57 protein-coding genes (2 of these 57 cut by a window edge) are annotated in these 57,671 nt (G+C 31.5%); 42 read left to right on the forward strand and 15 right to left on the reverse strand.

The genetic code is table 11. The features are described 5' to 3' along the window. A protein-coding gene (locus tag M0M44_RS05275; protein ID WP_248728828.1) for a glycosyl hydrolase family 8 crosses the window boundary here: on the reverse strand, positions 1–713 show its 5' portion. The gene continues 685 nt to the left of window position 1, outside the view; only the first 713 of its 1,398 coding nucleotides appear in the window; the start codon lies at positions 711–713; its stop codon lies off the left edge, out of view. A 107-nt stretch (positions 714–820) separates the two neighbouring features. Beyond that, a complete protein-coding gene (locus M0M44_RS05280; protein ID WP_008465789.1) occupies positions 821–1,000 on the reverse strand; it encodes a Sec-independent protein translocase subunit TatA/TatB in 180 nt (59 codons plus the stop codon). A gap of 213 nt (positions 1,001–1,213) precedes the next feature. Between M0M44_RS05280 and M0M44_RS05285 the strand changes: the two genes are divergently transcribed. The 13 genes from M0M44_RS05285 (at position 1,214) to M0M44_RS05345 (ending at position 15,278) form a co-directional block, all read left to right on the forward strand. Next, entirely contained in the window at positions 1,214–1,720 is a 507-nt protein-coding gene (locus M0M44_RS05285) for a peptidase (RefSeq protein ID WP_248728829.1), read from the forward strand. Between the two features lie 11 nt (positions 1,721–1,731). Next, positions 1,732–3,216: a GH3 auxin-responsive promoter family protein gene (locus M0M44_RS05290; protein ID WP_248728830.1), complete on the forward strand. Its 1,485-nt coding sequence runs from the start codon at positions 1,732–1,734 to the stop codon at positions 3,214–3,216. A gap of 139 nt (positions 3,217–3,355) precedes the next feature. Next, positions 3,356–5,032: a DUF6909 family protein gene (locus tag M0M44_RS05295; protein WP_248728831.1), complete on the forward strand. Its 1,677-nt coding sequence runs from the start codon at positions 3,356–3,358 to the stop codon at positions 5,030–5,032. Positions 5,033–5,044: 12 nt separating this feature from the next. Continuing rightward, a complete protein-coding gene (locus M0M44_RS05300; RefSeq protein WP_248728832.1) occupies positions 5,045–6,016 on the forward strand; it encodes a hypothetical protein in 972 nt (323 codons plus the stop codon). A 52-nt stretch (positions 6,017–6,068) separates the two neighbouring features. Then, positions 6,069–6,602 (forward strand): hypothetical protein, encoded by a 534-nt coding sequence (locus tag M0M44_RS05305; protein ID WP_248728833.1) that lies wholly within the window; start codon positions 6,069–6,071, stop codon positions 6,600–6,602. A 47-nt stretch (positions 6,603–6,649) separates the two neighbouring features. Further along, positions 6,650–7,885, forward strand: coding sequence for an oligosaccharide flippase family protein (locus M0M44_RS05310; protein ID WP_248728834.1), 1,236 nt, complete (start codon positions 6,650–6,652; stop codon positions 7,883–7,885). Between the two features lie 11 nt (positions 7,886–7,896). Beyond that, positions 7,897–8,550, forward strand: a complete 654-nt coding sequence (locus tag M0M44_RS05315) for a class I SAM-dependent methyltransferase (protein WP_248728835.1) — start codon at positions 7,897–7,899, stop codon at positions 8,548–8,550. 18 nt (positions 8,551–8,568) lie between these two features. After that, positions 8,569–9,612, forward strand: a complete 1,044-nt coding sequence (locus tag M0M44_RS05320) for a glycosyltransferase family protein (RefSeq protein ID WP_248728836.1) — start codon at positions 8,569–8,571, stop codon at positions 9,610–9,612. Next, positions 9,602–10,882 carry an O-antigen ligase family protein gene (locus M0M44_RS05325; protein ID WP_248728837.1) on the forward strand — a complete coding sequence of 427 codons (1,281 nt, stop codon included), beginning with the start codon at positions 9,602–9,604 and terminating at the stop codon, positions 10,880–10,882. The genes M0M44_RS05320 and M0M44_RS05325 overlap by 11 nt, the downstream gene beginning before the upstream one ends. Positions 10,883–11,480: 598 nt before the next feature. Further along, on the forward strand, positions 11,481–12,059 hold the full coding sequence (locus M0M44_RS05330; RefSeq protein ID WP_248728838.1) for an O-antigen ligase family protein: 579 nt from the start codon (positions 11,481–11,483) through the stop codon (positions 12,057–12,059). Continuing rightward, positions 12,046–13,125, forward strand: coding sequence for a glycosyltransferase family 4 protein (locus tag M0M44_RS05335; protein WP_248728839.1), 1,080 nt, complete (start codon positions 12,046–12,048; stop codon positions 13,123–13,125). The genes M0M44_RS05330 and M0M44_RS05335 overlap by 14 nt, the downstream gene beginning before the upstream one ends. Next, complete coding sequence (locus tag M0M44_RS05340; protein ID WP_248728840.1) at positions 13,106–14,230, forward strand: glycosyltransferase; 1,125 nt, start codon at positions 13,106–13,108, stop codon at positions 14,228–14,230. Before M0M44_RS05335 ends, M0M44_RS05340 begins: the two co-directional genes overlap by 20 nt. Before the next feature lie 64 nt (positions 14,231–14,294). Further along, positions 14,295–15,278, forward strand: a complete 984-nt coding sequence (locus tag M0M44_RS05345) for a UDP-glucuronic acid decarboxylase family protein (protein WP_248728841.1) — start codon at positions 14,295–14,297, stop codon at positions 15,276–15,278. Between the two features lie 54 nt (positions 15,279–15,332). Here M0M44_RS05345 and M0M44_RS05350 read toward each other — a convergent pair whose 3' ends face one another. The 4 genes from M0M44_RS05350 to M0M44_RS05365 all read right to left on the reverse strand — a co-directional run bounded on the left by M0M44_RS05350 (position 15,333) and on the right by M0M44_RS05365 (position 19,710). Then, positions 15,333–16,520, reverse strand: coding sequence for a glycosyltransferase family 4 protein (locus M0M44_RS05350; protein WP_248728842.1), 1,188 nt, complete (start codon positions 16,518–16,520; stop codon positions 15,333–15,335). Next, positions 16,520–17,608: a non-hydrolyzing UDP-N-acetylglucosamine 2-epimerase gene (gene wecB / locus M0M44_RS05355; protein WP_248728843.1), complete on the reverse strand. Its 1,089-nt coding sequence runs from the start codon at positions 17,606–17,608 to the stop codon at positions 16,520–16,522. The genes M0M44_RS05350 and wecB overlap by 1 nt, the downstream gene beginning before the upstream one ends. A 219-nt stretch (positions 17,609–17,827) precedes the next feature. Next, on the reverse strand, positions 17,828–18,358 hold the full coding sequence (locus M0M44_RS05360; protein WP_248728844.1) for an ORF6N domain-containing protein: 531 nt from the start codon (positions 18,356–18,358) through the stop codon (positions 17,828–17,830). A gap of 41 nt (positions 18,359–18,399) precedes the next feature. Continuing rightward, on the reverse strand, positions 18,400–19,710 hold the full coding sequence (locus M0M44_RS05365) for a phenylacetate--CoA ligase family protein (protein ID WP_248728845.1): 1,311 nt from the start codon (positions 19,708–19,710) through the stop codon (positions 18,400–18,402). A 122-nt stretch (positions 19,711–19,832) separates the two neighbouring features. Here M0M44_RS05365 and purD point away from each other — a divergent pair, with 122 nt between their 5' ends. Next, complete coding sequence (gene purD, locus M0M44_RS05370; protein ID WP_248728846.1) at positions 19,833–21,107, forward strand: phosphoribosylamine--glycine ligase; 1,275 nt, start codon at positions 19,833–19,835, stop codon at positions 21,105–21,107. A 44-nt stretch (positions 21,108–21,151) separates the two neighbouring features. On the opposite strand, the gene M0M44_RS05375 is transcribed toward purD, so the two are convergent. Next, positions 21,152–21,382, reverse strand: a complete 231-nt coding sequence (locus M0M44_RS05375; protein ID WP_041519835.1) for a DUF6341 family protein — start codon at positions 21,380–21,382, stop codon at positions 21,152–21,154. 142 nt (positions 21,383–21,524) lie between these two features. On the opposite strand from M0M44_RS05375, the gene M0M44_RS05380 reads away from it, so the two are divergent. Then, a complete protein-coding gene (locus M0M44_RS05380) occupies positions 21,525–22,454 on the forward strand; it encodes a DUF6427 family protein (RefSeq protein WP_248728847.1) in 930 nt (309 codons plus the stop codon). On the opposite strand, the gene upp is transcribed toward M0M44_RS05380, so the two are convergent. Continuing rightward, positions 22,449–23,102 (reverse strand): uracil phosphoribosyltransferase, encoded by a 654-nt coding sequence (gene upp, locus M0M44_RS05385; protein WP_248728848.1) that lies wholly within the window; start codon positions 23,100–23,102, stop codon positions 22,449–22,451. The two genes, M0M44_RS05380 and upp, sit on opposite strands and share 6 nt — an antisense overlap. 110 nt (positions 23,103–23,212) lie before the next feature. On the opposite strand from upp, the gene M0M44_RS05390 reads away from it, so the two are divergent. Both M0M44_RS05390 and M0M44_RS05395 read left to right on the forward strand, forming a co-directional pair. Further along, positions 23,213–23,818, forward strand: a complete 606-nt coding sequence (locus tag M0M44_RS05390; protein WP_248728849.1) for a DUF4254 domain-containing protein — start codon at positions 23,213–23,215, stop codon at positions 23,816–23,818. Between the two features lie 43 nt (positions 23,819–23,861). After that, positions 23,862–24,872, forward strand: a complete 1,011-nt coding sequence (locus M0M44_RS05395; RefSeq protein ID WP_248728850.1) for a glycosyltransferase family 9 protein — start codon at positions 23,862–23,864, stop codon at positions 24,870–24,872. Positions 24,873–25,049: 177 nt separating this feature from the next. Here M0M44_RS05395 and M0M44_RS05400 read toward each other — a convergent pair whose 3' ends face one another. The 3 genes from M0M44_RS05400 to M0M44_RS05410 form a co-directional block, all read right to left on the reverse strand. Further along, positions 25,050–25,394: a hypothetical protein gene (locus tag M0M44_RS05400; RefSeq protein ID WP_248728851.1), complete on the reverse strand. Its 345-nt coding sequence runs from the start codon at positions 25,392–25,394 to the stop codon at positions 25,050–25,052. A 230-nt stretch (positions 25,395–25,624) separates the two neighbouring features. Further along, a complete protein-coding gene (locus M0M44_RS05405; RefSeq protein ID WP_248728852.1) occupies positions 25,625–25,933 on the reverse strand; it encodes a hypothetical protein in 309 nt (102 codons plus the stop codon). 161 nt (positions 25,934–26,094) lie between these two features. Next, on the reverse strand, positions 26,095–27,147 hold the full coding sequence (locus tag M0M44_RS05410) for a ferredoxin--NADP reductase (protein WP_248728853.1): 1,053 nt from the start codon (positions 27,145–27,147) through the stop codon (positions 26,095–26,097). Between the two features lie 128 nt (positions 27,148–27,275). Between M0M44_RS05410 and M0M44_RS05415 the strand changes: the two genes are divergently transcribed. From M0M44_RS05415 to M0M44_RS05505, 19 genes are all read left to right on the forward strand, one after another. Further along, positions 27,276–28,736 (forward strand): DUF5687 family protein, encoded by a 1,461-nt coding sequence (locus M0M44_RS05415; RefSeq protein ID WP_248728854.1) that lies wholly within the window; start codon positions 27,276–27,278, stop codon positions 28,734–28,736. A gap of 79 nt (positions 28,737–28,815) precedes the next feature. Continuing rightward, the gene (locus tag M0M44_RS05420) at positions 28,816–29,511 is read left to right on the forward strand and encodes an ABC transporter ATP-binding protein (protein WP_095930598.1); all 696 of its coding nucleotides are present in this window, start codon (positions 28,816–28,818) and stop codon (positions 29,509–29,511) included. Between the two features lie 90 nt (positions 29,512–29,601). Beyond that, positions 29,602–32,214 carry a type IX secretion system periplasmic lipoprotein PorW/SprE gene (gene porW / locus M0M44_RS05425; protein WP_248728855.1) on the forward strand — a complete coding sequence of 871 codons (2,613 nt, stop codon included), beginning with the start codon at positions 29,602–29,604 and terminating at the stop codon, positions 32,212–32,214. A 12-nt stretch (positions 32,215–32,226) separates the two neighbouring features. Further along, positions 32,227–32,625, forward strand: coding sequence for a bactofilin family protein (locus M0M44_RS05430; protein WP_248728856.1), 399 nt, complete (start codon positions 32,227–32,229; stop codon positions 32,623–32,625). Then, positions 32,606–32,833 carry an AtpZ/AtpI family protein gene (locus M0M44_RS05435; protein ID WP_095930601.1) on the forward strand — a complete coding sequence of 76 codons (228 nt, stop codon included), beginning with the start codon at positions 32,606–32,608 and terminating at the stop codon, positions 32,831–32,833. The genes M0M44_RS05430 and M0M44_RS05435 overlap by 20 nt, the downstream gene beginning before the upstream one ends. 58 nt (positions 32,834–32,891) lie before the next feature. Then, a complete protein-coding gene (locus M0M44_RS05440) occupies positions 32,892–33,284 on the forward strand; it encodes a hypothetical protein (RefSeq protein ID WP_248728857.1) in 393 nt (130 codons plus the stop codon). A 118-nt stretch (positions 33,285–33,402) separates the two neighbouring features. Beyond that, positions 33,403–34,578 (forward strand): F0F1 ATP synthase subunit A, encoded by a 1,176-nt coding sequence (gene atpB / locus M0M44_RS05445; protein ID WP_248728858.1) that lies wholly within the window; start codon positions 33,403–33,405, stop codon positions 34,576–34,578. A 33-nt stretch (positions 34,579–34,611) separates the two neighbouring features. Then, on the forward strand, positions 34,612–34,809 hold the full coding sequence (gene atpE, locus M0M44_RS05450) for an ATP synthase F0 subunit C (protein WP_008465835.1): 198 nt from the start codon (positions 34,612–34,614) through the stop codon (positions 34,807–34,809). 90 nt (positions 34,810–34,899) lie between these two features. Then, positions 34,900–35,400 carry a F0F1 ATP synthase subunit B gene (locus M0M44_RS05455; protein WP_095930604.1) on the forward strand — a complete coding sequence of 167 codons (501 nt, stop codon included), beginning with the start codon at positions 34,900–34,902 and terminating at the stop codon, positions 35,398–35,400. 4 nt (positions 35,401–35,404) lie between these two features. Further along, positions 35,405–35,938 (forward strand): ATP synthase F1 subunit delta, encoded by a 534-nt coding sequence (gene atpH / locus M0M44_RS05460; RefSeq protein ID WP_095930605.1) that lies wholly within the window; start codon positions 35,405–35,407, stop codon positions 35,936–35,938. A 37-nt stretch (positions 35,939–35,975) separates the two neighbouring features. After that, positions 35,976–37,553, forward strand: a complete 1,578-nt coding sequence (atpA, locus tag M0M44_RS05465; RefSeq protein WP_248728859.1) for a F0F1 ATP synthase subunit alpha — start codon at positions 35,976–35,978, stop codon at positions 37,551–37,553. Between the two features lie 90 nt (positions 37,554–37,643). After that, complete coding sequence (gene atpG / locus M0M44_RS05470) at positions 37,644–38,504, forward strand: ATP synthase F1 subunit gamma (RefSeq protein WP_248728860.1); 861 nt, start codon at positions 37,644–37,646, stop codon at positions 38,502–38,504. A gap of 787 nt (positions 38,505–39,291) precedes the next feature. After that, positions 39,292–39,738, forward strand: a complete 447-nt coding sequence (locus M0M44_RS05475; RefSeq protein ID WP_248728861.1) for a GNAT family N-acetyltransferase — start codon at positions 39,292–39,294, stop codon at positions 39,736–39,738. A 95-nt stretch (positions 39,739–39,833) separates the two neighbouring features. Continuing rightward, positions 39,834–41,294, forward strand: coding sequence for a lipopolysaccharide biosynthesis protein (locus tag M0M44_RS05480; protein ID WP_248728862.1), 1,461 nt, complete (start codon positions 39,834–39,836; stop codon positions 41,292–41,294). A gap of 28 nt (positions 41,295–41,322) precedes the next feature. Then, complete coding sequence (dut, locus tag M0M44_RS05485; protein WP_248728863.1) at positions 41,323–41,757, forward strand: dUTP diphosphatase; 435 nt, start codon at positions 41,323–41,325, stop codon at positions 41,755–41,757. A gap of 65 nt (positions 41,758–41,822) precedes the next feature. Next, entirely contained in the window at positions 41,823–42,839 is a 1,017-nt protein-coding gene (locus M0M44_RS05490) for a sugar phosphate nucleotidyltransferase (RefSeq protein WP_248728864.1), read from the forward strand. A 48-nt stretch (positions 42,840–42,887) separates the two neighbouring features. After that, entirely contained in the window at positions 42,888–44,240 is a 1,353-nt protein-coding gene (locus M0M44_RS05495) for a tetratricopeptide repeat protein (protein WP_248728865.1), read from the forward strand. A 14-nt stretch (positions 44,241–44,254) separates the two neighbouring features. Then, complete coding sequence (gene lolB1, locus M0M44_RS05500) at positions 44,255–45,034, forward strand: lipoprotein insertase outer membrane protein LolB1 (RefSeq protein ID WP_248728866.1); 780 nt, start codon at positions 44,255–44,257, stop codon at positions 45,032–45,034. Positions 45,035–45,058: 24 nt separating this feature from the next. Continuing rightward, positions 45,059–46,315 carry a murein hydrolase activator EnvC family protein gene (locus M0M44_RS05505; RefSeq protein WP_248728867.1) on the forward strand — a complete coding sequence of 419 codons (1,257 nt, stop codon included), beginning with the start codon at positions 45,059–45,061 and terminating at the stop codon, positions 46,313–46,315. Between the two features lie 67 nt (positions 46,316–46,382). Here the strand turns inward: M0M44_RS05505 and M0M44_RS05510 are convergent, their stop codons facing one another. The 3 genes from M0M44_RS05510 to M0M44_RS05520 form a co-directional block, all read right to left on the reverse strand. Further along, positions 46,383–47,963, reverse strand: a complete 1,581-nt coding sequence (locus M0M44_RS05510; RefSeq protein WP_248728868.1) for a RagB/SusD family nutrient uptake outer membrane protein — start codon at positions 47,961–47,963, stop codon at positions 46,383–46,385. An 18-nt stretch (positions 47,964–47,981) separates the two neighbouring features. Continuing rightward, positions 47,982–50,972 (reverse strand): SusC/RagA family TonB-linked outer membrane protein, encoded by a 2,991-nt coding sequence (locus M0M44_RS05515; RefSeq protein WP_248728869.1) that lies wholly within the window; start codon positions 50,970–50,972, stop codon positions 47,982–47,984. A gap of 364 nt (positions 50,973–51,336) precedes the next feature. Beyond that, on the reverse strand, positions 51,337–51,756 hold the full coding sequence (locus tag M0M44_RS05520; RefSeq protein WP_248728870.1) for a CBS domain-containing protein: 420 nt from the start codon (positions 51,754–51,756) through the stop codon (positions 51,337–51,339). 124 nt (positions 51,757–51,880) lie between these two features. Between M0M44_RS05520 and rbfA the strand changes: the two genes are divergently transcribed. The 5 genes from rbfA (at position 51,881) to M0M44_RS05545 (ending at position 55,726) form a co-directional block, all read left to right on the forward strand. Next, the gene (gene rbfA, locus M0M44_RS05525) at positions 51,881–52,273 is read left to right on the forward strand and encodes a 30S ribosome-binding factor RbfA (RefSeq protein WP_248728871.1); all 393 of its coding nucleotides are present in this window, start codon (positions 51,881–51,883) and stop codon (positions 52,271–52,273) included. 1 nt (position 52,274) lies between these two features. Next, entirely contained in the window at positions 52,275–53,474 is a 1,200-nt protein-coding gene (locus M0M44_RS05530) for an ABC transporter permease (RefSeq protein ID WP_248728872.1), read from the forward strand. 169 nt (positions 53,475–53,643) lie between these two features. Further along, positions 53,644–55,071, forward strand: coding sequence for an MATE family efflux transporter (locus tag M0M44_RS05535; protein WP_248728873.1), 1,428 nt, complete (start codon positions 53,644–53,646; stop codon positions 55,069–55,071). 111 nt (positions 55,072–55,182) lie between these two features. Further along, complete coding sequence (locus M0M44_RS05540) at positions 55,183–55,440, forward strand: type II toxin-antitoxin system Phd/YefM family antitoxin (protein ID WP_248728874.1); 258 nt, start codon at positions 55,183–55,185, stop codon at positions 55,438–55,440. Positions 55,441–55,450: 10 nt separating this feature from the next. Beyond that, positions 55,451–55,726: a Txe/YoeB family addiction module toxin gene (locus M0M44_RS05545; RefSeq protein ID WP_248728875.1), complete on the forward strand. Its 276-nt coding sequence runs from the start codon at positions 55,451–55,453 to the stop codon at positions 55,724–55,726. A gap of 81 nt (positions 55,727–55,807) precedes the next feature. On the opposite strand, the gene dusB is transcribed toward M0M44_RS05545, so the two are convergent. Continuing rightward, complete coding sequence (gene dusB, locus M0M44_RS05550; protein ID WP_248728876.1) at positions 55,808–56,800, reverse strand: tRNA dihydrouridine synthase DusB; 993 nt, start codon at positions 56,798–56,800, stop codon at positions 55,808–55,810. 196 nt (positions 56,801–56,996) lie between these two features. On the opposite strand from dusB, the gene M0M44_RS05555 reads away from it, so the two are divergent. Then, on the forward strand, positions 56,997–57,671 hold the 5' portion of the coding sequence (locus tag M0M44_RS05555; protein WP_248728877.1) for a hypothetical protein. It continues 474 nt past the right edge of the window; 675 of the gene's 1,149 nt are visible here — the first part of the coding sequence; the start codon lies at positions 56,997–56,999; the stop codon falls past the right edge of the window.

Below are 57,671 nucleotides of genomic sequence, written 5' to 3' on the forward strand. Positions count from 1 at the left end.
TCCGAAACTAATCCGCCAGCGGCATTGTTTACAGTCAAATTATTGTTAATAATGGTATACGATTTAGCTGCAACCTGATTCCAAAAAGTGATATCGTTTGTAAAAACTCCAAAAGCCCTATAATAAGCAGGAGAGAAGTAAGAAGGATTTGTAATTTGGCTTCCGCCGAATTGATCTCCAGGTTTTAAAACATAAGTATTGGCTTCCACTTCATAATTTTTAATAGCAGAAATTAAAGCAGTCGCATCACTTTTGTAGTTAATGTTTCCAGTGCTTCCCCATTGATAATCGGCAACAATAAGGGCAAAAGCAGCATCAAGCTCTGCATCTGTAGCTCCGTTTTGACCAATAGCTCCAGAACAGCCATTGATTTTCCAGTTCATAACTTTGTTGCCGTTTACATTGTCTTTGTAATACAACCAAAGTCCATCAAAAAGGTCCTTGTCTGCCTTATAAACAGATAAGAGCATTCCATAACCAATTCCTTCAGAAACGGTTTGAGATGGATCATCAAATTTTACTCTGTATCTTCCGTTAGAACAAGCTTCTACAAAATTGGTTTTCCAAAGATCATAATTGTTTTTGACATCTTGGCTGTTTTTGGGCGAAGGCATTAAGCCATTTGCAAAAACAACATTGGCAGGAAACGGCTGCTTTTGTGCATTACTTTTGAGGCACCAAAAAGCAACAGTAATCAGAAGTAGGTTTTTCATAATTATTGTTTAATAGATTTAGGGACTCTAAAAGTAAGATTTTTTAGATATAAAAAAAATCCCAAACTACATTTGTAATTTGGGATTTAATAAGTTTTTCGAATTTATTATTTCGTTTCTTCTTCTTGTTTTTTAGAAGCAGCAGGTTGATCGTCTTTAGCAGCGTTTTTAAATTCCTTAATTCCACTTCCTAAACCTTTCATTAATTCTGGAATTTTTTTACCTCCAAAAAGTAATATCACAATACCTACGATAACAAGGATTTCTGTAAGACCTAATCTTCCCATGACTAATATATTTAATGCCGAAGCAAATTGTTTTTCTTAATTATTCCGCAAAGGTATATAGAAATATACGAAATAGAAGTATTTTTAGTTTAAAATATTTCGATCAGACCGCGTTAAATATTTTATAAAATCGTAAATTATAGCTCTTCATGAAATTTTTAGAATAAATATCATGACGATTAATTACTATATTTGCTAGCATAAAGAAGTAGAATGACTAAGAATAAGAAAAAGAATTTTAGGAAAAAACTATTCATTAAAAACCGATTAGTAATTTTAAATGAAGACACTTTTGAAGAGATCTTTTCTTTTAGGCTTACTTTAATGAATGTCTTTGTAACGTTTACTTTAGGCGGAATATTTCTAATTTTGGTTACAACTTTTATTATTGCATTTACCCCACTACGCGAATTTATTCCCGGATATTCTTCGACAGAATTAAAACGAAATGCTACGAAACTGGCTATTAAATCAGATTCTTTAGAAACGGCCTTAAAACAAAATGAGGTTTATATAAAAGGAATTCAGAAAGTTTTGAAAGGGGAATTAGAATATTCAAAATTTAATAAAGATTCTATCTTAGCAGAATCTGTTGAAGATGCTTCAGATTTAAATATGAAACCATCTGATGCAGAAATAAAGCTAAGAGAAGACGTAGCCGAAACAGAAAAAGAACTGAAGACAAAATCTCAAGACAAAAAGAAAAGTGACAAAAAATAATACCACTGAAAATGTCAATTAAGTCAATTGCGGCGAAAATTTTTGCCCGAAAAATATATAAACAAACGCTTAAATGGACTGAAAAACCAGTTGAAACGCAACAAAAGGTTTTTAAAAGTTTGATCGAGAATGCAAAAAGTACTGCATTTGGAAAAGATCATCATTTTGATCAGATCAAAAACTTTGAGGATTTTCAAAAACGCGTTCCTGTAAGAGATTATGAAGATTTAAAACCCTATGTTGAAAAGGTTGTAAAAGGAGAATCGGATATTTTATGGAAAGGAAAACCATTGTATTTTGCTAAAACTTCGGGCACAACTTCGGGAGCAAAATTTATTCCGCTAACCAAAGAATCAATGCCTTATCATATAGAAGCGGCCCGAAATGCAATTTTACATTATATTCATGAAACGGGAAATGCCGATTTTGTTGACGGAAAAATGATCTTTTTGCAGGGAAGTCCAATTCTAACCGAAAAATACGGAATCAAATTCGGAAGACTTTCGGGAATTGTAGCACATTTTGTTCCTAAATATTTACAGAAAAACAGAATGCCATCTTGGGAAACCAATTGTATTGAAGATTGGGAAACCAAAGTAGATGCTATTGCAGATGAAACAATCAAAGAAAATATGTCGGTGATCTCTGGAATTCCGTCTTGGGTGCAGATGTATTTTGAACGTTTGCAGCAAAAAAGCGGAGGGAAGAAAATAGGCGAGATCTTCAAAAACTTTAATCTGTTTATTTACGGGGGCGTTAATTACGAACCATATCGCGCCAAGTTTGAAAATATGATTGGTAGAAAAGTAGATAGTATAGAGTTGTTTCCAGCATCTGAAGGATTTTTTGCCTATCAAGATTCTCAAAAGGAAAAAGGAATGTTACTATTGCTGAATTCTGGTATTTTCTATGAGTTTATAAAAGCAGACGAATTTTTTGAAGAAAACCCAAAAGTGTTGACTATTGGAGAAGCTGAAGTAGGTGTAAACTATGTTTTGATAATTTCTACAAATGCTGGACTTTGGCGTTATAATATTGGAGATACAGTTCAGTTTACATCTTTATTGCCACATCGTGTTATAGTTTCTGGCCGTATCAAGCATTATATTTCTGCTTTTGGAGAACACGTGATTGCGAATGAAGTAGAGAGCGCAATGAAAGAAGCTGTAGAATCAACCAATATTGTAATCAACGAATTTACGGTAGCACCGCAGATTAATCCATCAAACGGACTTCCGTATCATGAGTGGCTTATAGAATTCGAAAACGAACCAGAAAACATGGAAGTTTTTGCGGAAACAATCGATAATTCAATGCGTAAGCAAAACATTTATTACGATGATTTAATTACCGGAAACGTTTTACGAAAAGTAGTGATCACGAAAGTTTCTAAAAATGGATTTCAAGATTACATGAAATCACAAGGAAAACTGGGCGGGCAAAATAAACTTCCTAGATTATCAAATAATAGAGATATTGCGGATAATTTAAAGTAGAATTTAGCTTTTATATAAAAAACCTTCTAACAATTTGTTAAATGGTAATTCATTAAAGTTATATATATAATTCCTACTTTCGCCTTTCGAAATATTCGATCTTTTTTAAAAATAAAGTTGATTTTTTAAATAAAAAGACATGAAAGAAACCAAACATATATCAAGATCTAGAGCTCAGGAATCATCTGCGGCAATAGAAAAAATGTACATTACAATGCGCCATTTATTCAACCGTGGTTTTTACAAACCAATGGGAGTTTCGGGCGATAGTTTAAGAGAATCATTATTAGCATTACGTCCTGAGATTTACGGGAATATTGCCGAAGAAAAAGTAGAACTTAACGGACTTCTTTACGTTATTGAGCGTCTTCCGATAGGAATCGAACAATGCCGTTTTATCAATTTAACTTCAGACGAAGGATATTCTAAATCGCATTTCCAGGCAATTGTTCCTCCAAAAAGAAGAAGAAACTGCTATAGAATCGACGAAGAGCAAATGAATGTCGAAATCACGCGTGGACGTTCAGACATTTACGATATTCTAACTCACTTGACTTTCATTTTTATTGAATCTCATAAAATTAAAAATAGAGTTTTAATAGACGATGGAGGAGAGGTTTCTCGTGACTGGCAAAAATTGGAACAAGCAGTTATGCAGACCAAAAAGCTTACTTTGGTAGAAAAAGAAAAAGCAATTTCGCACGTTGCGAATATTTTGGCGAGAACTTTTGAAGAGGTTTTAGACATTTACGATGCATTTGGTTCAGAAACTGCGCCAGATCGTTTCTTGCATGTTATTTATTGGTTAGGAAAATTAGCAATCGAAGAAATTGTTGAAAATAATAAACGTACAATTACTTTTAGCCCAGTTTTACGTGAGCGTCTGGGACACCATATTCACGGAGAAATTTGGGCAACAAATATCAAAGAAGTTCTTAAAGCAAATGATTTGCTAAAAAGACCAATTCACGTCATTAGTGCTAATATGCACAGTGTAATGAATTCGATTTTTGCAACACCATTGTTAAAAACAAAATACAAAGGAAAAACAGATTTCTTTATTTATGAAGAATTAAGCAGTTCTGGTTCAAAAGAAATTAGAAGTCAGGTTGAAGAATTGGCTTTAAAAAACGGAATGATTTCATTGCCAGATTGCTCAGGAACCAATATCGATGTTCAAATTTTTGATACAGCAAAAATTGACTGGTCAAAAACAGCCTTTTCTCACGCAAATGTTGGCGAAGATAAACCTGTAATTATCGTAATGGATTATGCTTTTGGTGAACAAGCTTACGAAACAATCGATGAGCTTTTAAAACCATTTAAAAAAGAAACTTTACTCAATGTAAAATCGGTTTCTATTATGGGTAAAGCAGGAATTTTGGAAGGTGGAAAAGGAGATATCATGATTCCGTCTGCACATATTAACGAAGGAACGGCTGATAATTATTTCTTTGAAAATGAACTTAATGGCGCAATGTTCGAAGGAAATGATATCGATATTTATGAAGGAGCAATGGTTACCGTTTTAGGAACTTCGTTGCAAAATAGAGATTTATTGAAATTTTTCCACGAATCGACTTGGGGTGTAATTGGTCTGGAAATGGAAGGTTCTTATTACCAAAAAGCAATTCAGTCGGCATCAAAAATTAGAAAAAGTGTACCACACGATATTAAAGTTCGTTATGCGTATTATGCTTCTGATAATCCTCTAGAAACAGGAAGTACTTTGGCTTCAGGCGGATTAGGAACTACAGGTGTAAAACCAACTTACTTGATTACCATTAAAATTTTAGAACAGATTTTCAATTTATAATAGCACTTTTAAATGAGTACAAAAGTACCGCAAAATGCAGAAGATCAAGAAATTGATTTAGTTCTGATTTCAAAGAAGTTTAGTAATTTTTTTGCTAGAATTAGTACTTCTATTTTTAAAGGAATTCAGTTTTTTATAAAAAATTGGGTTTTTGTTTTGATTTTGATTGTTGTTGGATTTGTTGTCGGAATAGTTTTAGATCGGACTCAAAAAATATATGATAGTCAGCTAATTGTTACGCCAAATTTTGGAAGTGTTGATTATTTATATGCTAAAATTGAGTTGCTAAAATCAAAAATTAATGAACAAGATACTTTGTTTTTAAGAAAAGAAGTAGGATTTAAAGATCCGCTTATTTTAAGTAAAATTGAAATTAAACCAATTGCGGATGTTTATAGATTTATAGAAAACAAAGAAAACAATCTGGAATTAATAAAATTAATGTCAGAAAATAGCGATGTTAACAAAATTATAGAAGATAATACTACGAGTAAAAACTATACTTATCATAAAATTCTTTTTACAACAAGTGGATTTATAGATGATGATAATACCATTCAACCACTTTTAAATTATTTAAATAAGTCTGAATATTATAAAAAAATTCAAATCGTTGCACTAAAAAATATACAAGAAAAAATAGCTCAAAACGATACTATTCTAAATCAGATTAATGTTCTTTTAAATAGTTTTTCAAAATCTGCAAATAAAAGCAACAGTACGGTTTATTATAATGAAAATTTTCAAATAGATGAGGTTTTAAAAACCAAGCAAAAATTAATTGCAGACCAAGGCTATAATCGACTGGAAATAATTAATTCAGATAAAATTATAAAAGAAAATAGTCAAGTTTTAAATGTTTTAGATACAAAAAAAATCAATGGAAAATTAAAACTGATACTTCCATTTTTGTTTCTTTTCCTTTTCATTTCTTTTAGATTTGTTTTGATATTTTACAAAAAACAATCGAAAAAACAACTGTAATAATTAAAAGTTAGAAATTCACAATTGAGGATTTAGATATATTTTATAAAACATGAAAACAAAATTACTATTTGGAGTTTTAATATTATTTTTTACTTTGAATTCATGTAAAAATGAAGTTTCAAAAGAAGAAAGTACCGAAGGAAAAGATAACTTTTCAGTGGTCATTGAAGGGGTTTTTGAAAAAAATGATAAATTACAAGTCTTTTATTTACTTGACGGGCAAGATTGGAGCGAAGAAAATTCTATAGCACAAGCCATATATGCATCTAAAGATATGCAGAAAATAGAATTGGATTTTCCTAAAAACATTAAATTAAAAAATGTACGCGTAGATTTAGGATTTAATCCAACTCAATCTTATGTAACTATTAAAAACATAAGTTTGAAATATAAGAATGAAATAATTGATGGAGATTTAGAAGGCTATATTCTTTATTTTACCCCGAATGAATTTGTTACTTGGGATCGTAATTACTTTGGGTACAAGCTAAATACTATAGATAATAAATACGATCCTTTTATGATAGGAAATGAATTGTTTATGGATAAATTGGCAATAATGATGGAAAAAAAGCAAGAATAAAACTTAACGCACTTTTTATAATTGTACTTTAATCCAATTATTGATAAATGAAAAAGAATATAATTATAGATTATTTAACTTACGGTTCCGGTCAGTTAATAAATTTAATAGCACCAATATTAGTTGCTCCAAAAGTTATATCTGTATGTGGTATAGAAAGTTGGGGAAAAATAGGAGTTGTTTTATCTATATTTACATTATTGGGTTTATTTATTGATTTTGGATCTAATATTTTAGGAGTTAAAGAGATAAGTATTCATAAAAATAATTTTAATAAAATTCAGGATTATTTAAACACTTCATTTGCTATCAAATTTTGCTTTTTTGCAATAATAGTTTTTGCAGTCGTTTTAAGTAATTTTTTTTTTACTGAAATTGATCATAAACTATATTTGTTGGCATTAACTTTATTATCTGCTCAATTTTTTAATGTTACATGGATTTATCAAGGATTTGAAAAATTTGGCATAATCAACAGAATTATATTTGTATCAAAAATTATTTATGTCGCAGTTGTTTATCTTTTGATAACTCATAAAGAAGATTATTACCTAGTTTTATTTATTCTTGGATCTGCTAATACAATAGTTTATTTTTTTTTCTTTATAAGAATATGGAAATTATATCAGCTTTCTTTTTTTAATTTAAAGACAGATTTAATTAAGGAACAATTCAAGAACGAATTTTCTATTCTTATTTCTAATTTTTCAATTGCTATATATGTTCAAAGTCCGATTTTGATAATCCAGCATTTACTAGGAGATTATTATGCTGGTATTTACAAAATTGGAGATATGATTTTAAGCATATTTAGGAGTTATTTATCTGTTTTTTTTAATGTTAGTTTCCCGAAATTCTGCGAATGTTACAATACAAATAAAATGGAAGGAATTCGATTTTTGAAGAAAATAAATAGCTTAAATATTGCTTTATTAATTACTGGAGTTTTAGTAGTTGTAATTGGCGGAAATTTGATTATCACTAAAGATATCTTAAATCCTAAGATTTACAATCTTTTAAGTTTTTATTCCGGATTTATAATAGTTCCAATTATAACTGCTTTGAATATTCCTTTTTACCAATATTTAATTTATAAAAATGAACAAAAAATATTGTCTATAATTTTATCTTTAGGATCGTTATTGATGATGATTTTGGGTTATTTTTTGACTTTGTTTTTTAAAATACAAGGAAGTTTGATAGCCGTTTTTTTTATTGAAAGTCTAATCACAACGTTAATAATATTATTTTCTTTAAAGAAATACAAAAGGATTTCAAATTAACAGTAAACAGTATGCAAGAATCTTATTTAGAAAAAGAAAAACAGTATTTTTCGAATATTAGAAAAGATATTATTTCATTTATAGACGCAGATGAAGATTTATCATTTTTAGAAATTGGAGCAGGAACTGGCGCCACTTTATTAGAATTAAAAAGTAAAGGAATAGCAAAAAAAATAAGCGGATTTGATATTGTAGATGTAAATCACAATAAAGAAAAATTCGACTCATTTATTATTGGAAACATTGAACAAGATAAAATCCCTTTTGAATTAAATTCTTTTGATAATATAATTTTAGCAGATGTTTTAGAACATTTAATAGAGCCTCATAAAACAATTCAAAAACTAATTCCGTATTTAAAAAAAGGTGGAAATTTTTATATTAGTCTACCAAATGTTAGAAATTATGTGGTATTTTATAAAGTTTTTGTTAAAGGAAGTTTTGAATATACAGATGAGGGAATTTTTGACAAAACACATATTAGATTCTTTTGTAAAAGAGATATGTCTAATTTAATTAAGCAAATTCCAGAATTAAAGTTGCAAAAAATAGAGTCAAATTTAAGACATCTTTCATCGATCAAATCTACTTTTAATAAGATTACATTTGGACTTTTTGAGCCATTTATAAGCACACAGTATTTTTTGAAAGTATCTAAAAATTAGTATGATAAAATAAATCTGATGGACATAAAAGTATATATTGTTCTTTTAAATTACAACAATTCTCAGGATTCTATTGAATGTTTAGAAAGTATATTAAAACTACAATATTTTAATTATCAGGTAATTATTATTGATAATAGTGAAACATTACAATATATAGAAGAATTAAAATCTTGGGCAGAAGGTAACGTAATGCTACAAGAAACAAATTTTAAATATATTGTTTATCCTTTAGAAAAGAAGCCACTAACATTTCTGAGTATTAGAGAGAAAGATTTTTTATTACAAAGTAGAAATGAAAAAATAATTTTTGTAAAAGCAGAAGAAAACAATGGTTTCGCTGCGGGAAATAATATAGCGCTTAAGTATATTTTAAATCAAAATGATTTTGATTCCTGCATTTGGATTTTAAATAATGATACTATTATTGAAAAAAACAGTCTTTCTGCTATCATTGAAGAGATTAAAAAACAAAATGGTTCAAAAACAAACATTATTTATGGAACACCATTAATAGAATATGAAAGTCCAGAAATAGTTCAATCAATTGGTGGTAGGTATAATGCAAAAACAGGCTTAAGCAAACATGTAGGAGAAGGGATTTTGATTGAAGATGCAATGCTAAATTTTGAAAAAATAATTAAAAAGACAGCTTATCCTGTTGGTGCATCTATGATAATAAAATATCGCGATTTGAAATCAATAGGTTTATTATCAGAAGATTATTTTTTGTTTTTTGAAGAAATAGATTGGGTTTCAAGAGCAAAAAAAAGGAATGGAGGAGTAAAAATGCTTCCTATTTTTGGAATTTATCATAAACAAGGAAATAGCACAAAGTCAAAAATAAAGAAAAAGAAATCAGAATTTATAGATCTGATTTCAATGAAAAGCAGAATTACTTTTGCAAAAAAATACAATAGAAAAAATATAGGATTTATTTATTTATCAATTTTAACCTTAACAATTGGTAATAGAATTAAACAAGGAAATTTTAAAGTAATTCCGAAAATCTTAAAACTGGTTTTTGGTACAAAAAGTATACAAAAAGTAAATGAAAATTGATATAAAAAAAGTGTTTTTAGTGTTTTTGCCTTTTACTCAGGCATTAACATTAAATATTTTTTTTCCGCTTAAAATATCAGAAATTGCACTTGTAATTTTAATTTTTTTCTATATAAATAAAAAAACAATCTCAAAAGATTCGATTTGGTTTATAAACAATAATCTCATTATTATTTTATTGGGTATTTTAGTTACGCTATCATTTTTTGTAAACATACCTTGGAATTATCCTTATTTGCCAAAAGTAATTCCATTTAGGATAAATAGAGTAGGAGATAGTTTTATAAGGCTCTGTTACTTTTATTTATGTATTGCAGCCTATTTTTTTTCATTTCGATTGTTTACAAATGACATAAAAATTTTAGAAAAATGGATTTTGGGTGCCATGGTAGCAGCCATTTACGGATGGTACTTGTTTATATCTTCAGGATTAAATCTCCCATATCTTAAACTTCCAGGAATGGGAGAACCACAAACTTTAAGCGGTTTTATTCGATGTAGTACTTTTAAAGAGGGTAATTATTATGGCTTGTTCCTATTATTATCAGCATCAGTATCTTTCTATTTAAAGAAAATAAAACAAGGATGGTTTTTACTTCTAAGTGTTATTGTGTCAATGTCTACTATCTCAGTAATTTCAGTATTTATTTTTGTCTTTTACTATTATAGAAAGAGAATTTTGAAATTAAACGTAATGCTTAAGCTTGTTCCAATTTTTATAATTGTGGTGCTAATATTCATTCAAACAGATTTTTACCAAAGATTTGTCTATAAAAAACTTTTTGAGCCAACTAAAACCCTTACCCAAAATAATTTCTCAAAAGTAGATAGGGTAATTACAGGAAAAGTAGCTTTTTATTCAGGAATCGACAATCCTTTTTTTGGAGTTGGACCAGCTAATTACGGCTTACATTACGATTATTATAACAAGTATAAAAAAATCGTTGTGAATAGAAGCGAGTATTTTGACCGTTTTGCACAGCGAAAAAATGAAAGAGCTATTCCTAACAATGTATATTTAGAAGTTTTGTCGGAATATGGTGTTTTTGCATTATTATTATTTATGCTCTTTTTATTTCTAATTTTAACGAAAGCCTATTATTTAAAAGAAGATGCTATTGTAGGCGGTATGTTTAGTATAATAATTTCTTTTAATGCATTTCCTTCCTTTATAATGCTTTTTATTTGGGTTTTTCTTGCCATACCATTTGCCATACATAGAAATAAATTGAATCTCGAAAAAACAGTTGAAACAAATTATGATAATTAAAGATATCTTCAGGAAATTTAGAATAGAAATGTTTTGTCTGCTTTTGATAGCATACGCATTTGTATTTAAAATTTCTTTAGCAACACCATTTATCATCCTTTTACTGCTTTTGAATATTTCAAAAATAAAAAAACAGAATCAAAATAGAACCATTGAAATGCTGGCTTTACTATTTGGCTCCATTTATTTTTTATATGTTCTCTCCTTCATTTTTCATTTCGATGTTACGTCAAGATTGATTGTGAGATCGTTAGGATTTATATTTATTCTAGGATTGTTTTTAATAAAGAAATTTAGTTTTCAGGAGATAAAGTATTTTGTTTTTTTCTTTTTAGTTTTGCAATTGATACATCTTGTATATATAGATTTTATCGTAGTTCAGTATCAGCTTTTTTCGGTTTCAAAAAGTTTTGAAAATTTTAATGCATTAGTCGAAAATAAATTCATTATTGAGAGGCCATATTTTTCTTTAAATTGTTTATTATCAATTTTTTGTATAAAATTTTTACTTGATCATTCTATATTTAAAAGAAGTTTTTTATACATATATATAGGCTTAATAATATTTACGTTATTCATTATTGCAGCAAGATTGGCAATGGGCATTTCGATTTTATTATGCTTTTTTATCTTTCTAAAAGAAAGAAAAAGCATTTATCTTTTTTTAGGTGTTTTAACTATTATAACTCTTGTAATTTTAACTAATGAATATACACTGCAAAGATTAGTGTTAGAAAAAGGCGAGCCAAGAACTGTAATCTGGAAATGTGCAAAAAATATAGTTGATGAAAAGGATTTTAATTATTTAACAGGAACTTTTAGCAGCGAAGAAGTCGATAAAAAACTAATAGATTGTTATAATTCTAGAGAAGTTTTAAGTGGCCCATATTGGTGGATCGGAAAAAACAATTATAATTATAATACGCATAATCAATATATTTGGTTCTTTGTTTCTTATGGTTTTATAGGTCTTGCTTTATTTTTAGGAATATTTGCAATACAATTTTGGAATTTTGTAAAAAATAAAAATGTGTATTCTTTCTTTTTTATTCTAATCTTTTCATTTCAAAGTTTATTTGAAAACCTCTTAAGCAGACAATTGGGAATTTATTTGTTTTTATGGTTTTGCTGCCTCTTTGTAATTAAACCCGAAAATACGATTAATGATGAAAAATAAAATAATAGTCAATGGTCGTTTTTTAACTCAAAAAAGTACTGGTGTTCAGAGAGTAGCGACGGAAATAAGTAAATATTTTCAAGAACATTATAAGGAAGAAGTCGTTTTCTTATGTCCCAAAAAAAAACTTTTAAACCCAAATGCAGAATCTCTTAATTGTGTAAAATTTGGCTATTTTTCAGGATACTTTTGGGAGCAAATTGAACTACCTCTTTTTTTATTTAGAAATAAAGTTTCTTTATTAATCAATTTTTGCAATACAGCCCCCATTCTTTTCAAGAAAAATTTAATTGTCATCCATGATATGGCAGTAAAGGAAAATAAAAGCTGGTTTAATTGGAAATTTGTTTTAGTTTACAATATTTTGTTTTTCTTTAATTTGAAGAATGCTTTAAAAATTATAACAGTTAGTAATTTTTCTAAAAAGGAAATTTTAAAGTTTTACCCAGATATTCAGCAGTCAGCAATAGAGGTTGTTTATTTGGGTAGTTTTTTAAATTTTAATGAAGAAGAATATAAAAAAGGAGATTACTTTATTGCAGTAAATTCTTTAAATTCGAGGAAAAATATTAAAGTAATATTGGAAGCCTTTGAACATTTAGATCCAAATAAATACAAACTCAGAATTATTGGAAATACATTTGATAATATATTTAATAATGATTCTTTAAAGTTTAATTCTAATATTACGTTCTTAAACGAAATCTCTGATGCTGAATTAATGAAGGAAATATCAGAAGCAAAAGCGTTTATAAATGCTTCTTTTTATGAGGGTTTTGGACTTACGGCAATTGAAGCAATGAGTGTTTATACACCATGTATTTTGTCGGATATTCCAGTATACAGAGAATTATATAATGATACTGCATTGTTTTTTAAAACAGATAATGCAATGGAATTAGCACAAAAAATAGAAAATTTAACATATTCGGATAACTATAAAGATATATGTAAACGCTCATTTGAGGCCTCTCAAAAGTTTAGTTGGAAAGCCGCATCTAATACTTATATTTCTATAGTTGAAAATCTTAAAAATAAAAGACAAATTGAAAAAAGCCCTAATTAGCGATTGGTATTATGTAAATGGAGGAGCCGAAAAAGTGATTCATTCTATCAATTCAATTTGGAATGATTTTGATCATTTTGCGCTAATTGATTTTTTGAATGAAGAAGATCGAAAATTTATTTTGAATGGAAAAAAAGCTAAAACCAGTTTTATTCAAAAACTTCCGACTGTTAAAAAAAACCATCGTAAATTTTTACAGCTTTTTCCCATTGCAATAGAACAATTTGATTTAACGGATTACGATTTAATAATCAGTTCTTCTTCGGCTGTTGCAAAAGGAATTAAAGTAAATAAAAACCAATTGCATATTTGTTACTGTCACTCGCCAATGCGCTACGCTTGGGATTTAAGAGAGCAATATTTAAAAGATGCTGGATTAACTAAAGGCTTAAAAGGATTTTATGCGAAATCAGTTTTAGATAAAATCCAAAAATGGGATCTTTCAAACTCAGAAAACGTTGATTACTTTATAGCTAATTCTAAGCATATTGCGCAAAGAATAAAAAAGACCTACAATCAAGATTCTGTGGTAATTTATCCGCCTGTAGATGTTGATTTTTTTGGTTTAGAAGAAACAAAAGAAGACTATTATTTAACAGCTTCACGAATGGTAGCGTATAAAAAAACGCAACTTATTGTAGAAGCCTTTAATGGATTGCCTCATTTAAAACTGATCGTTGCAGGAGAAGGACCAGAATTAGAAAAGCTTCAAAGAATAGCCAAAAACAATATACAATTTGTTGGTTATGTCGAAAACAAGAAGCTCAGAAGTTTAATGCAGAAAGCAAAAGCTTTTATTTTTGCAGCAGAAGAAGATTTTGGAATTATTCCAGTTGAAGTGCAAGCCTGTGGAACCCCTGTTATCGCTTTGTCAAAAGGCGGTACTTTGGAAACTGTTGTTGAAAATCAAACAGGAATTTTCTTTGACGAACAGACCGCAGAGAAAATTAAAGAAGCAGTAATTCATTTTGGAACTAAAAATTTTGAACCTAAAATAATTCGCGAACATGCGATTAAATTTTCAAAACAACGATTTGAAAATGAGATAAAAGAATTTGTTGATATAAAATTTAAAGAGCATCAACAGTTACTGAATACAAGATAAATTGAAATTATAAGCAAAAAAAACTTTTCAAATCAACTACATTTGCGTTGAATAAACAAATATCATGAAAAGAATACTTATCACCGGAGCGGCAGGATTTTTAGGATCACACTTATGTGACAGATTTATCAAAGAAGGTTATTTTGTAATCGGAATGGATAATCTGATTACGGGAGATCTTAAAAATATTGAACATCTATTCAAACTAGAAAACTTCGAGTTTTATCATCATGATATCACCAAGTTTGTCCATGTTCCAGGTGATTTAGATTATATATTGCATTTTGCTTCGCCGGCAAGTCCGATAGACTATTTAAAAATTCCGATTCAGACTTTGAAAGTAGGATCTTTAGGAACGCATAATCTACTTGGATTGGCAAGAGTAAAAAAGGCTAGAATTTTAATTGCATCGACCTCTGAAGTTTATGGCGATCCATTGGTTCATCCTCAAACCGAAGAATATTATGGAAACGTAAACACCATTGGTCCGCGTGGCGTTTATGACGAAGCCAAACGTTTTCAGGAATCAATCACGATGGCCTATCATACTTTTCACGGAGTAGAAACCAGAATCGTTCGTATTTTTAATACTTACGGACCAAGAATGCGATTGAATGACGGACGTGTAATTCCTGCTTTTATCGGACAAGCACTTCGCGGAGAAGATTTAACAATTTTTGGAGATGGTATGCAGACCCGTTCTTTCTGCTACGTAGATGATCAGGTTGAAGGTATTTACAGATTGTTGCATTCCGATTATGTGTATCCTGTAAATATTGGAAATCCAGATGAAATTACGATTAAAGATTTTGCAGAAGAAATCATAAAACTGACAGGAACAAACCAGAAAGTAGTGTATCATCCTTTGCCGATAAACGATCCATTACAGCGTCAGCCAGACACCACAAAAGCAAAAGAATTGTTAGGATGGGAAGCGAAAGTAAGTCGTTCTGAAGGAATGAAAATTACCTATGATTATTTCAGGTCACTTTCAAAAGAAGAACTTTCAAAAGAAGAACACAAAGATTTTTCGAGTTATATCAAATAATAAAAGGGGAAATATTCTAAAAATATTTCCCCTTTTCATTTATAACAAATTTGCTTAAAAAGCATCACTTTCAATCAATTTCTTCATTTGTTCATCAAGATTAAAATTCCTTTGTGCATGAAGAAAAATAGTCTTTTTCATGCTTTGAATTTTATCTTTTCCTGTTTCTGAAATTTGTTTTAACGCAGCATTTAAACCTACAAAATCTTCTACAGGAACAACCCAGCCTAAATTATTTTCTTCAACAATGGATTCTCCTTCGCCCCCGCCAAAATAAAGAATAGGAAATCCTAAAGCGCTGTATTCGAATATTTTTGAAGGAACAGAACCGTAAATTCTTGTTTTAAGCGGGACAAGAGCAATGTCTAAAGTCATTAATTTTTCATGCAAAACACTGCGATCTAACATTCCGTGAAAGATAATTTTCTGCATCGGATTCTGGTTCATATAGTTTACGATTTGGGCTTTCTCAGCACCATCTCCAAAAATATGCAATTCGACATTCAGATCTTCTAAATTCAATTGCTGAATAAGCTCAAAAATGCCTTGAGCAACGCCCAACAATCCCGCATAGAACAATTTTATTGGTTCGTTAGCATTTTCATTTTTAGAAATACTATTTTCCACAAAATGATCAGGATAATTACGGTACAAAAAGCATTTCTTCCCAGGAAAAATCGAATGAATATGATCTATAATTTCATTTGACTGACCAAAAATATGCGTAGCTTTTTTGTAGATAAAACGTTCTATAAAAAGAAGTATTTTATGCGAAATACTGTTTTTCTTCAAAACTTGAAGTTCAATAGCGGCAGTCGGCCAAAGATCTGAAACATTCAAAATTATTTTTTTTCTTTTGATCCAAAGCGCTAAAACAGAAACAAAAGACAATAGCAATGGTGGCGATTGTACAATTACTTTTTTTGGTGTTTTAGCAAATAATAAATAAAAAAATAAAACACTTGAAAACGAAAATGTCGAAACAATTCTTTTAAAAATGTTAGAACTGTTACTGGGATAAATCCAAAGACGTTTTAAAGTAATATTCTGAATTTTTTCTGTAACCGAAAATCTGCCTTTATATTCTGGGAAAAGTTCGCCTTTTGGATAATTTGGGAGTGGGGAAATCACAGAAACTTCATACCCGTTTTGGTTTAATTTTAGTGCCAATTGCTCAATTCGATTGGCGGCCGCACCTTTTTCTGGCGGATAATAATTGGATATAATTAAAATGTCATTCATTATTTCTTATCCAATAAAATTGAAATAATTCTTTCAGAAGCTTTTCCGTCCCATAATTCTGGAATGCCACTTTTTCTCGGGCCATTTTGTAAAAATGTACCAAAAACTTTTTTCAAATTTTCTAAAGAAGTTCCCACAATTGTATTAGAACCAATGGTTTCTGTTTCAGGTCTTTCGGTGTTATCACGCATCGTAAAACACGGAATTCCTAGAACAGTTGTTTCTTCAGAAATTCCACCACTGTCTGTGATAACCGCAAAACTATTTTTGATTAAATACATGAAATTGAGATAACCTTGAGGCGAAACAAAAATGATATTTTTAAACTCAATTTTGCTTTCGCTTAAAATTGCCTGCGTTCTTGGGTGAATTGGAAAAATTATTTTTTTGTCGTTTACTAACAAATCAATTCCGTGAAGTAAATCAATAAGCGATGAAACTTCGTCAACATTTGCGGGACGATGTAATGTTAAGATGATATAGTTTTTCTCTTGTAATTGATGTTCGTTCCAAAAATCAGGCGATGCAATTCTGTTGATATTTTGATATAAAGTATCGATCATCACATTCCCCACAAAATGAACATTTTCTGGATCTGAACCTAACTTTAATAAATTTTCTGAAGCTGATGTTGAGGTTGTAAAAAAGTAATCAGTAATACTATCCGTCAGCATTCTGTTAATTTCTTCGGGCATTGTTAAGTCTCCAGAACGAATTCCGGCTTCGACATGTGCAACTTTTGTATTACATTTTTTTGCGACAATTGAGCATGCCATTGTTGAGTTTACATCGCCAACAACCAAAACTAAATCGCAAGGATTTTGAATTAATTCTTTTTCAAAAGCAATCATAATCGCTGCCGTCTGTTCGGCTTGAGAACCACTTTTTACTTCTAAATTTATATCTGGTTGCGGAATGTTTAATTCTTCAAAAAAAGTATCGCTTAGGTTTTTATCATAATGCTGGCCAGTATGAACCAAACGAAATGAAATATCAACACCTTCATTTTGCTTGTTTTTTACTGTATTAATAATTGGCGCTATTTTAATAAAATTTGGTCTTGCGCCTGCAATTATGGTAATTTTCATAGCTGATTAGATTCTTGAATTTAAATTTTCTTGTGGCAAAAGTAAAGTTTAAATCGGAATCTGAGTAGATTGAGATAATTTCTTCAAATTTTTTATAATTTTTAATATTATCAGTGCTTTTCTTGTGATAATTGGAGCTCACAATTTGTGATTTCAAATGCAATAAGCTTTGAATAAAAGTAATTAAAACTTGAAGCCACAACTTATTACCTTAAAGAATTAATTATTTTTATAACCAATCTTCACTCTTTCAGATTCATTTTCTTTTTTCTCCGTTAATTCATCTAGATAAGAAAATACCAATTCAATATTTTTATCATGATTCTCTAACTTCTTCTGAATCTGCAAAATATCTACTTTAATTTCTGTTGTATCTAAAAGCATTTGTCTCACTTTCGTGAATATACGCATGATTTGAATATTGGTTTGAATTGCTTTGTCACTTTTAAGAATGCTAGACAACATCATAACCCCATGTTCAGTAAATGCCATCGGTGCATGTCGCAAACCAATCTTATCGGAATTGGAGGTCACAAATTGTGACCTCCAATTTTCAAACTCTGATTTATTAAGTTCAAACATGAAATCTTCAGGAAACCTTAAGATATTTCTTTTAACGGATTGTTTAAGAACTTTAGTTTCTATTCCATAAAGTAAAGCCAAATCACGATCAAGCATCACTTTTTGACTGCGAATAAAATATATTTTATTTGAAATTGTTTCTTCAGAAAGTAAAGAATGATTATCCATAAGTTTTAATTATAAAAACAAATGTAAGATTTTATTTATATTTATAAATACGATTTAAACTGTTTTAATTTCCCGCGATTGGTTCTTTCTAAAACAGTTTTTCTTGTAAAAGTGAAGTTTAAATTAGGCTCTAAGTATAAATCAATTGCTTCTTTTATTTTTTCAATTTGTTCTGATATTAATTCTTTTTCAGCAACATATTCAATTTCAAAATTATCTATTTTGGTTTGTTTGATGATAAATTCTTTTACATTTCCATCGTCTTCAATTATGCTTTTGGTTACATAATAAAACGTCAATCCAGGAGATTTTTTTCCGCTTGGTAAAATCGCAATGTCGTTGGTTCTTCCAATAAGTTTTTTTAGAATTGGTTTTTGAAGTGTGCTTTTTTCGTCCAAAATTCCGATGTCTCCAATTTCATATCGGATGAAAGGATTTGCTTTGTTAAATAATGAAGTAATCACAATTTTTCCTTCCGTTCCATGTGGAACAGAATTGTTATTTTCATCTAAAATTTCTACAAAAAGGGTTTCGGCGTTAACTTGCCATTCTCCTTTAGGATTTTCGAAAGCAATTAAATCTAATTCAGACGCGCCGTATTCGCTGATAATCGGAATTCCAAATTGTTTTTCTAAGAGCTTTTTATCCGTTTCAAAAAGCATTTCCGAAGTGACAAAACAAGCTTTTAAGGTTGGACAAATTTCTTTTAAGATAATATTTCGCTGTTCTAAAAATTTAGCAAACAAAACAATAGAACTTGTATAACCATTGATATAATCGAATTTTTTCGATTTGAATTTTTTTAAGAATTTTTCTAAAACTTCATCAGATAAATCAAAAACCGGAAAGCGAAAACGATGCGTCAGAAAATCTTTGAAACACTCTTTCTGATAACCAATAAAATCCATTGGAATTCCGTAAAACCGGGCCTGATACGAACGATTAAAATCAATTCCAAACCATCCAAAACGCATCATATTGGAAGCCCAAGTTAAAGCATGAGAGTACTTATCTTTTGCAAAAACAAAAGGAGTTCCGCTTGAACCAGAAGTTTTGTTGAGGTAGATGTTTTTTTTTGAAAAACCTTTGGAAAGTCTTTCTTCTAATGGCTTCTGAAGATTCTGTTTATTCAAAATCGGCAGATCTTCCCAATTTTGAACTGAAGTATTTCCAACTAATTCTTTGTAAAAAGAGTTGTTTTTTAAATGAAAATCAACAATTTCTTTCTTCTTCTTTTCAAGAAATGAAGCATATTCTTCTTCAGAAAAGTGAATAATTTCATCCATCTCGGCTTTGGCTTTCTTTATCGGAAAACCATTTAATTGAAGGGAAATATCAAAAAGGCGAATCATTTTTCAGGATAATTTTCGTCAAAAATAATGTTTCGGAATGATTCAACAACTTTTTAAAGATTTAATTATTTTTTACGTACAAAAGCAAGTATTTTTGCAGCACAACTAAATACAACAACACCATGACAATTTTACTATTGGGATCAGGCGGAAGAGAACATGCATTTGCGTGGAAAATGACTCAGAGTCCGCTTTGCGAAAAACTTTTTGTAGTACCTGGAAATGCGGGAACTGCTGCAATTGCTGAAAACGTTGCAATATCTCCAACTGATTTTGAAGCAGTAAAAGCATTAGTGCTTAAAGAAAATATAAGTTTAGTAGTCGTAGGACCTGAAGATCCATTAGTAAAAGGTATTTACGATTATTTTAAAAATGACGAAAGTTTAAAACATATCCCAGTTATTGGACCATCAAAATTGGGTGCTCAATTAGAAGGAAGTAAAGAATTTGCAAAAGAATTCTTGATGAAACATAATATTCCAACTGCAGCTTATGATAGTTTCACTGCTGAAACAGTTGAAAAAGGATGTGAGTTTTTAGAAACATTACAGCCGCCTTATGTTTTAAAAGCAGATGGATTAGCAGCTGGAAAAGGTGTTTTGATTATTCAAGATCTTGAAGAAGCAAAAACAGAATTGAGAAATATGTTGGTTCATGCAAAATTTGGAACAGCAAGTGCAAAAGTGGTTATCGAAGAATTCTTGGATGGAATCGAATTAAGCTGTTTCGTTTTGACTGACGGAAAAAGCTATAAAATTCTTCCAACGGCAAAAGATTACAAAAGAATTGGAGAAGGAGATACAGGTTTAAATACAGGCGGAATGGGGGCAGTTTCTCCAGTTCCTTATGTTGATGCTGTTTTAATGGAAAAAATTGAAACACGCATTGTAAAACCAACAATCGAAGGTTTCCAAAAAGACGGAATTGAGTATAAAGGATTCGTATTTATTGGTTTGATTAATGTTAAAAACGAACCGATAGTTATTGAGTACAACGTAAGAATGGGAGATCCAGAAACTGAAGTTGTGGTTCCGAGATTAAAATCAGACTTAGTTGAATTGTTCTTATCTGTCGCAGATCAGAAATTAGGAGACTTTAATTTAGAAGTTGACCCAAGAAGTGCAACAACTGTAATGGTAGTCTCTGGAGGATATCCTGAAGATTTCGAAAAAGGAAAAGTAATTTCTGGTTTAGAAAATGTTACAGATTCTATAGTTTTTCACGCGGGAACAAAATTAGATAACGAAAATGTCGTTACTAATGGAGGACGTGTAATTGCTGTAACTTCTTATGGAGATAATTTCCAGGAGGCCATAAAAAAATCTTACCAAAACATAGATAAACTAAGTTTTGATAAGATGTATTTTAGAAAAGATATCGGTTTTGATTTAATCTAAAAAATAAATTTACAAGCCCTTTTTAATTAAAGGGTTTGGTTTTTTTATTTTAAAAATGAATGAGCCGTTGTATCTTGGTTTTCTGTTCCAGCGTCATCAAAAATACGTAATTGTTTAATCCAATAAACGATTGCGCATGCACAGATGATCATAAAAATCCAGTTAATAGTGTTTGCACCAAACCATGTAATTAATTCTAAATGACGTAAAAAGTCAAGAGGAGCAAACAAAATGTTAACAAATAGGTATTGAATTCCTTCAAAAAAAGCTGTCATAATTTTAAAAATTATATGTTATTTATTGTTGTGTAATGCCTTGAAGATAAAATTCGGTAAACCAAATCTTTTTTTCAACTTGTTAGGTTTTTCCTTTTAAACAAGTATTATCTTTACAATCACAAAAGTATAAAATATCCTTATGATAACAAGTGTTTTTAAAAAATCTACACCATTAAATTATTCATTGGTTGTAATTTTAATACTGGTTTTCTTTTTTATGTTCCAAATTAAAGACCCATCTTGGGTTACTTCTTATTTTTTGGCTTTTCAAAAAGTGAGTTTGTTGTGCTTTATTTTGGCTTCTTTTTTTATGATTAATTTTATCGTAAAAAAGAACGGACTTAGTAAAGACAACGGTTACGCGATACTTTTCTACTTGTTGTTTGTTTTATTTTTTCCAACGATCTTTAATGATTCAAATGTTATCTATGCCAATTTTTTCATTTTATTGGCGCTTCGAAGATTAATATCGCTACAATCCCTAAAAGCATCAAAAGAAAAAATATTTGATGCTGCATTTTGGATTTTTGTAGCTTCTTTATTTCAATTTTGGAGTATTCTCTTTATAATATTGGTTTATATCTCTATTATTTTTCACGTTTCAAGAGATTATAGAAACTGGGTCTTGCCTTTTATAGCACTTTTGGCCGTAATAATTTTATTCTACATGACATCATTAATTTTAAATTTTGATGTCATAGCTTTTATTCAAGAAAGAGCTGTAGTCGATTTTAGAATAGATTATTTTAAGAATAATTACGAAAACGCGGCACTTTCTATATACACAGCTGTAGCACTATTTTTTGTTACTTCTATGCTAATGACGCTATCAAACAGACCACAAATTGTACATTCTTCATACAAGAAAGTTGTAGCTTGTTTTTTTATAGCCGCTTTTATTTACATTATTTCACCAAATAAAAGTAACGATTTATTATTGTTTAGTATTGCGCCATTAACGATAATGGCAACAAGTCATGTAGAATACGTACAGCAGAAACTTAACAACGAAATTGTATATTATACCTTGATTGTGTGTAGTTTATTTACTTTTTTCTCTCAATTATAATTTACTTCCGTAAGCAAGATCGCCAGCGTCACCAAGTCCCGGAACAATGTAGTTTTTTTCATTTAATTTTTCGTCTAGAGAAGCAACCCACAAGTGGCAGTTTTCTGGAAGATTTTTTTCGAGGTAAGCAATTCCTTCTGGGGCAGCAATAACAACAACAATGTGTATTTCTGTTGGACTTGCATTTTCTACTAATTTTTTATGAACAGCAACAATTGATTGCCCAGTTGCCAGCATTGGGTCAAGAAGCAGAACGGTTTTATTATTTAAATCTGAAATAGCTTGATATTCAACTCGAATTTCAAATTCGTCATCATTATTTGGATGATATCTGCATGCAGAAACAAAGCTGTTTTCGGCATGATCAAAATAATTTAAAAACCCATTGTGAAGTGGCAATCCAGCTCTTAAAATTGGGCATAATACCAAATCGGCATCAATTTTTGTAGTATTCTTAATTCCTAGAGGTGTCTGAATTTCAACTTTTTTATAAGGCAAAATTTTGCTTAATTCATAAGCCATAATTTCTCCAATGCGTTCAATATTTCTACGAAAACGCATACTGTCGTTTTGAACATTTATATTTCGAATCTGACCTAAAAAATGATTTAAGACACTGTTGTTCTCAGAGATATAATGGATTTTCATACTATTTTTTTATAAGAGCAATTGTTTTTTAAGAATAATTGAAAAATTGATGTTTTTTTTCAAAGTATAAAAGTATAAAAAGTATCTTTGTTTTATAAAAAAATAAAAACATGTTTTCAAAATTAGCATATTCTGTTTTCGAGCAAAGCATCAAAGATTATCACGAGTTTGATAATGTAGATCAGCCGATCAATAATCCTTATCCAAAAGATAAGTTTGAGCATTTGTTATATCTAAAAAATTGGATTGACACCGTTCAATGGCATTTTGAAGATATTATTCGTGATCCACAAATTGATCCAGTTGCCGCATTAACTTTAAAAAGAAGAATTGACGCATCAAATCAGGAACGTACTGATATGGTGGAATATATAGATAGTTATTTTTTACAAAAATACAGTGATGTAAAAGTAAAAGACGGAGCAAAAATCAATTCTGAAAGTCCAGCTTGGGCTTTTGACAGATTGTCAATTTTAGCTTTAAAAATTTATCATATGCATGAAGAAGCTACACGTGCAGAAGCTTCTCAAGAACATAGAGATAAATGCCAAGAAAAACTAAATGTCCTTTTAGAACAAAGAAGTGATTTATCAACTGCAATAGATGATTTACTTACGGATATCGAAAATGGAGATAAATTCATGAAAGTGTACAAACAAATGAAAATGTACAACGATGATGAATTAAACCCAGTTTTATATCAAAATAAAAAATAATAATTTGGCAGACTTGTCTAGCAAAATTAAGCATATAGCCGTCATGAGACTATCCGCGATGGGAGATGTCGCCATGACGGTTCCTGTTTTAGGCGCTTTTGTAAAACAATATCCAACGGTAAAACTAACCGTTATTTCTCGTCCATTTTTTAAACCTTTTTTTGATGGAATTCCTAACTTGGAGTTTTTTGCTTTTGATGAAAAAGAAAGGCACAAAGGTTTTCCAGGTCTTGTGCGTTTATATAAAGACGTAAAAAAACTGAAAATTGATGCTTTTGCAGATCTTCATAATGTTTTACGATCTAAAGTTGTGAGTTTACTTTTCGCTTTAAGCGGAAAAAAAAGAGCAACTGTCGATAAAGGCCGAGAAGGAAAAAAAGAATTGACAAGAGCCGAGAATAAGATTTTCAGGCAATTGCCGACAATGTTTGAAAGGCATGCAAAGGTGTTTGAAAAACTTGGTTTTCCGTTAAATTTATCGAATCCTGATTTTCCTGAAAAAGCTAAATTAAGTGAAGATATTTTAAAAATTATAGGAAGAGAAAATCAAAAGCTTATTGGAATTGCGCCTTTTGCACAATATGATTCTAAAGTTTATCCTTTGGACTTAATGAAAGAGGTAATTTCAATATTGTCCGAAAATAAAGATCAGACCATTTTGCTTTTTGGAGGAGGAAAAAAAGAAATCGAAATTTTAGATTCTCTTGCTCAACCATTTGAAAATGTAATTAATATGGCTGGGAAAATTAAATTTCAGCAGGAATTACAATTGATCAGTAATCTTGATGTAATGCTTTCAATGGATTCTGGAAATGCGCATATTGCAGCAATGCTGGGCGTAAAAGTCGTTACTCTTTGGGGAGCGACACATCCGTACGCAGGATTTTTGCCATTTAATCAAAGTTTAGAAAATGCATTGACTTCAGACCGAAATCAATATCCAAAATTGCCAACTTCAGTTTATGGAAATAAAGTTGTTGAGGGATATGAGGATGCAATGAGGACAATTTTACCACAACAAGTTGTTGACAAAGTTGTGAAGCAGCTCTCATAAGAGATTAAAAAACGAAGCTAAATATTTATAGCAAAGAAAATAACGTCTACAATATTAAAGCTCCAGAGGAACGACATATTTTTTATTATATAGTTGCTTCTCTGGAGCTTTTTTCGTTTGTTTCTATTGAGATTCTAAATATTTTACCCATCTGTATATTGCTGATAAAAATAATTTTTAAGCAATATTTTTGTTTAGATCGTATCTTTCATCAGAATCGAGGAAAGAATATCCGATTGTTTTTTTTCTTTTTTTGTTTACTATAATTGTGACAAAATTATTTTTGTCTTCGGTTGATAATAGAATATGTTCGAATTTATCAGATGAATCTCTATAAATTTTATAAATTAAATCATGATCTTTAATTTTTTTAGATAAAATTTTAGCCGATTTAAGTCTGCTTACATAAGGCCAGATATTAAAGATATTCGAATCTGTCTTTTTTACTTCTATCATTTTTTCGGTCAAAGTTGAATCGTATTTTTCTCTTTCAAGCAACTTCGGACCTTTTTTGTTTTTCATTTTAATAATAATTGCTAGAACGCATAGCGAAGCAGTTACAAAAAACATGATAAATAGATATAGATGAAAGTGTTGTACGTGAGCTGTCATGATATTTAATATTTTAAATGTTTGACAAATTTGATTTAGCTCTACAAATTCTCAGATTAGGAGATTGTGATTGCTATAATTATACCCCTAATTTAATGAAAAATGAGCAATATTTCGATAAAATTTTGCTTTTATTTCAATTAGAGCCAAATCTTCTCATCATGGCAACGACGGTAAATATAGTTTTTTAGATTGGCGATGGTTTCCGGATAATTTGGTGCGTCATAACCGTAGCGTTCATGTTCCATTTGTTCTCTTTCGATGGCATCACATCCTTTTATAACTTCTTTGATCATGTCGAGTAAAGCAAGTTCTTTATTGTCGGTTTTTTGAAATTTAAAATCAACAATTTCATCCTGAAGTTCTTCGCAGTAATCAACCAGCTTCATAACTTCGGGCTCTTCCAAAAGATATTCTTTATTTCTAAAAATTTCTCGTACTGATTTCATATTCAATTAAATTTCAATTTTTTAATTCCAAATTTCAAGGCAGATCTTTGTCAAGTTTTAAACTTTGACAAAGATTAGAAATAACGCAATTAAACAAAAAAAATTCCAAACCCCAATGGTAAAGTTGGAATTTGGAATTTTTGATATTGGGATTTTACAGACTAAACATCGTCGTAATCAACATAAATGGTCTCTGATGTTGGATGTGCCTGACAAGTTAAAATTAAACCTTCAGCAATTTCGCTATCTGTTAAAATAGAATTTTTAGTCATTTCTGCGCTTCCTTTTGTAACACGGCCTAAACAGCTGCTACAAATCCCGCCTTGGCAAGAATAAGGAGCGTCAACACCTTGTTTTAGAGCTGCATCAAGAATAGTTTGTTTTTTAGACATTTCAAAAGTAGTTTCTTCATCGTCTACCAAAACAGTAATTTTTGTATGTCCTTCTTGAGAACCCTGAATTTCATGTTCTTCAGAAGAAGACGTGAACAACTCAAATTTAATAGCAGATTCTTTTACATTTTTCTCTTTCAAAACATTAGAAACGGTGTTAATCATTTCTTCTGGTCCGCAAAGGAAAAACTTATCAAATTGAAGTTCCTTGTGTTTGTTGTTTAAAACAAAATTCACAGCCGATTTTTCAATTCTTCCAAATAAAGCATTTTCAGCTTTTGCTTGGCTGTACACATAATGCACAAAAAATCTGCCTACATATTGTAATTGCAAATCGTGAAGCTCTTGGTGAAAGATTGTGCTTTCGGGAGTTTTATTTCCGTAAACCAATACAAATGAACTTTTTGGTTCATTTTTTAAAACCGATTTTATGATAGAAAGAACTGGAGTAATTCCGCTTCCTGCAGCAAAAGCCGCGTAGTTTTTTTGTCTTTCAGCATCTGGTTCAAAAGTAAATTTACCTTCTGGTTGGCCTACTTCGAGAACATCACCTGCTTTTAAGGTAGTATTGGCAAACTGAGAAAAAAGACCACTTTTTACTGCTTTTACAGCAATTCTTAATTCGCCGCTGTCTGGTGCAGAGCAAATAGAATATGCACGTCTAATTTCTTGGTTATCAAGAGTTAATTTTAAATTTATATATTGACCTGCTGTAAATTTATAGTCAGATTTTAGTTCTTCAGGAACATTAAAAAGAATCGAAACAGCATCTGCAGTTTCGCGTTTAACCTCTTTAATTATAAGTTTTAAGAATGAAGGCATGATAGAATTTTTATGCAAAAGTAGCAAACCACTATTAAAATTTTAGCACGAAATTATTTTTTTTAACTTTTTTTGTAACGTTTTCCTACATTTGGTCTCTTACTACAAAAATATTAAAACCATAAACCATGATTAAGAAGTTTATTTATCTCGAATGGAAGGCCTTTATTAGGTCGGCATCTTTCGGTAAAAATCTGACAATGAAAATAATAATAGGTTTTTTAATGATCTATTTTTCATTAATTTTTATTGCTATGGGAGTGGGTGCATTTTATATGCTTAAGGAAATGAATTTGGAACCTTTGGTAACTTTAAACAAATTTCTAATTTATTATTTTCTAGGCGATTTAGCAGTTCGATTGTTATTACAGTCAATACCTGTATTAAACATCAAACCTTTGCTAGCTCTTCCTTTAAAGAAAACAACCATTGTTCATTTTTCTTTGGGCAAAACCATTTTATCTTTTTTTAACTGGATACATGCTTTATTTTTTATTCCATTTACAGTGGTCCTAATTTTAAACGGATACGATGTTGTACAAATTATTTTTTGGCATTTGGGAGTAATGTCTATTATTTACATTAACAATTTTCTGAATATTATTTTAAGCAACATAGATAGATTATTTGCTCTTTTTCTACTGCTAATTGTAGTTCTAGGAGGTGCACAGTATTATCAATTATTTGATATTACGCAGTTTACAACTCCATTTTTTCAAAGCTTTTATGAAATAGATGGATTGTTTTTGATTCCGATTCTAGTATTAATTGCGTTGCATTATTTTACATTTAAATACTTCGAAAAGAATTTATATCTCGATGCAGGACTTTCTGTAAAACACGATGTTGCCTCTACAGAAAATCTTTCTTGGCTGAATCAGTTTGGTACTTTGGGGACTTTCCTTAAAAATGACATTAGACTTATCAAAAGAAATAAAAGATCAAAAACCACTATAGTAATGAGTGTGATCTTTTTATTCTATGGATTGATTTTTTTCGGAAATACACATCAACCGGCTGCTATGCAAATTTTTGCTGGAATATTCGTTTCAGGAGGATTTCTATTTGTATTCGGACAGTTTGTACCCAGCTGGGATAGTTCGTATTATCAATTAATGATGACACAGAATATTCCGTATAGAGGTTATATTACTGCAAAATGGTGGCTAATTGTAATTGCTACTTTTATTTCTACAATTCTATCATCTTTTTATCTTTTTTTCGGATGGGAAGTTTATCTAACTATTGTAGTTGGTGCAATTTATAATATTGGCGTAAATTCTCATTTGGTACTTTTGGGAGGTGCTTTTACTAAAACACCAATTGATTTAAGCAGTGCTGGTGGCGCCTTTGGAGATAAAAAAGCATTTAATGTAAACTCGATGCTTCTGTCTTTGCCAAAAATATTCCTTCCTTTATTATTGTATTGGCTTGGACTTCGTTTTGCAGATAAAACTGTAGCCTTAAGTTTGGTTGCAGGAGCTGGTATCTTGGGCTTTATATTTAAAGAGAAAGTGTTTTCAATAATCGAAAAGAGGTACAAAATAGAAAAATACAGTACAATAAGTGCTTATAAACAAAAGGGTTAATTAGATAAATTGTCAATTTGAAAATGAGATAATTATCTCTTTTAAATCTAAAATCTGAAATCAACAATCTAAAATTATTATGATACAAGTAAATCAGCTTTCAAAAACATATAACGGAACAACAGTTTTAAATATTAATAATCTAGAAATCCCAAAAGGACAAAGTTTTGGATTGGTAGGAAATAACGGAGCAGGAAAAACAACTTTTTTCAGCTTGCTTCTTGATCTCATCCAGCCTTCAACAGGATATATAAAAAGTAATGACATTCAGGTAAATACGAGCGAGAATTGGAAATCTTTTACAGGATCTTTTTTAGATGAAAATTTCCTTATCGGATATTTAACTCCAGAAGAATACTTTTATTTTATTGGTGATTTACGCAATCAGAATAAGGCAGATATTGATGCATTGCTAGCAAAACACGAGGAGTTTTTTAATGGAGAAATTTTGAACAATAAAAAATACCTTCGTGATCTATCAAAAGGAAATCAGAAAAAAGCGGGTATTATTGCCACACTTATTGGTAACCCTGAAGTTGTAATTTTGGATGAGCCTTTTGCCAATCTAGATCCTACAACAGTAAGTCGATTAAAAAAAATCATCAAAGAATTAGCCGACGATCCAAATGTAACTGTTTTGGTTTCAAGTCATGATTTACAGCATACTGTAGAAGTCTGCAATCGTATTGTCGCGCTTAATAAAGGCGAAATTGTTAAAGATATTCAGACCTCAGAAGAAACCTTACAAGAATTAGAATTGTTTTTTGCTGTGTAAGAATTTCTATATTTCAAAAAGAAGCGTATTTTTACAAATGAATATACTAAAATCAATTTTTAGTAGTTATCTGTTTTAAACTCTTTTCTATTGAAAAAGAATACTCTTAAATATAGTTTTACTTTCGTTTTTTTATTCTTTTTGATAGCTTGTTCTACCAAAAAAAATACCTTTTTGGCTCGAAGTTCTCACTCGATCGGGACAAAATATAACATTCTTTACAATGGAGGAATTGGTTTAGACAAAGGTTTAAAGTCAATTCAGGCCAATAACGAAGATAATTTCTGGAAACAACTGCCCATTGAAAAAATGCAGTTCGACGAAAATTTTTCTGAAGCCGAAAAAGCAAAAAATCCTGATTTTGAAAAGGCAGAGACCAAAGCTACAAAAGCCATTCAAAAACACTCCATGAATATTGGCGGAAGAGAAAGAAACTGGCAGATTGACGAAGCCTATCTTATGCTTGGAAAAGCAAGATATTATGATCAGCGTTTTATACCAGCAATTGAGGCTTTCAATTATATTTTGTACAAATATCCAGAAAGCAATAATATTTATACGGCAAAAATCTGGCGTGAAAAAACCAATATGCGTTTAGGTAATGACGCTATTGCTCTTAAGAATATTAAAATTTTACTTAAAAAAACAGATTTAGATAAGCAAACTTATGCAGATGCCAACGCACTTTTGGCAGAAGCTTTTCTAAATCTGGAACAAAAAGACAGTGCTGTTTCTAAACTTAGAGTTGCAGAACAATTTACTCGAAATAATGAAGAACGCGCAAGATATCGTTTTATCCTTGGCCAAATGTATCAGGCAGAAGGAAAACGTGACAGTGCCATTTATTTTTATGATGCGGTTATTGATTTAAACAGAAAGGCAGATCGCAAGTACATGATGCACGCTTACGCCAAAAAAGCACAGATGTTTGATTATGGAAAAGATAATGATACAATTTTCTTAAAAACATTTAATAAATTGGTGACTGATCGTGAAAATCGTCCTTATTATGATGTTCTTTTTTATGAAATGGGAGTTTATTATGATAAAAAGAAAGATCAAGAAAACGCATTAAAATTTTACAATAAGTCTTTAGGAAGAAAATCTAAAGATCCGTATTTAATGGCTTCTGCTTATAGAAACATTGGAAACATGTATTTTAAAAATACAGATTATTCGATGGCGGCAAAGTATTATGATAGTACTTTGGTTAAACTGGATCCTAAAACTAGAGAGTTTGCATTTATAGAAAAAAACAGAAAAAATCTAGATGATGTAATTAAATACGAAGCTATTGCAAAACGCAATGATAGTATTATTAAAGTATATAACCTGCCACCAAACGATAAGAAAGTTTATTTCGAAAATTATATCGCCGAACTTAAAAAGAAGGACGAAGCAAAAAAACTTTTAGAAGAAAAGGAAAAAGAACGATTAGCCAATATAGACCGAAACTCTCAAGCAGATTTTGCAGGAAATGGAGCTGTTAATCCTAATTCTTTAGGTAAACCAGTAGAACCAGAAGGAGTTGGAATGCCTCCTGGAGGAAATGATAATGCCAGTTCATTCTATTTTTATAACCCAACAACAGTTGCTTACGGAAAACTACAGTTTAAAAAAATGTGGGGTAACAGAACTATGGGTGGAAACTGGCGATTGGCTGGAGTGCGATCTGCAAACGATGCTGCAATGAACGATACTATTAATACAAAAGAAGTTGCGAACCCACTGAATGATACAATTGTTCCTGAAAAATATACAGTAGCTTATTATGTAGAACAACTGCCAACTTCTCAAGCTGCTATGGATAGTATTGGTAAAGAACGCAATTTTTCATACTATCAATTAGGACTTATATATAAGGAGAAGTTTAAAGAATATAATTTGGCTAGCGACAAACTAGAGCAACTACTTCAGAACAATCCCGAAGAAAAACTGGTATTGCCATCAATGTATAATTTGTATAAAATTTATCAAATTACAAATCCGGCAAAAGCTGAAGCTATAAAATCAGAGATTTCATCTAAATATCCAGATTCGAGATATGCGCATATTTTAAACAATAAAGAAGACGATCCAAATTCTAGTCCAGACAAAGAATATCAAAAATGGTATAAACTTTTTGAAGAAGAACATTTTGATGAAGTCTTGGCCAATATTGATAATCTAATTAATCAATACTCGGGAGATGATATTGTTTCAAAATACGAATTGCTAAAAGCCAATACTTTAGGAAAAGTATATGGTTTAGAAGCCTATAAAAAAGGACTTGAGAACGTTGCAGATAATTATCCGAATAGTGAAGAAGGTAAAAATGCAAGAGAGATTTTAGAAAAACAAGTTCCTGTTTTGGAGAAACTTAACTTTACAACAACAGATACTAAAAACTGGAAAATAGTATATCGTGTTGCAAACAATGATACAAAAGCGGTTAAAAGAATAGAAGAAGCAATTAGAGTGTTTTTATTAGTTGAAAACTACGAAAGATTGACAACATCTCTAGATAAATACAATAAAACAGAAAGTTTTGTAGTTATTCATGGTTTAAAATCTGAAGCTTATGCAAATGATATTGCTGGAGTTTTCAGAGAAGATAAGAAATATAAAATCCCAGATCAAGCAATAATTATATCAAATGATAATTACAAAATTGTTCAGATTAAAAAGAATCTAGACGCATACCTTACCCCGAAAACCCCTTAAATCTTAACCGCCATGTTTGAAAAAGTAAAAAAAAACGGAACTGAACAATTAGGAAAAACCAATAGAATTGTTGAAGGAACATCAATAGTAGGAGATATAGTCTCTAAAGCCGACTTTAGGTTAGACGGTGAATTGATAGGAAATTTTACTTCGCAGGGCAAGATTGTGATTGGAGCAAAAGGAGTTATCAAAGGAGAAATTATCTGTAACAATGCAGACATCGAAGGAGAATTTCATGGAAAAATAAAAGTTCTTGAAACCCTTAATATTAAATCGACTGCTCAAATTCATGGAGAAGTAGCAGTAGGAAAACTTTCTATAGAACCAGGAGCTGACTTTACAGCAACCTGTACTATGCTTGCCCATTCAAATACAGTCATAATGCTAGAAGATGGAAAAGGAGCCGAATAATAATAGAAGAAATAAATGGTTGGCATTTATTAATATTCCCTTTCAAATGGGAGTAATCATTTTCGTATTCTCTTATTTCGGAACCTGGCTCGACGAGAAACATCCAAGTCCAAAAGTATATTATAACACCATTTTTGTATTAGCCGGTGTTGGAGTTGCATTGTACAATGTAATCCGACAAGTAAACGATATCAATAAAACAAAGTAGTTTGTAAATAAAAATGCCTTGAGATAAAAGTTGCATCTTTGCACAAAAATTATTTTAAATGCTTTCAAAAAATTACAAACCAGTTTTTTATTTGTTATGTCTTGCTTTAGGAACTTATAGTATTCATAAAGCCGTTTTTTTATTTAGTGAAATTAGTACGGAGAAGTTTCATTACAGTTTAGAAATACTGTATTTTTCTTTCTTCGCGATTTCGTCTTTATTATACCTTATATTATTAGTAGTAAAAAAGAAGAATTTTGAAATTGTCGGAATGGCATTTTTATTTGGAACTTTTACACAAATGTTATTAGCCTATTTATTTCTTCAGCCGATCTTAAAAAACAAAACGGGAGAAAGCAATGTTGAAAAAGTCAGTTTTTTTATAACATTTGTGCTGTTTTTGTTATTTCAGACGCTTTTAACTGTCCGATTATTAAATGAAAAGCGTTAAAATAACAATTCTTTAAAACAAGGTTTAAAAATAATTTTTCATATCCTTTTGAATATTAATAAAAAATGTACCTTTGCACCAAATTTTAGAAACGTAAAAAAATAAGATTTTCCACGATATGGTGATTTCAAACAAACCACTCAGCTTTATTCTTGCAGCTTTTGTAGCTTCTCTACCTATAATGGGTTTTGCAAATCAAGAGAATGATTCGACGCATGTTCAAACTGAAACAGCTCACGAAGAGAAAGTAGTTTCACATACTGCTCACGAAGAAGGAGAGCATGTTGCTCTTGATCCAAAGGCTAAAGTAGATGCTTTTATTGATCACCACTTACAAGATTCTCACGACTTTGTTTTCTTTTCAGATGAAAAAGAAAATAAACACTACGGTTTCCCATTACCAGTTATTTTAATTGATGGTGGTTTAAAAGTTTTCTCTTCTTCAAAATTACACCACGGAGAAGAAGTTGCAGAAGTTGACGGTAGCTACTACAAATTAGTTCACGGTAAAATTTATAAAACAGATGCTGCCGGAACAATCAACTTTGATGAGCACGGTCATCCATCAAATGAAAAACCATTAGATTTTTCAATTACTAAAAATGTTGTTTCAATGCTTTTCGTATCAGTATTATTATTATTAATGTTTACTGGTTTAGCAAGATCATACAAAAAAGGACCAATCCCAACAGGATTTGGTAGAGTTTTAGAACCATTAGTAATTTTCATCAGAGACGAAATTGCTGTTCCAAATATTGGAGAGAAAAAATACCGTAAATATATGGGTTACTTATTAACTGTATTTTTCTTTGTTTGGATCTTAAACTTATTAGGAATGACTCCGCTAGGAATCAACGTAACAGGAAATATTGCTATTACAGTTTGTTTAGCAGCCTTTACATTTATTATTACTCAATTTAGCGCAAACAAAGATTATTGGGGACACATCTTCTGGATGCCAGGAGTACCAGTTCCAATGAAAATTATTTTAGCTCCAATTGAAGTTTTAGGAACATTAACAAAACCATTCGCATTATTGATTCGTTTGTACGCAAACATTACTGCAGGTCACGTAGTAATTATGAGTTTGATCGCAATGATTTTTGTTGGAAAAAATTTAGCAGCAGATTTGCCAATCTCATTAGGATTGACATTGTTTATATCTGTTATTGAAATCTTAGTTGCATTTTTACAGGCATTCATCTTTACAATGTTATCATCATTGTTTATTGGTATGGCAGTTCAAGATCATGATCATGCTCACCACCATGAAGATGAAACAGCAATTATTTAATTTAGAAGTTTAATTTTATATATATAAATAGTTATGGGAACAATTCCAACTTTAGTAGGTGCTGGTTTAGTAGTAATCGGTGCAGGTTTAGGTTTAGGTAAAATCGGTGGATCTGCTATGGACGCTATTGCTCGTCAGCCAGAAGCTGCTGGTAAAATTCAAACTGCGATGATTATTATCGCGGCTTTATTAGAAGGTTTAGCATTCGCTGCTTTGATCTTAGGAAAATAATAAAGAGAGAAATAACAGCATCTTTAACGGTTGGTTAAAGATGTTGTTACTTTTAAAAAAGAAATTAAATATTTAATATAGTTATATAAAATGGATAAGTTAATTAACGATTTTTCATTCGGATTATTCTTCTGGCAGGCTTTAATCTTGGTAATATTAATTTTGCTTTTAGTAAAATTTGCTTGGAAACCAATTATGGAATCTATTACTGCAAGAGAAGAAGGTATTAAAAATGCATTGCTTTCTGCTGAAAACGCAAAGAGAGAAATGGAAAATTTACAAGCTGACAATCAAAGAATTTTGAATGAAGCTCGTGCAGAACGTGACGCGATGTTGAAAGAAGCTCGCGAAATGAAAGAGAAAATGATTGCTGATTCTAAAAACGAAGCTCAAGAAGCTGGTCAAAAAATGATTGATCAAGCTAAAGCGGCTATCGAAAGCGAAAAAAATGCTGCAATGGCAGAATTGAAATCTCAAGTTTCAACTCTATCTTTGAGTATTGCTGAAAAATTATTGAAAGAAGAATTATCTAATAAAGAATCTCAAACTAAATTGGTAGAGAAATTATTAGGTGACGTAAAGTTAAACTAAGATTATGGCAAGTACAAGAGCAGCAATTCGTTATGCAAAAGCAATTCTAGACTTAGCAAACTCTAAAGGTGTTGCCGAAGCTGTCAATAACGATATGAAATCAATTGCAAATGCAATTGAGACGAATCAAGAATTGAGTACATTTATCCAAAACCCAACAACTACTGTTGAAGTTAAAGAAGGTGCTCTTTTGGAAGTTTTTGCAGATGTAAATGGAGTAACAAAAGGACTATTCCATTTATTATTTGAAAACAAAAGATTCGAAATTCTAAATGCAATTGCATTAGAATACAATAAATTATTTGATGAAAGTAATGGTGTTGAAGTAGCAAAAGTTACAACAGCTATTCCAATGGATGCAGCTTTAGAAGCTAAAGTTTTGGCAAAAGTTGCAACTTTATCAGATAAAAAAATTACAATAGAAAATGTAGTAGATCCTTCAATTATTGGTGGATTTATTTTGAGAATAGGAGATAATCAGTACAACGCTTCAGTTGCTAACAGATTACAAGTATTAAAAAGAGAGTTAAGTAATTAGTTTTATAACACAAAAAGTGTCTAAATTATAAATTAAGATGGCGGAAATCAAACCTGCTGAAATTTCAGCAATATTAAGAAAGCAAGTAGAAGGTTTTGAATCTGGTGCTACGCTAGAGGAAGTAGGATCAGTACTTCAAGTTGGAGACGGTATTGCTCGTGTTTACGGGCTATCTAATGTTCAATATGGTGAGTTAGTGGAATTTGATAACGGTATGGAAGGTATCGTATTGAATCTTGAGGAGGATAATGTTGGGGTTGTATTATTAGGACCATCAACTGGAATTAAAGAAGGATCTACAGCAAAAAGAACTCAACGTATTGCTTCTCTTAAAGTTGGTGAGCAAATGGTAGGACGTGTAGTTAACACTCTTGGTTTTCCAATTGATGGAAAAGGACCAATCGGTGGTGACTTATACGAAATGCCTTTAGAAAGAAAAGCACCTGGAGTTATCTTCCGTCAGCCAGTAACTGAGCCATTACAAACAGGAGTAAAAGCAGTTGATGCTATGATTCCAGTTGGTCGTGGACAGCGTGAGCTTGTAATCGGTGACCGTCAAACAGGTAAATCAACGGTTTGTATCGATACAATCTTAAATCAAAAAGAATTTTACGATGCAGGAAAACCTGTATTCTGTATATATGTTGCAATTGGACAAAAAGCTTCAACTGTAGCAGGAATCGCTAAAATGTTAGAAGAAAAAGGAGCAATGGCATATACTGTTATCGTTGCTGCTAATGCTTCTGATCCAGCTCCAATGCAAGTTTACGCTCCATTCGCTGGTGCTGCAATTGGAGAATATTTCAGAGATTCTGGTCGTCCAGCTCTTATCGTTTATGATGATTTATCTAAACAGGCTGTTGCTTACCGTGAGGTTTCTCTTTTATTAAGAAGACCACCGGGACGTGAGGCTTATCCTGGAGACGTTTTCTACTTACACTCTCGTTTATTAGAGCGTGCTTGTAAAGTAATTGCTGATGATGGAATTGCTAAAAACATGAACGATTTACCAGATTCTATCAAGTTTATCGTAAAAGGTGGGGGTTCATTAACTGCATTGCCAATTATCGAAACTCAAGCTGGTGACGTTTCTGCATATATCCCAACAAACGTAATCTCGATTACAGATGGTCAGATTTTCCTTGATGGAGATTTGTTCAACTCTGGGGTTCGTCCTGCAATTAACGTAGGTATCTCTGTATCTCGTGTTGGAGGTAATGCTCAAATTAAATCAATGAAAAAAGTTTCTGGAACTTTAAAATTAGATCAGGCTCAATTCCGTGAATTAGAAGCTTTCGCTAAATTTGGTTCTGACTTAGATTCTGTTACTTTAAACGTAATCGAAAAAGGAAAAAGAAACGTTGAGATCTTGAAACAAGGTTTAAATGATCCTTATACAGTTGAAAACCAAGTAGCTATTATCTACGCTGGTTCTAAAAACTTATTAAAAAATGTTCCTGTTAATAAAGTAAAAGAATTCGAAGCAGATTTCTTAGCTTACTTAAACAGCAAACATAAAGATACACTTAACGCTTTGAAAGCTGGGAAATTAGATGACGCTATTACAGATGTTATCGAAAAAGCGGCAAAAGAAGTTTCAGCAAAATATAACTAATTAGATAATTGGTAAATTAGATAATTAGATAATGTTCGATCATTATTCTAATTATCTAATTTTAAAATTGTCGCATTTTCTAATTAATAGATGGCAAATTTAAAGGAAATCCGTAATAGAATTACTTCCGTTTCATCGACGATGCAGATTACATCGGCTATGAAAATGGTTTCTGCTGCAAAGCTGAAGAAAGCACAAGATGCAATCACTGCAATGCGTCCTTATGCCGAGAAATTAACGGAGTTATTGCAAGATCTTTCTGCTACACTAGAAGGTGAAATAGGAGGAGATTACACTACACAACGTGAAGTAAAAAAAGTATTGTTAGTTGCTGTAACCTCAAATAGAGGTTTGTGTGGTGCTTTCAATTCGAATATTATTAAAGAGATTAAAAATCGTACTGATTTTTATGCTGGAAAGCAAGTTGACGTTTTTGCCATTGGTAAAAAAGGTGGTGATGCTTTAGTTAAAACGCATAAAATTCACGGTCATCATAATGCAATTTTTGATCATTTAACATTTGAAAATGTTGCTGGAATTGCAGATAATTTGACTGAGAAATTCTTATCTGGAGAATACGATAGAATTGAGTTAGTATACAATCAGTTTAAAAATGCTGCTACTCAAATTGTTCAAGTAGAGCAGTTTTTACCATTGGCGCCTATTAGTACTGATGGAGCTTCTGTTTCTGGAGATTATATTTTTGAACCAGGAAAAGAAGAAATTGTATTGGCTTTAATTCCTAAGTCTTTAAAAACACAATTGTACAAAGGTATTCGTGATTCATTTGCTTCTGAGCACGGAGCACGTATGACTGCAATGCACAAAGCAACAGACAACGCAACAGCTTTAAGAAACCAATTAAAATTAACTTATAACAAAGCTCGTCAGGCAGCGATTACAAGTGAGATTTTGGAAATTGTTGGTGGAGCAGAAGCTTTAAATGGATAATTTATCCTATTATATATAAAAGAAAAGCCAGCATTAGCTGGCTTTTCTTTTTATTGGAAGTTTTATTCTTTTTTAAAAATATTTTTATAAAATGGTGATTCTCAAATTATAATTAAGTTGAGAATCACTACCATTTTATAAAAATAGACAGATAACTCTGTGTGCTTTGTCTTTCATGGGAACAAACTAGCTTTATTAATCCCAATGCTCTGTTTTTTTAAGGGTTACATTTCAGCAGAATCAATCCCTGTGCTTTGTCTTTTATGGGAACAAACAAGCTTTATCAGTCCCAGTGCTCTGTTTTTTTAGGGTTACTACAGCTGAATCAATCCCTTATGCTTTGTCTTTTATGGGAACAAACAAGCTTTATTAGTCCCAGTGCTTTCTTTTTTTTAAAAGGGTTATATTTAGCTTTCTCAATCCCTTTGAAACAAATTTAAAAAAAGACTGTTAAAAAAATGTTACATAATTTTCATGTTTTTTTTATATATTTCACATGTTGTGTTAAAAAACAGTATAATTATCTGTAAGTAAGTAGATTGATGAAATATTACGACTGTTTCTGTCGTTTTTTCCAGACATTCCTCAGTTTTATTCTGCTATCAAGAAGTTTTTAAAGCATGTGCTTTTTACAGAAAACGTATAAAATGTAAATTTATTTTTGTGAACTATAATTAATGTCCAATAAATTAGTTAAAAACGTTTAAGAATAAATATATATGATGGAAAACAGATTCTGTCATGATTATATTTTGAGTATTTTTGAATTCTATTTCATTTTTAAACAATGACTTTACAAATAAAAGAGCTAACTACCATTGAGGAAATGGTGGCTCAAATAAGTATAATTCGATTTCTTTATCCTAATATATCTCTAGAAAAGTATCAATCATTTCTTTCTGAAATGGTACCTCATAATTATACACAAATTGCAATATTTGAAGATGAGATTTGTCTAGGTTTGACGGGGTGCTGGTCGGCTACTAAACTGTGGACGGGAAAATATCTTGAGATTGACAATTTTGTTGTTAATCCAGATCATCGATCTAAAGGAATCGGAAAATTGCTTACCGATTATATAGAGAAAAAAGCAATTGAGTTAAATTGCAGCAGTATAGTTTTGGATGCTTTTACGGGAAATTTTGGAGCGCATAGATTTTATTATAATCAAGGTTACGCTCCAAAAGGATTTCATTTTGTCAAAATTTTAGATGAAAAGAAAATGACTGTCTAAAAACGATCAGAAGTTTTCTTTATTGCATCAACAAAAGCTCCATTAAACAAAAGAAATGGTTATTTTTGTCTTACAAACATTATTAGAATTATATTTTGGGATTATATAAAAATCTATTCAAGCAAACGGCAATTTACGGACTGGCTACAGTTTTACCGAGAATGCTAAGTTTTTTATTAGTGAGATTATATACAGGAATTTTGCCTACAGCTGAGTATGGTGAAGTTTCGATCGTATTGTCTTGGATGGTTTTCTTTAACGTGGTTCTTTCTTACGGAATGGAAACAGCATTTTTTAGATTTTACAGTGCCGAGGAGGACAAGAAAAATGTAATAGCCACTTCGACTATTTCTATATTTTGGACCTCGATAATATTTCTTTTCGTTGGATTGATTTTTAGAAATACACTGGCAAATCTAGCCGAAGTCGATGTTCAATATATTACTTATACCGTATGGATTTTAGTTTTAGATGCACTGGTTTTAATTCCATTTTCTAAACTTAGAGCCAATCAGAGGCCAATGGTTTACGCAGCAATTAAGATTGGAAATGTTGTTATAAACTTACTGCTGAATATATTTTTCTTGATCTACCTTCCCAAATTGGCAGAATCAAATCCAAATTCGATTTGGGATAATTTATATGTACAAAATTTCCAAATTGCTTATATTTTCATTGCCAACCTTTTGGCAAGTTTGGCAACTTTTATTGTACTTTCTCCAAATTATCTTTCGCTTGGACGAAAATTCGATCCTGTACTTTGGAAGAAAATGATGAAATACGGACTTCCGATTTTAGTTGCTGGTTTAGCTTTTGCGGTAAATGAGCATTTTGATAAAATTCTACTGGGTTATTTACTTCCAGAAAACTTGGCAAAGTCTGAAGTTGGAGCTTATTCTGCTTGTTACAAACTGGGATTATTTATGGTTCTTTTTGCAACAGCTTTTAGGTTAGGTATTGAACCTTTCTTTTTTAGTCATGCCAAGAATGAAAATGCACCACAGACATATGCCGTTATAACCAAATATTTCGTGATTTTAGGGTCATTGATTTTATTAGGGGTAATTGTGTTCGCCGACGTTTTGAAATATTTGCTATTAGACAACAAATCGTATTGGGAGGCCATGAAAGTTGTGCCATTAATTATTTTGGCAAATTTCTTTTTAGGGATTTACAACAATTTATCGGTTTGGTATAAATTGACTGATAAAACAAAAATTGGAGCCTATATTTCTATTGTAGGAGCAATTGTCACCTTGATTTTAAATTATCTATTAATTCCGAAATACAGCTATTATGGTTCTGCAATTGCAACCATTTCAGCTTACGGTAGTATGATGCTTATTTCTTATGTTTTAGGAAATAAATATTATCCGATTCCTTATGACATGAACAAAATTGGCACTTATCTAGGTGTTTCAATATTGTTTTCAATTATCTCTTTTTACGGATTTAGAGAAAAATATTATGTTGGAATTCCGCTTCTTTTAGTCTTTATGTATATGGTTTACCATTTTGAAAAAGATACTATTAAAGGAATAATGAAGAGAAAATAAGACGCTTTTAAAAATTTTATATTTAAAAATGAAAATTCAAATTATCAATAAATCACAGCACGATTTACCAAATTATGAAACTATTGCTTCTGCAGGTATGGATTTGCGTGCCAATATTATAGAACCAATTACGTTAAAACCTTTAGAAAGAACTATTGTAAAAACAGGACTTTTTATTGAATTGCCAATCGGTTACGAAGCACAAGTAAGACCAAGAAGTGGTCTGGCTGCAAAAAAAGGCGTAACGGTTTTAAATTCGCCAGGAACTATTGATGCAGATTACAGAGGAGAAATAGGAGTAATTTTAGTAAATTTATCTAATGACGATTTTGTAATCGAAAATGGAGAACGAATTGCACAGCTGATTATTGCTAAACACGAAAGAGCTGAATGGATTGAAGTTGAAATACTTACAGAAACATCAAGAGGTGAAGGCGGCTTTGGAAGCACTGGAGTGAAATAATAAAAAAGAAAGACCAAACCCAATGAAGATTTTTATAAAATCTTCGCATAAAATCAAATAAGAAAATGAAGATAATTGTGCCAATGGCAGGCCGTGGATCAAGATTGAGGCCTCATACATTAACCGTTCCAAAACCACTAATTCCGGTTGCGGGAAAATCTATCGTTCACCGTTTAGTAGAAGATATTGCCAAAATATTAAAAGAACCAATTGAAGAAGTTGCTTTTATTTTAGGAGATGAGGCTTTTTTTGGAGATGATGTTGTAGCAAGCTTAGAAGATTTAGCAAAAGGATTAGGGGCTAAAGCTTCAATTTACCGTCAGGATCAGCCTTTAGGAACTGGACATGCGATCATGTGTGCAAAAGAATCTCTATCTGGACCAGCGGTAATTGCTTATGCAGATACTTTAATTAGAGCAGATTTTGAATTAGATCCAGAAGCAGATGCTGTAATCTGGGTAAAACAAGTAGATGAGCCTGAGGCTTTTGGTGTTGTAAAACTAAACCAAAATAATGAAATTGTAGAATTGGTTGAAAAACCAAAAGAGTTTGTTAGCGATTTAGCCGTTATCGGAATTTATTATTTTAAAGAAGTCGGAGTTTTAAGAAACGAACTTCAAAATGTTTTGGATAATAATATTCAGAATGGTGGAGAATACCAGATTAATGATGGTATCAAAGCGATGATGGCAAACGGAAAAGTTTTTAAAACTGGAAGTGTAGACGAGTGGATGGACTGCGGAAATAAAGATGTTACCGTAGAAACTAATACTAGAATGTTAGGTTTTCTTCATAATGATGGAGAGCATTTAGTTGATTACGGCGTAACTTTAGAGAATTCGACAATTATTCCTCCTTGTTATATAGGAGAAAATGTGGTCTTGAAAAATACGACAATCGGACCAAATGTATCTCTTGGAAATGGATGTCACGTAACAGACAGTACAATCAAAAACAGTTTGGTACAAACGTATTCTAAAATTAAAAATGCTAATCTTGATAATGCAATGATTGGAAATCATGTAAGTTACGACGGTAAATTTACGAGTATCAGTATTGGAGATTACGCTGTTTTAGAATAAAATAAAAATTAGCAAGGTTTCGTTTTGTTTAAAATGTAATTCTTACAAATGATCAAAAAAAGAGTTTTTACAGTTTTGTTTTTTGCTTTATTCAGCACATCATTTTCGGTTTTTGCACAGACAGAACCCGAAGATATTGCCATGGCACCAGACGAATACCAAGACTCGTTTTATGAATCATTAAAACAAAAAGGAATTGAAAATTATGATAAAGCTATTGTATCATTGGAGAAATGTATAAAACTAAAACCCAATGATGCAGTTGCTTATTTTGAATTAGGAAAAAACTATCTGGCGCTTAAGCAATACCCAAACGCACAAGATGCTTTTGAAAAAGCCACACAGCTTGATCCTAAAAATAAATGGTTTTGGCTTGGAATTTACGATGTAAGTTACGAGACAAAAAATTATCCTTTGGCAATTGAAATTATCCAAAAAATCATTGTTTTTGACGAAGAATATAAAGACGATTTGATTTCGTTATACATGATTACAAATCAGTATGATAAGGCATTGACAGCGATTAATGAAATGAATGATAAATTCGGAAAATCGGCTGATAGAGAAATTTATAAAGCGCAGATTTTATCACAAGGAAAATATCAGAATGCCGAAATTGATAATTTAGTTGAACAGATTAAAAAAAATCCGAAAGAAGAGGCAAATTATTTGAACCTAATTCTTTTGTATTCAAAAAATAATGAGAATGAGAAATCGCTTGATGTAGCAAAACAGCTGGCAAAAGAAATTCCAAATTCAGAATGGGCGCAAGTGAGTTTGTTCAAAACTTATTTGGATGCCAATCAGGCGGATAAAGCGATAAAATCGATGAATGTGATTTTAGCAAGTTCAAAAATCGATTCAAAAATCAAACATAGAACTTTGAATGAGTTTTTGATTTATGTAAATAAAAACCCACAGTATTCTGCCGATTTAGAAAAAGCCATTTCTTATTTTGACAACGATAAAGATGTTGATGTAGCCAAAGAAATTGGAAAGTTTTATCACAGCAAAGGACAATTTGAAAATGCGATTAAATATTATGAAAAAGATTTAAAGGCAAATTCAGATACAGATCTTGAAACCAATATGTTATTGCTGGAAGCGTATGCGCAAGCAAAACAATACGAGCCAATGACCAAAAGAGCTATGATGCTGATCGAAGTTTATCCGAGTCAGGCTCAGTTTTATTACTATGCTGGTTTAGGAAGTAATCAGCTTAAACAGTTTAAAAATGCAAAAACTGTCTTAGAAATGGGTCTTGATTATGTGGTGGATGACGTAAAATTAGAATCAAATTTTAATAATCAGTTAGGAGAGGCATACAATGGTTTGGGAGATGCAAAGAAAAAAGAGGAATACTTTTTGAAGGCAAATGAATTATTAAAGAAGAAAAAATAAAAAAGAGAATTCAGATGAAAAAATATATATCAATACTAGTATTGTCTATTGCCGTAATTTCATGTAAATCGAAAGCAGTAGCAGTGCAAGGAAATACAAGCCAGACAATTGCACCAAAAGAAGACAAAAAAGTAATCGAAAAACATTACGATAATAAGTTAGATTTTTCTACCTTATATATTAAGGCCAGCGCAAAATATGTTGATGAAAAACAAAGTCAAAATGTTACTGCCGAAATTAGAATCGAAAAAGACAAACAGATTTTAATAAGTGTTCGTTTTTTAGGAATTACAATGGCAAAAGCATTAATAACACCTTCAGCCGTAAGTTATTATGAGAAAATAAATAGTACTTACTACGAAGGAGATTTTTCAAGTTTGAGCAAATGGCTAGGAACAGATTTAGATTATACTAAAGTTCAAAATCTATTGGTTGGAGAAGCTTTTGACGATTTAAGAAAAGGAAAATATACGCAGACAATTGTAGACAATCTTTTTAGATTAGACGAAGAAAAAGATGCCAACTTGAAGAAAACTTTTTTCTTAGATGGAGAAAAATATTTAATTCAAAAGGAAGAGATTTCGCAGCCATCTGAAAACAGAACCTTACAAATTGCGTATTCTGACACTAAAAATTTTGATCAAGGAGCCTTACCTACAAGCGTCGAAATCAATGCAGTGCAGCCAAAAGGCAAAACAAGTATTAACTTGAATTATAACAATATTTCATTTAATGAAGAACTTTCTTTTCCGTATAGCGTTCCGAGCGGTTATAAAAAAGTTACAATTAAGTAAATTTGCAAAAATAAAAATAGAAACATGCCAAAATTTCTCCTAAGTCTAGTTTTAGTTTGTGCCACTACATTTGTATGGGCACAGGATTCTCAGCAAGAAAAACTGGAACAGCGTAAAGCTCAAATTCAGCAGGAAATCAGAGATAACGAAAAGATGCTACAGTCTGTTCGAAAAAAAGAGAAATCTGCTGTAAATGAATATTTAATTCAGGCAAACAAAATCAAGCTAAAAGAGAAATTAATCAATACTACAGCGAAACAAGAAAAACTGATTAGTAATGATATGTACATTAATCAGGTTCAGGTTAATAAACTTAAAAAAGAACTGAAAGTTCTAAAGGAAGACTATGCCGAGATGATTTTAAAATCATACAAAAGCCGTTCTGAACAGAGCCGTGCAATGTTTATTTTATCTTCTGAAAGTTTCTTACAAGCTTATAAAAGAGCTCAATACCTAAAACAATATACTGCTTTCAGAAAAAATCAAGGTCTTGAAATTCAGTCCAAAACAGCTCAATTAGTTGATTTTAATGCTAAACTGGATGGTCAAAGACAAGTAAAAAAGAAGATTATTGCTGAGAACCAAAAAGAAAAAGTAACTCTTGAAGAAGAGAAAAAAGAACAGCAAAAATTAGTTAATTCGCTTAAAAAAGATAAAAATAAAATTGCTGCAGATATTCGATCAAAACAAAATGAATCTAAACGTATCGACAAACAAATTGATCGTTTAATTCGTGAAGCCATTGCTGAAGCTAATAGAAAAGCAGCTGCAGAAAGAGCAAAAGCGAATCCAGGTTCTAGTGAAGCAAAAACGACAACAGTTTCTTCTTCAAAAATTGCAATGACTCCAGAAGATAAAGTTTTGGCTGCTGATTTTAAAGCCAATAGAGGAAGATTACCGTGGCCAGTAGAAAAAGGATTTATTTCTTTAGGTTACGGAGATCAGCCACACCCATTGCATCCATCAATTACAGTTCATAATTCAGGAGTCGAGATTACAACAGAAGACGGCGCAAGCGCTAGAGCAGTATTTGCTGGAGAAGTTTCTAAAGTAATCGTTTTATCACCTGTGAATAAAGCAGTCGTGATTCAGCATGGAGACTTTTTTACCGTATATCAGAACTTAAGTTCAGTTTCTGTGAGTCAGGGAGATAAAGTGACTATTAAGCAAAACATCGGAAAAGTGAGAACAAGTGGAGATACAGGAAAAACAATTATTAAATTCTTGATTCTTCAAAATACATCAAATAATAATCCCGAAGGATGGCTGCAAAGCAGATAAAGTTCTTCTGAAAAGATTACTCTATAAAAAATCCTTTCCATCAAACTGATGGAAAGGATTTTCTAGTTTAATTGCTTACGTTATCAGGATTTTGAATTAGTGCAGGATTAGAATCTAAATCGTATCGCGGAATTTTAAACAGGAAATTTTTAGAAGGAACAAATTGTAAAGGGTTGTTTACGTACATATTAATTCCGTTGTCATTTCCATATTTTACGTGTTCTGAAATATTTTTCCCAATTCGATTGGTTCTTAATTCATCAAAAAACAATAATCCTTCACCAACAAATTCCCATCCTCTTTCTTTATAAATGGCGTCTGCAAATTGCTCTTTGTTTAAGCCTGGAGTTAGATCTGGAAGTTTTGCTCTGTTTCTTACTCTGTTTACGTAAGCATAAGCCGCAGCGGGACCGTTGATTTCATTTTCTGCTTCGGCATAATCTAGCAACACATCGGCATAACGAATGACATAAGAATTTGCCTGCGGTTTTTTTAGCGAAGCAGAACTTTCGGTTCTGTCATAAAATTTCAGATTTCCTGGCGAAGCTGTTTTCCATCCCTTAGATCCAGGAAAGAAACCTTTATCGGCTGGAACAAATTCGATAGTTTGCAAAATATGACTCGAATTTCCTTTTTCAGTAACATTAACCGTTGTTAAAAAACTGCCCTCTTTTCTTGTATCGTCACTGCTGTAAGAAAGATAATGCTGAATTGAAGGGCCGAATCTGTGATACATATAACAGCCTAATGTCGTCTCGGTTATATTTACACCAAACATAACATGGTTATTGTTGTATTCATTTTCGACACCGCCATATTGCATTTCAAAAACAGATTCAATTCCGTTTTTATTATTGATATTCCACCAATACCAAAGATCCTTAAAATTAGACTGTAAATCGTATTGACTAGACTGAATTACTTTTGTGGTGTACTCTTTAGACTTTTGAAAAAAGGTTTTATCGCCCGTCATACTTCCTCGTGTAAGATATAAATCTCCTAGTAAAGCCTGCGCAGCTCCTTTTGAAGCTCGCCAAATATTATCACTTGGATAACCCGATTTTTGAGGTAAATTTTCTTCAGCATATTCAAGATCGGCAATAATGTAAGCATAGGTCTCCTCGGTTGTTTTTCTTGGTATTGCTAAATTCTTTAATCCCTCGGTAAAAGTTTCAGGAATTGGGACGCCTCCGTACATACGCACTAAATTGTAATAAGTTGCCGCTCTCAGAAAACGAGCTTCTGCAAAATATCTTTTTTTAAGTGTTTCATCCATTTCAACATCTGAACCTCTGCCAATAACTAAATTTGCTCGATTGATAATATTGTAGGCATCGTCCCAATTGGTAATAACCATTTTGTCAGCATTATTCATGTCGGACCACACATTCCAAAGTTGCACATCGTCTTTTGCGTAAGCAGGCGAACCAAATTCGGTTAATACCTCCAAGTACATAATATATTTGTAATTCCCATTAAAACCATTTTGATAACCATCATAAACGCTTACTAAAGCAGTATTTAATTCGTCGGCATTTTTATAGTAATTACTAGGCGATAGGAAAGTATAAGGTTCTTCAGCCAAATCGGTGCATTGTGAAAAAAGCAGTATTGCACAACCCGAAAAGATATATTTTAGAATTTTCATTTGTATATATTTTTTAAATTAAAATTTCGCAGTAAAACCAATCAGCATTGTTTTTACATAAGGAGAAGTTACATTTCCGCTTTCTGGATTATAGCCTCTGTGGTTTGCAATATTGATAAAGTTCTGTGCATTCACATACACATTTAACTGTTTTACCCAATCAACACTTTTGATTACGTTAGATAAATTGTAAGCCAGTTTAATGTTTTTAACCACAAAATAATTCCAGTCTCCGTTTGTACGATCAGATAAGTACACATCTTTAGCGCCCGCTCTAGGGAAATTTCCAGATGGATTTGTCGGACTCCACATTCTATCATAAGCATATTGCGTCGGAATATAATTTCTGTTCTGAATCTGGTTTTCACCAAAAATCATATAATTGCTATCTTCGTCAGAAGCTAAGCCAGTTGCGCCTTGTCCATAAATGTCTAGTGTCAGATTCTTGTAACTAAGATTAGTTGATATTCCGTAAAAGAAATCGGGAGAAGTGGTTCCTATATTTACGTAATCGTCATTGTTAATGATTTTGTCGTTGTTTTTGTCCACATACATTTCTTCTCCAAGCTGTGCCGTAGGACGTATTTGCTGATAAGCCGTCAGCTGTTCTTGAGTTTTAATAATACCAGCAGATTCTCTAGCCCAAACACTATTTACAGGCTGGCCAACAATTAGATATTTAGCAATTCCAGCAGAAGAACTTCCAACATTTATGCGGCTAACATCTCCATAAAGGCTCACAATTTCGTTTTTGTTTTTAGAGAAATTACCGCTTATATCCCATTTAAAATTAGAGTCTATTACTTTTACTCTTGCAGTAACCTCAAAGCCAATATTTTTGACTTCGCCAATATTTTGAAGCATACTAGAATAACCAGAAGTGGTAGGAATAGGAACGTTGTATAAAAGATCTGAAGTTTGTCTCTGATAAAAATCTAAATTCAAATCAAATCTTTTCCATAAACTTAAATCGATTCCCGCATTATACTGAATGTTGCGTTCCCACTTCAAATCGGGATTTCCAATTGTCTCTACAAACCCAAAAATCGGATTGTTATCGTACACATAATTTGCTTTAACAAGTTTAGACAAAGACTGATAATTACCTATTTCCTGATTACCTGTAACACCATAACTTGCTCTTAATTTTAAAGCAGAAATCACATTACTATTTTTAAGAAAGTTTTCTTTGTCAACATTCCAGCCAAGTCCCAAAGAAGGGAAAAATCCCCATTTGTTGTTGCTTCCAAAACGAGACGATCCATCATAACGACCTGTTAAGGTTATAAGATATTTTTCGTTGTAAGCATAAGAAGTTCTTGCGGTCCACGAAATTAATTTACTAGAATATTTGTTAGAAGAATTGGTAATACTTGCTCGATCGGCATACGTAATATCATTTGCTCCTGTTGCATCATTTTGAAAACCAGACCCCTTAACACCCAAATCTTCATAAACATATTCTTGCCATGAATAAACGGCCGTTGTAGTAAGACTATGTTTATCTTTCCAAGTATTAGCATAACTTAAAATATTATCTGTTAACTGAGAGCTTTGTCTTCTGTAATATTGTCCTCCAGTTCCTGTGTTTCCAGATCCAATTCCGGCAGTAGATTTTGAAGTATAATATTCATATTGTTTTTCATTAGAAATATCTACTCCATAATTGGTTTTAAAAGTTAGATTTTTGGCAAGTTTAAAATGTGCATATACATCGCCAAGAATACGGTCTGTAGAAATTTCGTTTGTCATTTCTGATGCCTCCGAAACAGGATTCCAAGTACCTTCAAAATAAGAGCTTACAGCAGGATCTTCTGTAGCATAATACCAGCTTCCATCTGGATTTTTTACAGGTATTGTTGGCCAGCCATATCTAAAAATATCTCCAGTAGGATTGTTTCGGATATCTCTTTGTGATCGTCCCACTTGTAAATGCGTTCCTACCGTAAGCCAAGGTTTATATTCGTGATTTAAATTGGTTCTAAGAGTTAGTTTCTTAAAACCAGATGCTTCTACGATTCCGTCTTGCGAAAAAATATTACCAGAAAGGAGATAAGTTGTGTTGTCTTTTCCTCCGCTAAAAGACAAAGAATAGTTTTGCATAAGCGCCATATTCTGAATGATTTCGTCTTGCCAGTCTGTGTTAATATTTGGGGCAGGATTGGTGGCAGAGTAAACAGGTTTTCCAGTAGAATATGTGTAAGCATCATTTATAAAATTGACAAAACTATCTCTGCTTAACGTTTTAGGAAGTCGGGTAGGAGTTGAGATTCCTTGAGTGCCTACGATTTCCAGATTGTTTTGTCCTTTTTTTCCTCTTTTTGTTGTAATCAAGATAACGCCATTTGCTCCTCTTGACCCGTAAATTGCGGCCGAAGAAGCATCTTTAAGAATCTCCATAGATTCAATGTCGTTAGAACTAATGTCGTTTAAGTTACTATTTACAAGCGGGAAACCGTCAACAACAATTAAAGGATCATTTCCTGCACTGACAGATCCGTTCCCGCGAATTCTTATTTTAGGAGAAGAACCTGGAGAAGAATCGTTGTTTAAAACAGCAACACCTGCCGCTCGTCCCTGAACAGCTTCTAACGGATTTGAACTAGTAACAGTATTAAGAACATCGCCTTTAATTTGTGCGATCGAACCCGTTAAATCACTTTTTTTCATAGTTCCATAACCAACAACAACTACTTCTTTGAGCTCGGCAACTTCATCGCTTAATGTGATATCGATAATGGAGGATTTTTCAACCGTTTTTTCGATTGTTTTAGAACCAGTAGAACTAAAAATTAAAATACTTCCTGTACTTGCGTTTATGGAATATTTTCCATCAAAGTCGGAAATGGTGTTAATTTGTGAACCCTTTACGACAATATTCGCTCCGGGAATTGGAATTCCATTAGAATCCGTGATTGATCCAGTTACCATTTTGTTTTGTGCTTGTGTGGTTAGATGCACAAAAATGGAAAAGATCAAAATTAACAAATGGCTAATTTTGTTTTTCATAAGAATAGATTTCGGTTAGTTAAAGTGTTTTAAACTTATTTATAACTGAAACCCTTTGTATCCTGCTCTATCCTGTTAGTTTTGAATTGAATAAGTTCTTTTTTAAAGAATACTTGAATCTTTTTTTCTTTGAAACGCTGATTTACTGCTTTTTAAGTTTAGTAGTACTAATTTTATTTTTATCAAAAAAAATGTGAAATTTTAACAATAATAAAATTATTTAATAATTAAATCTTGATTGATTTTTTGTTATTATGTTTAAAAAATTATATAATTTATTGATATATGTATGCATGAAAAACAAAAGTGGCAGAAAGAATGCTCTGCCACTTTTAAGAATAAATTTATGTACGATGAATAGTAGTTATTCGTACTGTTCTAAGAGATATTTCATGACATCAGTTGTAGTAACAATTCCTTTCAATTCTCCATTGTCAACAACCGGAAGAGCGTGAAATTCTTCTTTCACAAAAATTTCGGCTAAATCTCTTATTATGGTATCAGATGATACTGTTTTCGGTTTCGAAGTCATAACCTGAGAAATAGTTAGCATTTCTAATATCGCTTCATCGGCATTTTCCTGACCTTCAAATAAAGCTCCAAAAGTTAATCGGTTGATATCAGTTCGGCTAATAATTCCAACAACTTCTTTACCTTTTAAAATCGGAATGTGACGTATTGTATGTGCTTTTAATTTTTCGACCACTTTTTTAAGATCATCATTTTCGTTTGCAGTCACTACAGTTTTTGTCATAATATGACTAATTGGTTCTCTTTTTTTCATGATAGATTAGTTTTATATTTATATCAAATATGTAGAATAATTCCCTCAAACGCTATGACCTTTATCAGCTTTTAAAACAATTAAAAGAACATGTAATACGACTAAATTTTAGTATTTTTGCAGTATGGAAACAAATAGACAGAAAAAAATAGGCGGTGTAATTCAGAAAGATCTGGTTGACATTTTGCAAGGTGAAGTGAGAAAAAACGGAATTACAAATTTGGTAATTTCTGTATCCAAAGTGAGTGTAACTACAGATTTATCTGTGGCGACAGTATATTTAAGTATTTTTCCACAAGAAAAAGCCAAAGAAACTTTAGAGGCAATTAAAACCAATACAACATTAATCAAACATGATTTATCACAACGTGTTCGTTTGCAATTGCGCCGTGTTCCGAATTTAGTATTCTTTCTAGACGATTCATTAGATTACATCGAGAAAATCGACAATGCACTTGCAGGAAAAGAAAACCCAATAGAAAATCGTGATCTTTTAGAAAAAAGAAGAAAGTCCTAATTTGAATTTCCCCTTATACATAGCCAAACGATATATTTTTAGCAGCAGTAAAAACAATGCTATAAATATTATCAACCGTATTGCCAGCATGGGAATCATTGTTGGTACTATGGCTTTGTTTGTGGTTTTATCTGTTTTTAGCGGACTTAAAGTTTTTAGTCTTTCATTTACCAACGAAATAGATCCCGATTTAAAGTTGGTAAATACCTACGGAAAGTCTTTTTTACTTACCCAAGCTCAAGAAAATCAGATAAAAAAAATAAATGGGGTGGCTTCTTATACCCAAATAATAGAAGAACGTGTTTTGTTTTTATTTAAAGACAAACAGCAAGTTACTTATCTAAAAGGAGTTGATAGTGTTTACCCGGTTGTCAACGATATTAGGAAAAAACTCTTTAATGGACAGTGGCTCAAACCAGACAGTTATCAGGTTGTAATTGGTTACGGATTAGCTCAAAATTTCTCAATGGGAATTCTTGATTTTGAAAACCCACTTCAGGTTTTTGCTCCTAAACCAGGAAAAGGTGCAATCGAAAATCCGGAAGAAGCTTTCACTAAAACCGATGTTTTGCCTGTTGGAATTTATTCAATCAGTGAAGATTTAGATTCAAAATATGTTTTTGCAGATTTAGGATTGGCGCAGGAATTACTAATGTACAAACCAAATCAAATCTCTGGAATTGAATTTAAATTAAAAGAAAATGCAGATGAGGGAGCGGTAAAGGCTCAGCTAAAATCTATTTTTAAAAATAAAATCACTTTAAAAAATAGAGCGCAGCTGAACGAGTCTTTGTATAGAATGCTAAATACAGAAAACATTGCAGTTTATCTTATTTTTACACTCGTAATTATTGTGGCTCTTTTTAATTTGATTGGCGCATTGATTATGATGATTTTAGAAAAGAAAGGAAATCTTAAAACACTGTTCAACTTAGGAACAGATATCACTGGGCTTCGAAAAATATTTTTACTTCAAGGAACTTTATTGAGTGTTTTTGGGGGGTTAATCGGACTTGCTTTAGGTATAATCCTTGTCATATTACAGCAGAAGTTTGAACTTATCATGATTACGCCAACTTTGGCTTACCCAGTTGTTTTTACAATAGAAAATGTTCTAATTGTAATGACAACAATAATTTCATTAGGTTTTGTTGCTTCATTAATTGCAAGCAGCCGAGTAAGTAAAAAACTACTTGATTAATAACTTCTTAAGAAATATTAATTATATTTACCGCCTTAAAATCTACAGCATATGATTGTTTCTGCCTAATCCTATTTTATTTTTTAGAATAATTAGGATACTTACGTTTACTTTTTCAGTTCAGATTAAAATACATCTGGACCAATTTTATTATTTATCCTAAAACATCATGACAGAAACAATTATAAAGAAAAGCTTCTTTTCTAAAATTTTTACCACTCTAAAACAAGCCTTAAAAGGCGACGAATCTTTTGACTATACTTCTGGGAGTATCAAAAAAGCCGTAATTCTACTAGCCATTCCGATGGTTTTAGAAATGATGATGGAATCGGTTTTTGCTCTAGTCGATTTATATTTCGTTGGACATTTGGAACATAGCAGTTTTGCCATTCAAACAGTTGGTTTAACGGAGTCTGTATTGACAGTTATTTATTCTCTTGCAATCGGAATGAGTATGGCGGCAACCGCAGTTGTTGCGCGACGTATTGGAGAAAAAGATCCTGTTGCTGCAGCCAAAGCCGGAATGCAAGCCATTATAATTGCATTTGCTATTAATAGTATAATGAGCATTTTAGGAATTATATATGCAAAAGATATTTTGATTTTAATGGGTTCTTCTGTAGAATCTGCCCAACATGGTTTCCGATTTACTCAGATTATGATTGGTTCTAGTTTATGCATTATGCTTTTGTTCTTGATAAACGGAATTTTCCGTGGAGCAGGAAATGCAGCTATTGCCATGAAAAGTCTTTGGATTGCCAATATCTGTAATATTATTTTATGTCCGATATTAATTAACGGTTTCGGACCAATTCCCGCTTTTGGACTAGTTGGTGCAGCTTTGGCAACCACTATCGGAAGGAGTATCGGGGTTTTATATCAGGTTTATCATTTGTTTTTTGGAAACGGCATTTTAAAAATTAAGATTTCTTATTTTACTCCCGATTTTAAACAGATACGAGCTTTAGTAAAAATTGCAGCACCAGGAATTCTGCAATTTGTAATAGCATCTTGCAGCTGGATTTTCTTAGCACAATTAGTTGCGACAACGGGTGGCGATCACGGTTCTGCAGGTTATCAGACGGCTTTAAGAATTATGATGTTTTTCATACTTCCAGCTTGGGGATTGAGTAACGCAGCTGCGACTTTGGTCGGACAAAACTTAGGAGCTAAACAAATCGAACGTGCCGAAAAATCAGTTTATACAACAGCCAGGTATAATGTAATTTTCATGGCTTCGATTATGATTATTACTTTGGTTTTTGGACAATATATAATTTCTTTTTTCACGAATGACGAGCAAGTAAAAACCATTGCAATTGAAGCATTGCAGATTATTAGCATCGGTTTTATCTTCTACGGAATCGGAATGGTTTTGATCAATACATTTAACGGAGCAGGAGATACGTGGACACCAACGGGAATTAATTTCTTCGGGTTTTGGCTGTTCCAAATTCCACTGGCTTATGTATTAGCAAAGCATTTTAATATGGGACCAACAGGTGTTTTTATTGCTATTCCTGTTGCTGAAACTGCAATTACACTTGCTGGTATTTTCTTTTATAAAAGAGGAAAGTGGAAGAGAACTCAAGTATAAACTAAAAAGACCTTCAAATTTACACTGTTTCCAAAAGTTAAATATTTTACAAATGAACTTTTAAAATGTAGAATATTGTACATTTGCACGTACAACTAAAGGTACTATGAAATGAAAGCAATTACTATATCAACATTGAGAAAAAACATAAAGAACTATTTTGATGAAGTATCAGAATCCTCAGAGATAATTGTTGTTCCCCGAAATAGCGAGGAAGATGCTGTTGTAATAATTTCAATGAAAGAGTACAATTCAATATTAGAAACGCAACATTTACTTTCAACCAAAGCCAACAGAAAACGACTTTCTGAATCTATTGAACAAATGGAAAAAGGAAAATTGAAAATGTTTAATTTAGATGAATTATAGTTGACTAAATATGGATATTTATTTTACAAAAAATGGATGGGAAGATTTTGAATATTGGATTGAAAACGATACCGACACAGCATTAAAAATAAAAGAATTAATTAAGTCAATTAGAGAAAATCCGTTTAAGGGAATTGGAAAACCAGAACCCTTAAAACATGATTTAAAAAGTTTTTGGTCGAGAAGAATTAATGGAGAACATCGACTAGTTTATAAAGTTTCAGGAACGAGAGGAATCGATCAAAAATGTATTATTTTACAATGTCGTTTTCACTACGATGATTAATAAAAAATGCCTTCAATCGTGAAGGCATTTTTATTATTTTGAAATTTCGTCAAAGCTTCAAACTTTGACATTTTTTTTTATTTAAACAAACTCATATCCAGCATAAACCTCTTCAATTTCTTTCATAACAGCAAACAAATTCTCAGGTTCATCAGTAGTAACCAGTTTTTGTTTGTATTCTTTAAACGAATGAATTCCTTTGAAGTAATTGGTATAATGACGACGCATTTCAACAATTCCCAAACGCTCACCTTTCCATTCCATTGACCACATTAAGTGATTTCTCGCAGCTTCAACACGATCAATAACCGTTGGAGCAGGCAAGTGCTCGCCAGTTTTGAAATAGTGCTTGATTTCGTTAAAAATCCACGGATATCCAATTGCAGCACGGCCAATCATAATACCGTCAATTCCGTATTCATTTTTATATTTTAATGCTTTTTCAGGACTGTCGATATCGCCGTTTCCAAAAATAGGCATTGTAATTCTTGGGTTGTTCTTTACACGCGCAATGTGCGACCAGTCAGAATGACCTTTGTACATTTGAGCACGAGTTCTTGCGTGAATCGTTAAGGCTTGAACACCAATATCCTGCAGTCTTTCAGCAACTTCATCAATATTAATTGAGCTTTCATCCCAGCCCAAACGTGTTTTTACTGTAACAGGCAAATCAGTTCCTTTGATAACTGCTTTGGTTAAACGAACCATCAAATCAACATCTTTTAGAACTCCTGCACCTGCACCACGGCAAACTACTTTTTTTACCGGACAACCAAAATTGATATCCACTAAATCTGGTTTTACAGTAGAAACAATTTTAGAGGACATTTCCATCGCTTCTTCATCACCACCAAAAATCTGAATTCCAACAGGACGTTCGTAATCAAAAATATCCAGCTTCATTCGGCTTTTTATAGCGTCACGAATTAATCCTTCCGACGAAATAAATTCAGAGTACATCATGTCCGCCCCATGCGTTTTGCATAACCTGCGAAACGGCGGATCACTAACATCTTCCATCGGAGCTAGTAATAAAGGAAATTCGGGTAATTCTATGTTGCCAATCTTGACCATCTTCGTAATTTTTTGCAAAATTACAACATTTAGTTCAATTTGTACCAAATTGACGTTAAAGGTACAGAGTAACAAAGGATAAAGGTTTTACTTGTAAATATAATTTTACAATATTTTAATGAGCAACATAAGATTTATCTTAAATTATTATATATTTGATTTAGTACTAACAAGCCCCCAAATACCAATTAATCCTATGAAAAATCTAAAATTATTGATGATGTCATTTGTCGTTTTGACATTTTTTTCCTGTTCTGAGGAAACCATTAAACAAGATGCTGAGGTTGTTTCAACCACAAAAAGCACAAACACTACACAAAAAACTTTAGTTGAAGATTGTTCAAGCAAAACATTATTAGTTTCTGGAGATAATGCTTACAACTGCTTTGGACTTGCATTTTCATTAAGTGAAACACAGTATAAAACATCATTGGACAATGCAGAAATTTATAATCAGTTTATAAGTACTGATATTTTTGTAGAAGACAATAGTAGTAATGCATCTAAAGTTCTATATTGGAATAATAAGGAAGATTTTGATGCTAAAAGAGTTCAAGGAATTGATCATGCAGCAATTCTCTCTGATGCTGGAGGAAATATGGTTTATTCAAAACAAGGTTTAACAGGATTATATAAAAACTGTATAAGCTATTATTATTTATGGGAAAATATATCATCACCGCCACCACCTAACTACTTTTATCGAAAGTATGCTTTAAATCTTGCTTTAAATCCATACGAAACAAATCCACAAAGAAACGTACCATTTACTCTTTCTGTTGCTCATGATGCATCAGCTGTTTTAGAAGTGTCTTACAATTGGGAAATAGCAGCAGCAGATGCCGATTATTTGACAATTGTTAACAATGGT

The organism is Flavobacterium humidisoli, assembly GCF_023272795.1.
Classification (GTDB): domain Bacteria; phylum Bacteroidota; class Bacteroidia; order Flavobacteriales; family Flavobacteriaceae; genus Flavobacterium; species Flavobacterium humidisoli.

What these genes read in the sequence shown, in the direction of transcription:
- M0M44_RS05280 (WP_008465789.1), bottom strand. Translation starts at nt 1,000, where the DNA reads ATGGGAAGATTAGGTCTTACAGAAATCCTTGTTATCGTAGGTATTGTG.
- M0M44_RS05285 (WP_248728829.1), top strand. Translation starts at nt 1,214, where the DNA reads ATGACTAAGAATAAGAAAAAGAATTTTAGGAAAAAACTATTCATTAAA.
- M0M44_RS05290 (WP_248728830.1), top strand. Translation starts at nt 1,732, where the DNA reads ATGTCAATTAAGTCAATTGCGGCGAAAATTTTTGCCCGAAAAATATAT.
- M0M44_RS05295 (WP_248728831.1), top strand. Translation starts at nt 3,356, where the DNA reads ATGAAAGAAACCAAACATATATCAAGATCTAGAGCTCAGGAATCATCT.
- M0M44_RS05300 (WP_248728832.1), top strand. Translation starts at nt 5,045, where the DNA reads ATGAGTACAAAAGTACCGCAAAATGCAGAAGATCAAGAAATTGATTTA.
- M0M44_RS05305 (WP_248728833.1), top strand. Translation starts at nt 6,069, where the DNA reads ATGAAAACAAAATTACTATTTGGAGTTTTAATATTATTTTTTACTTTG.
- M0M44_RS05310 (WP_248728834.1), top strand. Translation starts at nt 6,650, where the DNA reads ATGAAAAAGAATATAATTATAGATTATTTAACTTACGGTTCCGGTCAG.
- M0M44_RS05315 (WP_248728835.1), top strand. Translation starts at nt 7,897, where the DNA reads ATGCAAGAATCTTATTTAGAAAAAGAAAAACAGTATTTTTCGAATATT.
- M0M44_RS05320 (WP_248728836.1), top strand. Translation starts at nt 8,569, where the DNA reads ATGGACATAAAAGTATATATTGTTCTTTTAAATTACAACAATTCTCAG.
- M0M44_RS05325 (WP_248728837.1), top strand. Translation starts at nt 9,602, where the DNA reads ATGAAAATTGATATAAAAAAAGTGTTTTTAGTGTTTTTGCCTTTTACT.
- M0M44_RS05330 (WP_248728838.1), top strand. Translation starts at nt 11,481, where the DNA reads ATGGGCATTTCGATTTTATTATGCTTTTTTATCTTTCTAAAAGAAAGA.
- M0M44_RS05335 (WP_248728839.1), top strand. Translation starts at nt 12,046, where the DNA reads ATGATGAAAAATAAAATAATAGTCAATGGTCGTTTTTTAACTCAAAAA.
- M0M44_RS05345 (WP_248728841.1), top strand. Translation starts at nt 14,295, where the DNA reads ATGAAAAGAATACTTATCACCGGAGCGGCAGGATTTTTAGGATCACAC.
- M0M44_RS05350 (WP_248728842.1), bottom strand. Translation starts at nt 16,520, where the DNA reads ATGAATGACATTTTAATTATATCCAATTATTATCCGCCAGAAAAAGGT.
- wecB (WP_248728843.1), bottom strand. Translation starts at nt 17,608, where the DNA reads ATGAAAATTACCATAATTGCAGGCGCAAGACCAAATTTTATTAAAATA.
- M0M44_RS05360 (WP_248728844.1), bottom strand. Translation starts at nt 18,358, where the DNA reads ATGGATAATCATTCTTTACTTTCTGAAGAAACAATTTCAAATAAAATA.
- M0M44_RS05365 (WP_248728845.1), bottom strand. Translation starts at nt 19,710, where the DNA reads ATGATTCGCCTTTTTGATATTTCCCTTCAATTAAATGGTTTTCCGATA.
- purD (WP_248728846.1), top strand. Translation starts at nt 19,833, where the DNA reads ATGACAATTTTACTATTGGGATCAGGCGGAAGAGAACATGCATTTGCG.
- M0M44_RS05375 (WP_041519835.1), bottom strand. Translation starts at nt 21,382, where the DNA reads ATGACAGCTTTTTTTGAAGGAATTCAATACCTATTTGTTAACATTTTG.
- M0M44_RS05380 (WP_248728847.1), top strand. Translation starts at nt 21,525, where the DNA reads ATGATAACAAGTGTTTTTAAAAAATCTACACCATTAAATTATTCATTG.
- upp (WP_248728848.1), bottom strand. Translation starts at nt 23,102, where the DNA reads ATGAAAATCCATTATATCTCTGAGAACAACAGTGTCTTAAATCATTTT.
- M0M44_RS05390 (WP_248728849.1), top strand. Translation starts at nt 23,213, where the DNA reads ATGTTTTCAAAATTAGCATATTCTGTTTTCGAGCAAAGCATCAAAGAT.
- M0M44_RS05395 (WP_248728850.1), top strand. Translation starts at nt 23,862, where the DNA reads ATGAGACTATCCGCGATGGGAGATGTCGCCATGACGGTTCCTGTTTTA.
- M0M44_RS05400 (WP_248728851.1), bottom strand. Translation starts at nt 25,394, where the DNA reads ATGAAAAACAAAAAAGGTCCGAAGTTGCTTGAAAGAGAAAAATACGAT.
- M0M44_RS05405 (WP_248728852.1), bottom strand. Translation starts at nt 25,933, where the DNA reads ATGAAATCAGTACGAGAAATTTTTAGAAATAAAGAATATCTTTTGGAA.
- M0M44_RS05410 (WP_248728853.1), bottom strand. Translation starts at nt 27,147, where the DNA reads ATGCCTTCATTCTTAAAACTTATAATTAAAGAGGTTAAACGCGAAACT.
- M0M44_RS05415 (WP_248728854.1), top strand. Translation starts at nt 27,276, where the DNA reads ATGATTAAGAAGTTTATTTATCTCGAATGGAAGGCCTTTATTAGGTCG.
- M0M44_RS05420 (WP_095930598.1), top strand. Translation starts at nt 28,816, where the DNA reads ATGATACAAGTAAATCAGCTTTCAAAAACATATAACGGAACAACAGTT.
- M0M44_RS05430 (WP_248728856.1), top strand. Translation starts at nt 32,227, where the DNA reads ATGTTTGAAAAAGTAAAAAAAAACGGAACTGAACAATTAGGAAAAACC.
- M0M44_RS05435 (WP_095930601.1), top strand. Translation starts at nt 32,606, where the DNA reads ATGGAAAAGGAGCCGAATAATAATAGAAGAAATAAATGGTTGGCATTT.
- M0M44_RS05440 (WP_248728857.1), top strand. Translation starts at nt 32,892, where the DNA reads ATGCTTTCAAAAAATTACAAACCAGTTTTTTATTTGTTATGTCTTGCT.
- atpB (WP_248728858.1), top strand. Translation starts at nt 33,403, where the DNA reads ATGGTGATTTCAAACAAACCACTCAGCTTTATTCTTGCAGCTTTTGTA.
- atpE (WP_008465835.1), top strand. Translation starts at nt 34,612, where the DNA reads ATGGGAACAATTCCAACTTTAGTAGGTGCTGGTTTAGTAGTAATCGGT.
- M0M44_RS05455 (WP_095930604.1), top strand. Translation starts at nt 34,900, where the DNA reads ATGGATAAGTTAATTAACGATTTTTCATTCGGATTATTCTTCTGGCAG.
- atpH (WP_095930605.1), top strand. Translation starts at nt 35,405, where the DNA reads ATGGCAAGTACAAGAGCAGCAATTCGTTATGCAAAAGCAATTCTAGAC.
- atpA (WP_248728859.1), top strand. Translation starts at nt 35,976, where the DNA reads ATGGCGGAAATCAAACCTGCTGAAATTTCAGCAATATTAAGAAAGCAA.
- atpG (WP_248728860.1), top strand. Translation starts at nt 37,644, where the DNA reads ATGGCAAATTTAAAGGAAATCCGTAATAGAATTACTTCCGTTTCATCG.
- M0M44_RS05475 (WP_248728861.1), top strand. Translation starts at nt 39,292, where the DNA reads ATGACTTTACAAATAAAAGAGCTAACTACCATTGAGGAAATGGTGGCT.
- dut (WP_248728863.1), top strand. Translation starts at nt 41,323, where the DNA reads ATGAAAATTCAAATTATCAATAAATCACAGCACGATTTACCAAATTAT.
- M0M44_RS05490 (WP_248728864.1), top strand. Translation starts at nt 41,823, where the DNA reads ATGAAGATAATTGTGCCAATGGCAGGCCGTGGATCAAGATTGAGGCCT.
- M0M44_RS05495 (WP_248728865.1), top strand. Translation starts at nt 42,888, where the DNA reads ATGATCAAAAAAAGAGTTTTTACAGTTTTGTTTTTTGCTTTATTCAGC.
- lolB1 (WP_248728866.1), top strand. Translation starts at nt 44,255, where the DNA reads ATGAAAAAATATATATCAATACTAGTATTGTCTATTGCCGTAATTTCA.
- M0M44_RS05505 (WP_248728867.1), top strand. Translation starts at nt 45,059, where the DNA reads ATGCCAAAATTTCTCCTAAGTCTAGTTTTAGTTTGTGCCACTACATTT.
- M0M44_RS05510 (WP_248728868.1), bottom strand. Translation starts at nt 47,963, where the DNA reads ATGAAAATTCTAAAATATATCTTTTCGGGTTGTGCAATACTGCTTTTT.
- M0M44_RS05515 (WP_248728869.1), bottom strand. Translation starts at nt 50,972, where the DNA reads ATGAAAAACAAAATTAGCCATTTGTTAATTTTGATCTTTTCCATTTTT.
- M0M44_RS05520 (WP_248728870.1), bottom strand. Translation starts at nt 51,756, where the DNA reads ATGAAAAAAAGAGAACCAATTAGTCATATTATGACAAAAACTGTAGTG.
- rbfA (WP_248728871.1), top strand. Translation starts at nt 51,881, where the DNA reads ATGGAAACAAATAGACAGAAAAAAATAGGCGGTGTAATTCAGAAAGAT.
- M0M44_RS05535 (WP_248728873.1), top strand. Translation starts at nt 53,644, where the DNA reads ATGACAGAAACAATTATAAAGAAAAGCTTCTTTTCTAAAATTTTTACC.
- M0M44_RS05540 (WP_248728874.1), top strand. Translation starts at nt 55,183, where the DNA reads ATGAAAGCAATTACTATATCAACATTGAGAAAAAACATAAAGAACTAT.
- M0M44_RS05545 (WP_248728875.1), top strand. Translation starts at nt 55,451, where the DNA reads ATGGATATTTATTTTACAAAAAATGGATGGGAAGATTTTGAATATTGG.
- dusB (WP_248728876.1), bottom strand. Translation starts at nt 56,800, where the DNA reads ATGGTCAAGATTGGCAACATAGAATTACCCGAATTTCCTTTATTACTA.